The sequence below is a fragment of the Sphingobacterium paludis genome, assembly GCF_004364125.1.
GTDB classification, from domain to species: Bacteria; Bacteroidota; Bacteroidia; order Sphingobacteriales; family Sphingobacteriaceae; genus Sphingobacterium; species Sphingobacterium paludis.
This window is the reverse complement of the sequence record NZ_SNZV01000002.1, coordinates 461,373-519,043: the sequence shown is the minus strand read 5'-3', so window position 1 is coordinate 519,043 and position 57,671 is coordinate 461,373. Positions and strand designations below refer to the sequence as shown.

The window sequence follows — 57,671 nt, the reverse complement described above, 5'->3', positions numbered from 1 at the left end:
CTGCTCTTTGCGACCCTCTTCCGTAATATTTACGACTTGGATATTTGGTAATTGCGATTCCCCAAACCGTTGGTTAAGGAGAACCAAACCATATTTGCCCGCCTTGGCATTGTAATAACTTTCGATAGACGGCGTCGCTGAGCCTAGCAATACTTTGGCGCCATGCAGATGCCCCAAGTAGATAGCGGTATCGCGCGCATGGTAACGTGGTGCTGGCTCATATTGTTTATAGGAACTTTCGTGTTCTTCATCAACTACGATCAAGCCCAGATTTTGAAAAGGTAAAAACACTGCGGATCGTGCACCGACGACTACTTTATATTCGCCTTTCAATACCTTGTGCCATACTTCTGCGCGTTCGTTGTCGTTAAACTTGGAATGATACACCCCGAGTTTATCGCCGAAATGCAGCTTCAAGCGTTCCGTGATCTGCGCGGTCAACGCAATTTCAGGAAGCAAATAGAGGGCATTTTTACCCGCTTCGATGGCGGCTTCTATCAACCGGATATAGAGTTGCGTTTTACCAGATGCTGTGATACCGTGCAGCAGCACCACATCTTTTTCCTCGAAAAAAACATTGATTTGACGCAGCGCTTCTTGCTGCTGTAGGTTGAGTTCAAAATTTTTGGTTATCTCGACGTCTTCCCCGCCCAAGCGAGAAACAACTTTCTGTTTTAGTTCAAAAACGCCTTTGTCGATCAGCGAGGTGACGATACCGGCACTTACCCCCGTTGCTTCCATGATATCCTTTCGGGTAACTTCTGGGTTACTTTTTCGAAGTTGCATAAAAGCAAGTACAGCATCTTGCTGTTTTGGTGCTTTGTTTAACGAATCCAATAGAGCATGCCATGCTTCACCATCGGAAAACGTTGGTCCCCATTGCAGAAAAGACTTAAGTTTTGGCTTAAACCGGTCTTTTATTTCTTCTGAAATCAGGATAAATCCTTGGTCAAACAACGTCTTCAGTAATGGAAATACCGTTTTCTGCCCCAACAGCTTCACAATATCATTGACTGCGAGTTCGCCTGCAATATCCAACGCTTCCATCACCATAAACCCTTTATCGGATAGCAACGAGCGGTCAAGTCCATCACGGTCCGCGGCGACAATTTTAGTCTCACTAGCCATTTTTAATGCCGCTGGGAGAGCGGCTTGCAACACCTCGCCAAGAAAGCACATATAGTAGCTGGATATCCAGTCCCATAGCGCCAGCTGTTTATTATCCACTACAGCTTGCTCATCGATAACGTTGAGAATATACTTGGCTTCGTAGTTTAACGGGGCTTCATTCGTTATGCGGTAGACTACAGCTGCGTAGATCTTATTTCGGCCGAACTGAACGATCACTCGCTTTCCGATCGCGATATGCTCGTTCCACTCTGCAGGAACGCGATAGGTATACGTTTTTGCGATATACAACGGTAAAATAACTTCTACAAATAGTGTTTCCCGTTCGCGATGAAATAACGATGCATCAGACATAAAGACAAATGTAAAAAAAGAAGCCCTCACTTTTTAATAGATGAAGGCTTACTCTATACGGTTACCGTAAAATTAATGTCTATTTCGTAAGGCGGCAACGAAAAGGCCAATCCAGCCTACGATAAAACAGAGCCCGCCCAATGGGGTGATTGGCCCTAACATAGACAGGCCTTCCATACCGATCAACGATCGAATGCTCATCAAATACAATGAACCGGAAAACAGGAAAATCCCTAGCACGAATGCGAAAAATGACACGCGGATTGATGCATTTTTTGCTCTGGAAAACGTCGATAAAAAAAGGAGCGCCAAGGTATGGTAAAAGTGATATTGATTCGCCGTTTTCCAGGTACCCAAATGATAATCACTTATTTTTCCATCTAAACCATGTGCTCCAAAAGCTCCTAATATAACAGCGGTAAGCCCCAAAAACGAGGCTACTAATATAATTTGTTTATTCATAAAGGAGATAAAGTTCTGTTATGTATGTTTTTTTTGCGCGTATAAATGTATAAAATTAAAAGCACATTGCATTTCAATTTTTAGATTTCTTGTGCGCTGGGCTTTTCCAACACGGAGGTATTCGGCTATTTTATATCTGCATTATTTTTTATTTTTTTATTTTTGAGCCTGTTATAGATTTTGTGCGCAATGAGAAATACCATTATCCTTACTATTGTTTTATTCATCGCCGTTATCGGCGCTTCTATATACTATTTTTCAGATTTACACGGAGAAAAGAAAGAAGTGCTTAGGCCGCTCACCTTTTTGCCCAGAGAAACATTTCTCATCAGCACGTTTCACAACGATGCGACGACGGACAATATCTTCAAAGATTTTGAAATCTTTGAAGCGTTGGTGGGAAAAGCTGAAATGAGTCAATGGAAAGTGTGGAAAGACAAGCTCTTGCGAAATACCATCTTGCAGCCCTATGTGAATGACGCGGACATGTACGTTTCTTTTCATCCGGAAAAAGAAAAAATCGTGTCGCTAATAACCGTCCCTACCGCAGAAACCATCGCGCCAGAGACCCTAGCCGCCCTTATGGAGGAAACTGCAAAAACATTTAAAATCTCAGAAAAGGACAGTCTAGGAGCACGCATTTACCAGTTCGACAAGGGGGTAAAGGATAGCATCTTCCATGTGGTGTATCATAAAAATATATTTTTCGCCAGCTATTCGGATAGCCTTATCTATAAAGTCATTGATAATAAGCAGCCTAAGCTGGGCAAAAAAGCGATCGATTATTTTGTAGAAAACAACAGTCGAAACTCGCCCCTAAGCGTATACTTTGTCCACGAGCAGATCAACGCCATTTCGACCCAGCTTTTACGCAAGAAACCAGGGAGCTTTCTACAGCTATTTGATAGTTTGGGTGGTCAATCGGCCTGGAATCTTAACTTCAAAAACGATGCGTTAATTTTGAGTGGTGAAAGCGAGACGGATAAAGACCTTACGCATTATCTAGAGACATTTAGCCATCAAGCAAAGACTACCCAGCGGCTTTTCAACTATTTTCCGGAGAATACCGCATCTTACCTTTCTTTTGCGGTGAGTAATAGCGGCCGGTTCGAAGCGGATTTGAAAACCATGTTTGAGAGACGAGGTGAGTGGGAGAAATTGTCGGCATCCTTCCAAGACTTGGAGCGTCGCAGCGGTATGTCCATGGAAAACGATATACGTGGCATTTTCGGAAACGAATTTGCGGTGCTCGAGCAGAGCAATCAAACCTCGATCGGATTTATTACGTTGAACGACTCGAGCGCATTAAGCAAAAACATCGACAAAATCGCTTCAGAGGTCGGTGATTCCATCTTTCGGTTTGACTATGCTAACATCCCCTATGCTTTATTCGGCGATCCGCTAAAGTCTTTCTCGCGCCCCTACTTCGTACGTCTAGGAAACACAATTGCCCTTGCAAACAGCATGAGTTTACTGCAAAACCTACGTCAAGACTGGCGACGTGAAAACCTACTGATTAATACCCTAGGGTTTAAGAATTTTGAGAAAATACAGGGAAACGAAGCAAATATCACATACTTTCAACGCACGCGAACATCGGCGACGTTGCTTAATAATTTATTAAAACCCGCCTTTAGTCGTAATTTCCAGAACGAAGATGATTTTGGTTATCAGGATTTCTACTCGTGGTCTGCGCAGATATCCGGCAATAATGGCGACTTTCTATCGAGCATTTACGCCATTTATAAGAGTAAAAACGCGCTTGGAGCGACGCCTGATTGGACCTACGAATTTGACAATAGGCCGATAACGGCACCTTGGGTGTTCGAACATTCGGACACCAGTCAGTTTATCCTTATCCAGGAGCAAGATCACCGGGTACACGGCATACATCCCAGCGGTAAAAAGCTTTGGTCTGCCGTGTTTCATGGTAGAGTTGTTGGCGATGCGCAACAGCTGGCGGATCGCTCGATCGTCTTAGTGACCGACAGAAACCAACTTTACCGATTCGATACCCATGGCAATGGTTTCCCAGGGTTTTCACTACACTTATCCGACGAGCCCACCTACACCCCTACCATAGCGGAATTGGATGGGCAACAGCTTATTCTTATCCCTGCCGGAAAGAAACTGCTGGTCCATGCAGTGGACGGAAAAAAGGTAGGAGACTGGGAGGCGCTAACGCTAGCCGGTAAAATTTTATTTGATGTAAAAGTCCGCGACAACTTCGTCTATCTTGGCACGGACAACGGGCACTTCTACAAGCTCGATGCAAAAGGAAATGTGATTAGCGAAGAAACGCTGGATGGCAGCTTCTTCCGAAGCCCGATTGCTGTCGTTGACGGGGAAAATAAATCAAGCGCTATTGTGGCACTTGATACGACATCGACACTCGTTACCATTCGCTTCGACCAGAATCCCACCAAACGAAAGATCGGTGCTTGGGGAAATCGGGCGCTGATCAGCCTAGATGGTGAACGCACGCAAACCGCGAAGCGACTAATTGCTATTGCCGAAAAGAAACTATTCGTCACAGGACTGCCAGATGGTAATCCCATTTTCGAATATACATTCACCCAATCGGTAACCGATCGTCCACAAATTTTTAAAAACACCACTTTTGGTGATCTGATCGGAATCTCCTCGCGAGAGAACACACTTCTTTATTTATTCGACGAGAAAGGCAATGTGATCGATGGATTTCCAATAGAGGCTTTGCCGCAATTCTACTTTGGGAAAATTGATTACAATAGTGCAACCTATCTTTTGTGTGTGCGACGCGATAAAAAACTATATGCTTTTAAAAACTAAATAGCGCTACGTGAAGACGTATTCCCTTCTCTGCGCGTCTTTATCAGACGAGCAGGCTTGTTTTTAAAAAATTTCCTGAACCAACAAAATTATAGTAGGTTTGCAATCTTAGAATATTTATGCTGAAAGGACAAAGACATTTACAATTACTTGCCGAACCTAAGAAAATCGTTATCACAACGCATCATAAACCAGATGGTGACGCTTTAGGCTCATCCTTAGGTTTGTATCATTGGTTAAAATCAAAGGGGCATAGCGTGGAAGTCGTTTTATCTTCTGATTTTCCCACATTTTTAGATTGGATGCCTGGCCGCGAGGATGTCATCATTTATCCTCATGCGGCAGAGGAGGCAGCACGGCTGTTAGCGGAAGCTGCTATCATCTTCTGTTTAGACTATAGCGCCTTGAGCCGCACGAACATTCTGGAACCGCTAATCGTGAATGCACCGGGGGATAAGTGGATGATTGATCACCATTTAGATCCAGAGGACTTTGCTTCGCTGCGTTATTGGGATTCAAATGCGGCGGCAACGGCACAACTTATTTATACATTTATTAGTGAGGTTTACGAAGACAAAGACGCGATTACGGCAGAAATTGCGACTTGCCTGTACGCCGGCATTATGACCGATACAGGGTCATTTCGATTTCGTTCAACCACGTCAGCCGTACACCATATCATCGCTTCGCTTATTGAAGCAGGTGCAAGAAACTGGGAGATACATGAACAGATATACAACAGTTCGACCGAAAACCGTCTCAAGTTTTTAGGATATTGTCTGTTGAATTGCCTCGAAGTCATTCCAGCCTATAATACAGCGATCTTTTCGGTAAGCAAGGAAGATCTTCAAAAATTCGAAGTGACAACAGGTGATACGGAAGGGCTCGTAAATTACGCACTCTCTGTCAAGGGAATTCGATTAGCTGCGTTATTTATTGACAGAACTGAATTAATTAAATTATCTTTGCGTTCAATTGGAGACATTCCATGCAATGAAATTTGTAAAAAGTATTTTAATGGTGGCGGACACTTAAATGCATCCGGAGGGAGTTCCAGTGAGGAATTAAGTCAGGTTGTAAACAAGTTCAAATCCATTTTACCGGAATATAAAGAAATATTAACAAAATAAATTTAGTGATTAGATCAGAAAAATGAAGAAATCAATTTTATTCCTTTCGGCAGCTGTCACCCTGTTGGCGACCGCAGCATGCCAAAACTTCAAAAAAGGTGATGGTGGTCTTGAATATAACATCGCGAAGGATGCAGGAGCAGAAAAAGCAAAAGCTGGCGATTTGTTGTCTGTAGATATGATTGTAAAATCCGACCGTAATGACTCTTTATTACAAAGTACATACGACATCGGTTTGCCTCAAATAGTCAATATTGCACCAGACTCAATTCCAGGTTTATATGCGGGTGACTACAACTCCATGTTTAAACTTTTAGGTGAAGGCGATAGCGCTATTTTTCGTTTAAACTTAGACACGATGGCTGCAAAAACAGGCCAGCCTAAACCCGAATTTGCTGATAAATTTGTAACCTTCACGGTTAAAGTTAGAAAGCATTTCAAAAAAGGAAATCTTACCGATTCCGCTCTTTATTCCCAAATTGACAGCTACTTTAAAGGTGAAATCGAAGGGTTGAAAAAATCTGAAGAAAGCAAATTATCTAAATATATTGCTGACAAAAAGCTAGAGCCTAAGAAAACAGCTACGGGCTTGCAATATGTTATATCGGAAGAGGGAAAAGGAAACAAAGTTATGGTTGGCGATACCGCTGTTGTGAAATACACAGGTAGGTTGGTAAACGGCAACATCTTTGACACCAATAATGCTGAACTTGCGAAAAAAGAGAATAAATTCAACCCAATGAGCCCGTATGAGCCTCTTCGTTTCCGTGTAGGTCACGATCCAGTCATTCAGGGATGGACAGAAGGTTTCCAATTGTTGAATAAAGGAAGTAAAGCAACACTACTTGTACCTTCAAGCTTAGGATACGGTGAGCGTGGTGGTGGCACCATTCCTCCATACGCACCATTGGTATTTGAGATAGAATTGGTAGATGTTATTCCTGGACCGAAAACAGACGCTCCTACTGCAGATTCTATCGCAACAAAGAAATAAGAATCTTATTAAATCCATAACGAAAACGCCAGATCATTAAAAGTCTGGCGTTTTTTTATGTTCCGTTAGGTCTTATACTATGAAAAGCCTAAATTTAGCGCGTTATCCTTTAGAATATGTCTACGGAATCCTATATACTTACCGACACACACACCCATATATACTATCAAGCGGCTGCCTTCAAACTTGACGAGCACATGTCGCGCTGCTTGGAGAAAGGTATAGACCGCTTGTTCCTACCGAACGTGGACAGTGCCTCCATTCCCGCCGTTCTTGATACGGTAAAAGCTTACCCAAATAATTGCTTTCCGATGCTTGGGCTGCACCCCTGTTCAGTAAAAGAAAATTTTAAGGAAGAGTTAGCCACTATCGAGCGCGCCCTCTCGGAGACCAAGGTGTATGCAATAGGCGAGATCGGGCTGGATCTATACTGGGACAAAAGCACGCTGCAATGGCAACGAGAAGCTTTTCGCATCCAGGTAGGCTGGGCGAAAGCCTTGGGGCTTCCTATCGACATCCATTGCCGGGAAGCCTTTGACGAGCTTTTCTTGCTCTTGGAAGAACTGAAGGACGACAAGCTTTTCGGCGTGCTCCACTGCTTTACCGGAAACACCGAGCAAGCTAAAAAAGCCGTAGGCCTGGGTTTCCTTCTGGGGATCGGCGGTGTAGTTACCTTTAAAAATTCAGGTTTAGATGCTGTCGTAAAAGATATAGACCTTGAGCATATTGTGCTGGAGACCGATGCCCCCTATCTTGCGCCCGTCCCGTATCGTGGTAAGGAAAACGAAAGTAGCTATTTACATTACATTGCAGAAAAGCTGGCGGATATCAAAGAAACAGACGTTGCGCATATCGCTCAGGTCACCACAGCCAATTCAAAGAGAGTTTTTGGAATTTAAGTGTTAACGATGCAAAACATATTTATTATTTACACAGGTGGAACCATCGGCATGGTTAAAGATCCGGAGACGGGTACATTTGTTCCATTTGATTTTGAGTTGATCGCCCGCAATTTACCTGATTTGGCCCGTCTGAATTATAAGTTGACGATTCATTCATTTAGTCCGATCATCGATTCATCCAACATGAATCCCGCTATTTGGGTGCAGATGGCCCAGATCATTAGCGATAATTACGAACATTACGATGGTTTCGTTATCCTGCACGGATCGGACACGATGTCGTTCTCTGCTTCCATACTAAGCTTTATGTTGGAAGGCCTTCAAAAGCCCGTTATCCTTTCGGGTTCACAGCTCCCCATTGGCGAAATACGCACAGATGCGCGCGAAAATATGATGACGGCTTTGGAAATTGCCTCGGCAAAGGAAAATGGTAAATCCATTATACAAGAGGTATGTATACTTTTTGATAATAAGCTTTTCCGCGGTAATCGCTCCTTTAAATACAACTCGGCGAAATTTGAAGCGTTTCGTTCGCCCAATTATCCGGTGCTCGCAGAGGCCGGCATTCATATCAATTACAATCGCGAAGCACTATTGGACAATACCGATAAGGAGTTCATTATGCACAGCACGCTTGATAATCATGTCGGTGTTTTAAAATTATTTCCCGGTATAAGCCCCACATTTATTCAATCCATCTTAGATGCGGATGTACGAAGTATTGTGATGGAGACCTTTGGCTCGGGAAATACCATGACCGATGAATGGTTTTTAGATATGCTTTCAGCGGCTGTAAAAAGTGGTAAAAATATTCTTGATATTTCGCAGTGTAAGGTTGGCTCGGTTGAACTAGGACGCTATGAAACTTCGCAGGGACTCAAGGCGATCGGTGTTTTAAACGGCTATGACATGACTTTTGAAGCTGCCGTGACGAAATTTATGTATTTGCAGGGACAGCTGCCGGATCAAGAATCCGTGGCCTATTGGATTGAAAAGGACATTAGAGGAGAGCTAACGGTAAACGACTAGGTCTACCGCTAGCTTTTAGAAAATTTCAAATTCCCGACTGCCCGATCGTCGGGAATTTTATGCGGGACAAGCCTCTTTGTGGCGTCTATCAAATAGATGCTTCACGCGCTTTAATTTATAGAAATCGTAGAGCGCGATGACCAATAAGATACCACAGGTGAGGTAAAATGTTCCGTTTGCCAAATATAAGTATCCAATTCCTCCGAAAACACCACCAATCACGTAGGAGATCATGATGGTTAGCAGTAAATGGAACTTATCTACTAATGCTTTGTTCTGCCTGTTCTGGCGTTTGCTAAACATGGAAACCAACAGGGCAAGATCTGTTGTCAAGCCGGTGAGATGCGTTGTCTTCACAACTGAATTTGAGATGCTGGCTGTTAATCCATTCTGCAAGCCCATGGCAAACAACAAAGCTGCCACCAAAAATTCAGTTTCCTGCAAGGAGTTGCTGTAAAAAAAGTCGAGGTAAAGCCCTACGAATAGGATACTCAAAAATTCGAGCATGACAGGTATAGCATGCGAAATATACTGGCTCCAGCGGCCCCGTCCCTGCACGATAACAAAGTTGGACAGGAAACTTCCCAAAAAGAATAATAAAATCCACAACAATACAACGGCGCCTTGGTACCAGTTTCCTTTGCTGAGTTCCTGCGCAAAGACGGCATAATAACCAGTTATATTCGAGGTAAATGCAAAAAAAACAGTCACCGACGCAACGTTGACCATACCGGCAGAAAACGCGGTTAGCGCACCGAGTTTAACGTTATCACTTAATGTTCTATGATTACTATATTTTCTTAGCATATTGATCTGATGGATCTTTCCTTTCTAATACTATTTCTATGATACCCTTTACTTGCAAGTCGAAGTTGAGGTGCAACACGAGCTTATCATTGCTTATCTGCTGGATTTGGAAGCTTTCAATTTGTTTTCCATCTTTTCGAAGTTCCAATACATGCCCCCTCCCTTTGATCAACCACTCAATCTTGCTGTTTTGATTGGTGTCTGCTGATTGAAGCTGTCTGTTTTCCTCGAACTTCCATACGCCCAAATGGAGCTCTTCAAAATCCCGTAAGATCTCGCGCCGGAGGCCTTCTTGCAATTGCGAATTTGATGCCAGTTCTTCAGAACCATTATCTTTTTCCAAGCGCCATTCTTTTTCGACCCATTCACCTTGGATAAGGCGTTCTGGATTTTCATGATACATGACGACTAAACTGCTCCCAATCAACAGTAGTGCAATAAAAATATAGTTAATCTTTACCAATACATCCCTACTCATAGCTTACACCCCACTCCTTTCTAAAGAATATACTGTCCATGCTGTCTATTCCCTCTGAAATTTGCTCGCGCAATACAACTGGAATAATAATAGGCCCAACATCAGCAGCATTCTTTTTTAAAATTTCTGTAATATCAAACACACCTCGATCTTTCGGCGCGAACGTATAGCCTTCCGGCACGACGATGTGTGTCACTCGGCTACCTTTGAAATAGTTACGCAAATAACGTCCGTTTCTTGAGATCAAGAGATCGGAATACATCTCTGTAATACGACTCTTAAACCGAGATTTTATCATTTCACAACCTTTGATAAAATCCTCGTTCTCCAGCTTCATCAGATGATCTTCTTTCGTGATCCCCAATAAACTGGTAATCGAGTCGCCAATATCGTATCCACAAGCGAGTACAAGCTCTACCTTTTGATCTGGAGTTGTCTCCATATAGTCCAAAACGATTCGCAAAGAATCTACACTAAAATCTGTTGGTACAAGAACGCGTGCTATATTTGCCATACTGTAACTTTTTTTCAAAGTTACGGTAGCGACATAGCAATGAAATGAAACCTAGATTAGTTTTCCATTAGACTTTGCGGCGAGTTATTAGAATAGGATTAGAAAACTTCGCTGTATTAAAATGGGATTAAAAGTGCGATCGAAATGCATCTTTCCCGCCGGAATGAATTGGAAACAATGGATTGCATGCTTAACTAGCACGACGCTATGCTAGCCTCATGTTTCGAAGCAATCGAGGATCTATCGTGGGAATCTCTATCCTGACCGTGGTTCCCTTACCGAGCGATGAAGAGACAGAAAGTTGGCCATTATGCATTTTAATGATATTTCGCGCCAGAGGCAGCCCAATACCATAGCCCGAAAAATTTGTGGTATTGGATGCTCGGAAATAAGGGTCATAAATATAGGTTAATTCCTCTTCGGGAATTCCGATTCCTTCGTCCTTAATTAATATTAATACCCCATTATCGAATGCCCCCAAGGCAACGTAGGCCGTATTGTTAGCGGAATACTTGCAGGCATTAGATACGATATTGGAAATAGCTAATTGCAATAGCGGCGCCGAGCCATTGACCTTTAATTTCATGCTATCATCCGGCAGCATGCTGAAATCTGTTTTTATCCGGAAGTGTTCATTAATAGCCTTCACGGTCATTTCGGCATCCATCACAATTTGGTCGATACGGACGGGTTTGAATGTCTGGTTGTTATTTTCAAAGCCTGTACGGGCCAACAGCAACAGTGCGCTTGTTTTCTTTTCCAGATTTTCAGCGGCATCAGCTATTTTTTGTATCGAGTGCTTATACTCGTCCACACTGCGTTCCTTGGATAATGCCAAATCCGCGATACCGATAATCGAGGTTAGCGGTGTATTTAACTCATGGGAAGCATTACTCACAAAATTTTTCTGGGTTTCGAATGATGTCTCGATGCGCGTTAACATCTTATTGAATGTATCGGCTAACTTACCCAACACGCCTTTCTCGCTCCCCACGGTCAAACGTAGGTATAGATTTTCGGAACCTATTTTTTCGACCTCCCCTATGAGTTCACTGATCGGCTTGATGAATGAGCGCTTTACAAACAAGGAGATCACAATGACGAACAACACCCCAAGGAGTACAGCAATGATCAACAGGTTGCGTAGGTAATTTAAGTGATGGGTGTAAAAATAGTTCTCGGCGGAGACGCCTAAAATAAAGTGTTTGTCTTTTTGGAGGTAGTATTTTGTGGCGTAAAAGGTATTGCCTATTTTGAAATTGCTTGTTGCATGTTTATCAATCCGGCCCCAGAGATCTTTATCGAAGCCGCTACTGTGGACAATCCGGTTATCCTTGTCAAACTCAACGATGAATTCTTTCTGTTTGTCCAGTTCTTCTACATAGGTCAACGACCATTGTATGCCGCTACTTTTGCCATTAAAAATCCTTTCTGCAGCTAAATTACGGCGCAGCTCTAAGCGCTTGTAAAAATCTGTAAAGGCAAAATTGGTTATGGAATAAAAGATAAAAACTACGAAAGATACCGTGTAAATCACTAATATCGCGATAAGCCCATATAGAATCTTGTTGTAGTTACGCATCTAATTCTCGATTTTTAGTACATAACCCATACCGATAACAGTATGTATGATCTTTATTGGTGTTACTTTCTCAATTTTTTTTCGAAGATAGTTCACGTACACATCAACCACATTCGAGCCTATATCGAAATTTATTCCCCACACCTTGTCTAGCAGCTCACTCCGTTCAAAGACTTTCTGCGGAGCCTGAATGAACAAAAGTAAGAGGCGATATTCCGTCGATGTTAAATTTAAGTCCTGTCCCTCCGCATAGGCAATTTTCTTGTAATCATCGATTTCCAGAAATTTGTACGTAAAAAGACGCTTTTCTGCTGCCTGAACCTGTTTCGTGATTTCTTGCTTCCTTCTTATCAGTGTGCGCACGCGTGCTTTCAGCTCGATCAGTTTAAAGGGCTTCGATAAATAATCATCGGCACCGCTGTCTAAACCTAACACGACATTTTCCGGGCTTCCCAATGCCGTGACCATCAGAATGGGCAAATCGGTATAGCCCAACAATCTAAAATTCCGACAGATTTCCAAGCCATTCATTTCGGGAAGCAAAACGTCTAAAATCACCAGACTTACCTTGTTGTTTTGCAATTTGTACAATGCATCTTCATACTTACTGGCATGCAACACCTGATAGCCGTCTTCCTCTAGTCCCTGGATGATAACCTCGGCAACATTTTTCTCATCTTCTACCAATAATATGCGTTGTACATCCATAAGCTATTCTTCACCATAATAGGTTTATAAGAGCTAAATTATGATATTTTAACGATAATCCCTCATAAGACGGGAGGCTTTCCTTACCGCCTTTCCTTACGTGTGATGCAAATCTTGCCCTATGCCAAGCGAGTTCGCCTAAAATATCCGTACATTGTGTGTATCAACGCAGGTATTTACTGAGGTAAGTCTTGCGTTGTAAGATAGTACGATTTCACCATAAACTTATAAACATGAAAACTTGGAGTAACATGTATCTGGCCATTTGCTTATCGCTTGCCTTGGCCATCAGCAGCAACTGTACGCTAGCTGGAACGATCAGGAAAAACACCACGGAGCCCGCACAAAATGCAGCGAGGAAATCGGGGAGTATCGATTCGCTGATCCAGTATTTTGAAGAAACGACTAAAAATTTGAAAGCACAGGTGGAGGGGCTTAGTGCTGCGCAGCTTGCCTTTAAACCTTCCCCAGAGCAATGGTCTATTGGGGAGTGTTTGGAACACATCATTTTATCGGAAACGATGCTTTTCGAAATGGCAAAAAAGGAGCTTGCCAAGGCGCCACAACCTGAACGTAAGGCGGAAGTGAAAGTGAACGATGAAAACTTAAAACACATGATGGGCGACCGCAGCCAAAAGTTTAAAGCCCCAGCTGAGCTACAGCCCACGGGAAAATATACCGCTGTGAAAGTAGCACTACAGGATTTCACAGCTGCGCGAAAACCCGTATTAGCTTTCATCAAACAAGCGAACGAAGAGGATCTAAAAAACCATATTAGTGAGTACCCCACGGGCACCGTGAATGGTCATCAAAACTTACTCTTCATCGCTGCCCACTGCGCCCGGCACACCAAACAAATCGAAGAAATAAAGGCAAATCCTAAATTTCCTAAAAAGTAACGCATGAAAAAGTCAACCTATCGCATCGATATTCATGCGGCAGCAAATAACGTCTTTAGGATTATGCTCGAGCGGGATACCTACAGACAGTGGACCGAAGCATTTGATCCTGCTTCTGACTACAGTGGTGGTTGGAATAAAGGCGATAAAATATACTTCCTTGGACCATCGGAAAATGGCAAACGCCAAGGCATGATCGCTGAAATTGCTGAGCATATCCCTGACCAATTTATTTCAATACGGCATTACGGTATGTTGGACGGAGATGAAGAAATCACAAGCGGACCGAAAGTAGAAGCTTGGGCCGGAATCTTTGAAAACTATACCTTCGAAGAACAGGCCGGGGTAACCACCGTTACCGTAGATGTCGACAGCCCCGAGCAGGATGCAAGCTTTTTTGATGAGGCTTGGCCACGAGCTCTTCACAAGCTCAAGCATATCTGCGAAAAAAGTTAAAAACACGCGGGGATTTCCGAACAAAAAAATCCCCGCGTATGGGTAATAAAACAAGATCAATAAACTACTCCCTGTTCCACCAAAGCTTTGTACTGGTTACATCGTCTCCTTGATTGGCCAATGCCTTTTGGTAGTTTGCGCGGTTTGTGCTTTGCTCTTTCAAGGGATACACGAACCGGGTTGGGGCGGCACTGCCCACCTCTGGTGTAAATCGAAAGGTGACTGTGCTTCCTGAGCGAATGCCCGACCAAATGATATCGTCCTTCTTAACTAAAAATAAGGGATAGCCCGTTCTACGTATTTCTGTCCAGGCTTCTACGCCTTGATTAAATAGGGCTAAATACTTCTGGCTAAGCACGCGCTCCTGGTTCGCTGCGGGCAAGGCGGCTACGTATGCGGCAGCTTCACCACTTGTTACGCCCCACTTCTCCAGCGAGGCGCGCACGCCTTGTTCATAGGCCGCCTGATCCCAGCCTCTGTATTCGGCGATGAGAAAAGCGACTTCAGCATATTCCTGCAGCACCTCCGCGTAATCTGCAGCATTAATCAGGTCGCCGGGCAGGGAGATCGAATCTGTAGGAAACATGTTGCCCGCAGCAAGCGTTAAGCCATAAGGCTGTCCCACGTATTGCCCTTTGACGTTCGGTTTGGCAAATTTCGGCAGTCGGGGGTCGCTCGCGGTGAAAGGCCCTCGCCTTCCTTGCAATGCTTCGATCAACACGTGCGATACGGCGAAGTCTTTACGGTTAGCAATAACCGTTGCGCGGTAAAGTGGAGCTTCATTGGGCGAAGTCGCCGTATATTTAAACGTCGCATTGTCGGCATTGGAAGTAAAGACACCCTTGCTCAACGCATCTTCGATATGTGTACGCGCTCTTGCCGGATCTTTTTTCGCTATCCGCGTGGCCAGTCTTAGGCGCAGCGAGTTTGCAAATTTTGCCCATTTTGCATTTTGTCCTTTGTAAATAATGTCCGCGTTGCCAAAAGTAGTCGCGGCAGCATATTTCTGGAGCGTGTCGGCAGACTGCCTCAGCTCCTCGAGCAGATCAGTGTATATCTTTTCTTGACTGGCATAAGCCGGGGTTAAATTATCCGGGTTTTGCTGCAGCGCTTGGAAATCTGGATCGGCATTGCCATACGACTGATAAGGAACATCACCGAAAACATCCGTTAGCGAATGAAATGCAAATGCTTTTAACACGCGTGCAATGGCAATCTGGTTGGCATTTGTTCCCGCATTTCCCGCAGTCGCTGTAGCCCGCGTTGCCTCATCCGTATTCAAAAGGATAATCTCATTAAGATTATTGAGGGCCTTATAAAGCCCCGTCCAGTAGTTGTCTGCGTAGCTATTTGTTACCACGTATCGTGACTGATCCGTGTAGATATTCTGACTAAAATACTGGGCATAAAGTTGCGCACCTCGTAAGTTCATTTCTTCGTTGCGCAACGTATTCATCAATTGCTTTTCTGCACTGACCAAAATAGATGGGGTGGAAACCGCTACAGGTCTATTCGGATCGGTATTGATCTCGGTAAAGGTTTCCTTGGAGCAGCTTGCAAAAACTAAGATCAATAGCCCTGTGATACCCGACGAATATATATGTTTAATTACTTTCATAATGGCTTAGAATTTAACGTTTACATTGAAACCATAGGTTACTGGCGTAGGAATATTTCCTCCTTCTATGCCCTGTACGTTACCGCCACTGGAGGTAAACTCCGGGTCGATGTATTTACTCTTGGTATAGATATTCCAAAGGTTCCGTCCATATACTGATACGCCCAGATTTTTGATAACTTTTGCATGGGGTAGTGGAAAGGTGTAGCCAAATGTCACTTCTCTAAGTTTCGCGAACGTGGCATCAAAGATAGAAAACGTTGTTGGTCCATTGTATTCATTCCGCGCCCATTGTTGCGCGGTTATACGCGTATCATTGGTTACTGGATTGCTTACCGCGTAGGTACCATCCGGATTGAATGTTACATCGGCCTTAACACCATCCAGCACCACGCCGGTTTCCCGCACATTATTCGCTGCAGTTCTATCCAACACCCCAGCGTACATACCCACTTTATACGTTTGCGAGAAGAACTTGCCCCCTACACGCCCGTCAATCAGAAACCCGAGGTTAAAGTTCTTGTACGTGAAATTGTTTTGGAAACCGAACAAAAACTTGGGCAATACGGAGCCCAAAGGAACAAGTTGCGACGTACGCATATATGTACCATCAGCCTGCACCACGCGCTGCCCGTCATTGGCATACACAAAATCGTAGCCCAGCAACTGTCCGTAGGATTCCCCTTCGCGCGCCACGAGGTTTACCAACGTATTGCTAAGGGTTAAGGTGTTCACAAGATCATCGAGCCTAACCACCTTGTTGACGTTTCGTGCCCAGTTGACGTTGGCATTCCACTGAAAGTTATCATTCCGAACCGGCGTAGCATTTAATACAATCTCTATCCCACTGTTATCCACCTGGCCGGCGTTAAGGACCTTGTATTCGTAGCCAAACGCCGATGATACCGGTACTGGCAAAATCTGATCGCGTGTAGAATTATTGTAATAGGTAAAGTCAAAACCTAAACGGTTTCTGAAAAATTGCATATTTAAACCCGCTTCCCAAGACTTTGTTATTTCCGGCTTCAGCTCGCGATTGTTTAATACAGATGGTAAGCTATACGACGGTAATCCGGCAAAAGACTGATCGGCCATATACACTTTATACAGGCTGTACGGCTCGGTATCATTACCCACCCAAGACAACCCTACTCTGGCTTTACCAAATGACAGCCAGGAGAGATCGCGAAATGGCTCTAGCTGACTAAACACAAAACTACCCGAGACAGAAGGGTACAGATAGGAATAGCTATCGATCGGCAGTGTAGAAGACCAGTCGTTACGGATGGTTCCATCTAGAAAGAGGATATCGCGGTAACTGAGTGAAGCACTGGCGAAAGCCGATGAAATTCTTCTGTGGTATTTGTTGTTGTCAATCAATACGGAAGAAGCATTTTTCAAATTATAGTAATTGGGTATAATCAGCCCACCTTGCGTGATGCCGTAGTCTACCTTACGCTGCATATCGCGGATGTTGGCTCCGATAAGCCCTTGCAAAGAAAAATCATTCCATTGCTTTTTCGCCGAGGCTATAAACTCGTAGTTATACTCGTTTAATTTATTAGCGGATTCTTCATACTGGGAAGTACTACGGGAATAAGCCGCTATCCGGTCTTGCGAATCAAAACTATAGATGTCACCATGCACCTTTGCTTGTAAAGTCAGCCAGTCGGTTGCCTGGTATTCTAGTCCAATATTTCCATACACGCGGTCACGTTTTTCTTCCAGATAGCTTTCATATGCAGACCAATATGGGTTGTCGATAAAACGAGTAGCTTCAGCCGCTGGCGTGTTCTGCCATCCGGTACGGTTCCACGCTAAAGGCGTCCCATCCGCTCTTTTGTAGTTTTCCAGTATTTTGTAATCAACCTGCACCGCCCCCCATTGGAAAGCTTCTAGCATGATGTTTCGGTTTGACGCACCGGCCCAAGGCTTGCCTAGCGATTTGTTCTGTACGTAATTTAATACGGAACTTACTTTCAACTTGCCCAACTGTGTGCTTCCGGAAAAGTTCAGGCTATTTCTGTCCAATCTGGAATTGGGCGTCGTGCCGCGTACGTTCTTGTTCGTATACGATAACCTATAGGTCGTATTATCCCCACTGCCGGCAATGGCAATATTGTTGGTATTGGCAACTCCTGTACGGAAGAAATACTTGACATCATTTTTTGGGTAGACCCAAGGCGTAGGCTGTAAATAGCTGGAAGCATCTTCCGGGTTTAAGCTATACCATTGTAAGACATTAGTTCCGTCGAGCAACGGCCCCCAGCTTTCATCGGAAGCATAGTCTACGATCTTGTAATCAGCGCCATTAATATTGACCGTTTGAAACTCCGGTGAATACCCTTGGCCATACAGCTTTTGGCGCTTTGGAAGACGTACGATGTTTTCGAAATCCAACCCTGTGTTTACCGAAATGGAGGTGCGATCACCTACATTCGCTTTTTTTGTGGTGATCATGATAACACCATTTGCCGCGCGCGAACCGTATAATGCTGCCGACACAGGACCCTTCAACACCGAGATATTAGCAATATCATCCGGATTGATATCCTGAATAAGATTTCCTACATCTTTGCCGGCACTGCCATTTATGGTCGCTATGGAATTAAGATCCTGATTATCTATCGGTGTACCATCGACAATGTATAAGGGTTGGTTATTTCCGGAAATGGAATTTACGCCACGTAATGTTACGCGGGACGAGCCGCCCATATTTCCTCCTGAACTAACCACCTGCAATCCGGCAACTTTACCGGATAGGGCGCTGAGCGCATTTGTCGGGCGTGTTTGTAGTTCTACGCCCTTAACTTCCTGTACGGCGTATCCTAAGGCTTTCTTCTCGCGCGAGATGCCTAATGCCGTAACCACCACCTCTGACAATTCGCCAGCGGATGGTAATAACTGAATCACAAGTGTTCCTTCTTTGATATCCGTTATTGTCGTGTCGCGAAACCCAATATAACTGATCGTTATGGACGGTTGTGTTGCGTTGACGCCCAGCGAAAAACCGCCGTTGCCATCCGTATACGCTTGTGCTTTTGTTTGGTTATCCGTAACCGTTGCGCCAGCTATAGGCTGGCTATTTTGGTCGATTACACGACCTTTAAGTGTGGTTTGCGCATAGAGCTGCCCAATCGAACAGGCAACAGCGATCCCCACTACACTTAGGTAGTTTTTTGTATTCATTACAAAGACTTTGGTTTGAAAAAATTCTTGTACGAGCTAAAAAGCAATTATCGGAGACAATTTTTGGCTCAATTATCTCCTAAAGACATTCGGCAACAGATAGTATGATACATAGTTTCACAATGGATGTAAATTTCTCAGGGGCAAATGTACATTTATTCCATTAATTTAGTAGACTATCATAATCAAAAAAATGTCATTTGTATTAAATAAAAGCGTAAACAACTGAACAATAGATCAATATAAAATTAAATGAACTATTAACTTTTTTCAAGGTTATAATTTCATATGAAGACTTTATATCTAACCTTTCTGTTGGGGATTGCTATTACGCTGGGGGCTTGTAACAATGAGCAGCAGACAAATAAACAAGAAGCGGCATCGGAACGCGAAGATGACAGTACACATGACGCGAAGATACAGGATTCGGTAAGCTATGATCTGATTCACGACACGGACTCCATCCCTGGCAACATCCATGATGGTGTAGCTTCGCAACTGAAAGAACCAATAAAAGCGTTAGCTGCTTTCTATGCGGCAATGGGCGGCAGTGGCTGTGATGGCGAGCGTTGCAAGCTTACCACTGCGCTCGGACTTGGGAAGCAGGGCTCCGACGAACATAAAAAACTTATTGCGCGCTATTTCCCTAACGATAAGGTTGCGGAAACCGTGGTTGCACAAGATTGCTACCTTCGCCCCAGCGGAGCATCAACCTTTTCCGACTATGACTACCTCCGTATCCAAGAATATGGCGATACTCTCCGGGTCGATTATCGTTTGCTACAATATACTAGAGGCGAAGAAAAGTGGACGGAAGGACCAGATCTATACCTATTAAAAGACAATACATTCCACAAAATAAAGCGTAACCTTTGGACATTTGTAGAGGAGAAATAATACGATCTTCTGTATCTGTACATGATGTCGTTCCTTTTACTTAGCCGCTAACACAACAAAAACAATGAACAACGCATCGGGTATGCATACCTCGACGAAGGTATTTCAACTACTTGCCATCACGGTACTTGTAGGTGTCATTTTATTTTTTGCTAAAAGCATTCTTGCTCCGCTGGCAATTGCCGGTATCTTAGCTATGCTGTTTGTTGCGCCAAGCAACGCCTTGGAGCGGAAGCGCTTTCCGCGGTGGCTCACAGCCTTGCTTTGTGTACTCGTTTTTTTACTGGTCGCTGCTGGTCTATTTTTTCTTCTGAATTGGCAACTACAAAGCTTTTCCGACAATGTGGATGCCATGAAACAAAATTTATCGTCTCTCCTATCTCGAATTCAGGAATGGGTAGATGATAGATTTGGTATTGATAAAGAGCAGCAGAAAGCGATCGCACAGGAAGAAATGAAAGCCAGCCAACAAACTAGCGGTTTGACAACAAGCTTTGCTTCTGGGTTTATGAGTATGGCCGTCGATACCATTTTAGTTATTGTATACAGCTACCTGCTTTTACTTTACCGGGGACGCATAAAAGAATTCATTCTTAAAGTTGCCAAAGATAGCCCAACCAATAAGACAGTAGATATTATCGATTCTTCAACGAAGGTAGCAGCACATTATGTAAGCGGCTTGGCTAAAATGATCTTGGTACTGTGGGTACTCTATGGTCTAGGCTTTTCCCTCATCGGGGTAGAAAATGCCATATTTTTTGCCATTTTATGTGGTTTGTTAGAACTCATCCCCTTCGTAGGCAACTTAACCGGGACGGGCATTACTGTACTAGGGGTCGTTGCTCAGGGCGGAAAAGGCGATATGATTTTATTGGTTATTGCAATTTATGCGGCGGTACAATTTGTGCAAACCTATCTTTTAGAACCACTTATAGTGGGAAACGAAGTTAATATTAACCCACTCTTTACAATCATCAGTTTAGTCGTTGCAGAAGCGATTTGGGGCATACCAGGCATGGTTCTAGCCATTCCCGTTATCGGCGTTTGCAAAATAATATGCGATCGGGTTGACGCTTTAAAACCCTACGGCTTTTTGATTGGGACGGAACAGAAAAGAAAGCGAACAATTCCGTTCCGAAAGAAGCGTCAATAGTGGTCGGGCACCTATCTCCGGCTAAGAAAGCCAAATCTGGTAATAACGAATAAACCGCTATCTTTGCAGACATATACTGTTGAGCTATGGGTTTTCTCCAAAATAAGAATCGTTATCCGTTAAAGTATTGGATAAAACGCAGCGCTGTGTTTTCCATATGCATCGTATCCATACTGATTGTTGATTCACTCTATAAAGATCAAGGGCGCTTTTGGCTAAGTACTGCTGTGGCTTTCATCGTCTTTTTTGGGGTAATTCTGTGTAATCTTTTTGCCCACATCCACTTTGATGTTAAAGACCCTATAAAATCGCCTTTTAAAGTTAAGCTCCTCGGATATATCATGACCTTTGGTATCTGCCTTTTCTCGATCATCTTATCCAAAGAAATTGGCACGATCTCGCCTGAAGAGAATAAGATTATTCAGTCTTCACCTATAAATTTCTTTTTGTTGACAGCTTTTCACGCCGCTGTCCTAGACTTCATCGTTCTCCTCTGGCTCTATTTCTTGATGACCGATTACTTTAAAAATCAGCTAGAGCTCGAGCGTTCGAAACTGGATAAACTAAAGGAACGCGCCATCAACCAAATGCTGCGCCAGCAAGTACAGCCGCATTTCTTATTTAATGCTCTTTCCAGTCTAAAATCACTGATCAAGAAAGACACGAACATGGCTGAATCCTATTTGCTGCAACTATCGGATTATCTACGCGGCAGTTTTTTGACGTCTGACGATGGTTTGGCCACCGTTAAGCAAGAGCTCAAGCTATGTGAAGACTACCTATCTATGCAGAAAATACGATTTCGGGAGGCTATACAGTATACGATTACAGTCTCTGACGATGTATTTAAGGCGCATTTACCCATTTTTTCGTTACAACCGCTGGTGGACAATGCACTCAAACATAACCATTACACGATCGAGAATCCCTTGCATATTGATATTATACAGGACGATGGATGGATCATCGTCAGAAACAATGTCTGCCTACGCAAAAGCGCCACGGAGGACACCAATAACTATGGCTTGAACAACCTGAAGGAGCGATTCAGCTATTACTTGAAGGATAGCGTCATTATACGTGAAAAACCATCCTGCTTTGAGGTTTATGTTAAAATCATTCACGAATGAAAATAATTATCATTGAAGATGAAGATCTGACCGCTGAAGATCTGGCGCTTACGCTAAAGCGGATTGAACCGTCCTCTCAACTATGCGCGCGGCTTTCCAGCGTAAAAGAAGCTATTGCGTTTTTAAGACACGAACCAGATGTTGATTTGATTTTTAGCGACATACAACTGGGTGATGGAGAGTCCTTTGACATCTTTAGACAGATTTCGCCAAAGGCGCCTATTGTTTTCTGTACGGCTTATGACCAATATATGCTTGAAGCCTTTAAAACATTTGGTTTGGACTATATCTTAAAACCTTTTTCGGACGAAAGTATCTTCAATACAATAGCGAAGTATAAGCTGCTGCGACAAACATTCAATAAAGGCACCACAGATCTGGTCGAGGCTGTGACACAGGCTACTCAAGCTGCAGAATCCAATAAAAAGTCGCTCATCGTCATCAACGGTGACAAAATCACACCGATCCAGCTTCAAGACATCGCCCTATGTTATATCGAATACGAGAATGTATTTGTAAAAACCGCAACCGGGAAAGAATATTTAGTCAACAAGACACTGGAAGAAATGGAACAGGTGCTCGGCGCCGATTTTTTCCGCGTAAACCGACAACATATTGTTAAGCGAGCGACTGTAGCCTACGCGAATACCAGCTTATCGCGGAAATTGATACTTTCGCTACGGGTAGAACACCCGATAAAAATATCGGTTAGTAAGGAAAAATACCAGAGTTTCATACAGTGGCTAGAAGGCTGACCTCGCTTTGGTGAGATCCTTTGCCGGTCAGTAGGGCGGTTCGGCCGAAAAAATGTCCGGTTCGGCCTATTTTTACATACGATTGTGTAGGATTGCGCCCATATTTGCACAAGCATGGATGGTGGGCTTGCAACGAACAACTTACGCAATAAACAGTACGCACATGAAAAAGTATGTATTAATTTTCAAAACTTCTATCCGAACGATTTTAGATCGTTCACATCTGATCGGAAAGCTTTATCAAGTATCGAAAGAAGTGAAATTCGCTACCATTGACCTCGATGATGAGGATTTCATTTTACGCGTAGAATCGACGAAACGTAATGAGGATTTTATCTCGCGTTTCCTTCTTTTGGAAGGACACAGCGTTATATTTCTGGCTGCTTTTGAAAAAGATGAACTTGGCCGACCGCTCCTGCAGCCGGCCTATTACTAAGCATCTTCCTGTATTGGAATCGGTAAACGGTATTACTGCACTAAAACACAGCCCTAGTTACCGCGTACGGATTACTTCTTACTAACGTTCTCTGGCATAACGGTCCAGATAATATTAGCCGCATCATCCGTCACTAGCATATACTTTGGGGTGAAGGCAATTGCTACGGGCCGTCCGTAAACTTCGTCATTATCCGCATTACTAATAAATCCTGTTAAGAAATCCTGTGCTTCGCCTGCGGGTCTGCCTTTCGAAAACGGCACAAAAATTACTTTGTACCCGGAAAAGGTTGAGCGGTTCCACGATCCATGTTGCCCAATATATGCGCCCTCTGGGAAACCTTCTGCCTTATTGAAGGACAGCCCTAAAGAGGCGGTATGCGCGCCGACAGCGAAGTCTGGCGTGATCGATTTTTGCGCCATATCTTTAGGCAGCTTATTCTTCCAACGTGGATCTTCGTGCTTTCCCCAATAGGTATACGGCCAACCGTAAAAGCCGTTATTTTTAACGCTTGTCAAATAATCGGGAACCAATTCGTCGCCCAACTCATCGCGCTCGTTAACAGCAGTCCATAAAGTAGAGGTATGCGGTTCAATATCCATGCCGACCGGATTACGAATCCCGGATGCAAAGATGCGTTCACCAGATCCGTCAAGGTTTACCTCTAGAATGGCAGCCCGCCTGACCTCATGCTCCATCCCATTCTCTCCCACATTACTTCCAGATCCAACGGAAATATACATTTTCGTACTATCCGCGTTCAAGATGATGTTGCGTGTCCAGTGGTTGTTATAGCCGCCTGCGGGTAAGCTAACGATTTTTTTGCCATTGGTATCGATCTTGCCATTACGATAGGGATACCGCATTAAACCATCTGTATTGGCGACATAAAACCAATTGCCTGCGATCAACATGCCGAAAGGTTGAGCGAGCCCGCTTAAAACCGTCTCTCGCTCATCGGCGACACCATCACCATCTGTGTCGCGCAAACGGATGATGTTATTTGGACTTTTGCTGCGAAACTCGTTGTGCGAATCAGCCTTCTTATCATCGCCTTTGGTTTCCGTACGTGCTTGCGCTACATAGACATCACCGTTTGCTGCAACATATACATTCCGGGGGCTATTCAAACTATCTGCAAATCGGACTACCTGAAATCCTGCATTTGCCGTAGGCGTCTCTCCATCTTCCCAGCCTTTCACTTTGGAAAACTTATTCTTCGCCGGGGTGGCTAAAGGTTCCTGCGGGACGATCTGCATACCAAACTCTCTTTCCTGCGCCGACGAATCTGGATTGTCTGCCTTCCTTTTCTCGGTAGAGCCACCACAGGCCCACATCAAACTACATACAGCTAGCATCGACAGCCATATTGGGGTACTACCCGACGAATGTTGTGTTATCATATTAATTTTTGTTTTGTTCATAACTCCGAAAGCGTGAACACCGCTCCCCTTTACGAACCAACAGAAGCGCGAAAAGTTCTTCCATTCGGCTTAGTAGGATGACCAGCAGATGAATTGCTTTAAAATAGTTTAGTTGTCGAATCATGTATATAGTGGAATATAACTAACTTTACAACATTATTAACCCCTTCATCTTACTCTTTTTTTGCAACGGCATGGAAACTGTTTTGTCACTTTACAAAAGGCTCACGCACATTGGTGTCCATGGCGAATTATCCTATCTCGAGAGCAGAAGGGTGCAGATGCTGAATCTTATTGCGTTAAGCTGTATCCCGTTGACCTTCTTTTTTGCAATCTGCAATATGCTGCATGGCCGATACCTTTTATCGACTATTAACTTGGCTACTAGCGGGGCCTCTGCGCTAGTACTTATGTTACACGTAAGGCGTCATTACGATGCTGGTCGTTTTGTTCTTCTTACGTTTAACTTCCTGTTATTTGCTACAGGTTGTTTTCTATACCAAAATGGAGCTGTCTATTACCTACTCTGTGTGCTCATCGTCGCGTTATTGGTATACGATAAAAAATGGATACAAGTGATGGCGGGTTTAGCTGTTACCACCGTTATATTGCTAGCCACTTTTCTACCAGAGCATCTTACCGCACGTGAGGCCTTACCTGTAGGTCGGCAGCTAGTGAATACGATTGGCGCTTTGGTGTTTCTAACTTTTATTGTAGTTTTTTTTAAGCGGATACAATATGGCTACCAGAAAAAAATCGAAGAGCAACGTGACGAGCTCAAGAAGATGAATGCGGATATGCAGAAGATATTTTCTATTATCGCGCACGACATTAAAAGCCCCCTGGCTTCCTTACAGGGTGTTATCGCGCTATTTCAGGAGGGGTTTATATCGCCTCAGATTACGGAAGAATCGATAAAATTGGTCGACCGGCGCGTAAAGCAGTTAGACAGCACATTGGAAAACCTCTTACGCTGGAGCAGTAATAACCTCGGAGGCCTGCAAACGACCAAATCCCATGTATATCTCGCGGGCGCAGTGCAAGAAACTTGTTACTTTTTGGAGGGGCTAGCCAGCGGAAAAGCGATCGACTTTGCTATTGACATTGATCGCGATACATTTGTATTTGCAGACCGTGATCAGCTGAGCATGATCTTGCGAAATTTAATTAGCAATGCTATAAAATTCAGCTACGCGGGCGGCACGGTAACTCTTCAGGGCAGGCGCTCCGTGGACAAAGTGACGCTGCAGGTCATTGATAATGGCATGGGCATGAACACGGAAAATGAAAAAGCGCTATTCCGATCGCTTCAAAGACCATCGTTCGGCACGGAGGGCGAGCGAGGTTCAGGTGTCGGCCTTATGCTAAGTTACGAATTGATAAAACAAAACGCTGGAACAATAGCTGTGAAAAGTATAGAGGGCAAAGGCACCATATTTTCTATCGTTCTCCCCGTAGGAATACCGGAAAAAAAGGCGATATTGACACCTTTATAGCAACAACTGAGGCTAAGTAATATCAGCTGTTACACGGCATTCTTGGCTTTTTTTTCTTATTTTTGAATCTGTTTAATAGTGAATATATTCAAGTGCCAACGCCAATTGCATACTTGTTTCATTATGAACAGTGCGAGGACGTTTCCGCGTTCTCGCATTCTATTTAATGCTTAGGCAAGCTCATATCATGACTATGGAAAATCTTTTTGGAATAGACCAGCATATTGCCTGGTTCGATTTGGGGAATGGTGTACAACGGAAGGTGATGTCGCACAATGATCAACTTATGGTCGTAAAAGTAAGGTTCGCGAAAGGTGCGATTGGCGAGTTGCACACCCACCCGCATATTCAAATTTCGTATGTTAGCTCGGGAAAATTCAAATTCAGTATAGCCGGTGATGAGCATATTTTACGAGAAGGAGACACCTGTATTGTGCCGGCGAATGCCGTTCACGGCTGTAGTTGTCTAGAAGCTGGCGAACTTATAGACTCCTTTACGCCTTCGCGAACAGACTTTCTCGATCCGCGATAAGCACGAATCACCCAGATTAATCTTCGGCAACAAACCGGATTTCTTGCATCGAGTGTATATCCCTAAAACTGATCGACAGTCGCTCACGCGCACCATGCAGCAACTCGTAATTAGGATTCGCCTTAAAGGCACGTTCTATCTCGTAAAATGATTCAATCACGTCTTTGTTATCATCACATTCCTTAAAAACCTCTTCGTAAAACGTACCGAGGTGTTTATCTTCCGTGCTTTTGATAATGCGTATTCTCCGTTCTGGCAATGTCAGTTCCATAATGAATAGTGTTAAATGGTATTTTAGATCTATTGTGTAGAAACGGCTGAAACACTTGTTTAAAAGTTCCTCATCCGCTATAGACTTGTCGAGTCTTGAACTACTTCTGTACTATCCGTTAATTGACTTCCCGAGGCCTTATCCTCGTCCACAGTCGGCGTTGTCGTTTCTGGGCGCGCCTGATTCTTAACGGGTTGTTGGCATGCTTGTATTGCAAAAAAGCTAATCGCTAACGCCATTCCAAGTAATGTTTTCTTATGCATCTTTTTCATGTTTTGGTAGTGAGATAACCTATTTGACTGCGCAATGGTTGTGAAAAAAACATTTATCCGTATATCTACGTTTCAGCAACAGGTAGAATGTATTTTATCGCGTAATAAGCACGCCGACTGAGCATAGCATTAGCAGATAGGCTGATCGGTCACGGCTAGAGGAACACGCTATCTTGAAGGCGTGGAGAAAATTCGCTCTTCCAGTAATTTTGCATATTGCTGTGTTCCGAAGATAGAAAGGTGGTCTGCATCGTAAAAGTAGGTAGCACGCTTATCAGCGCGAGCGATATCCGGATGGTTGTACACATCAATATACTGCGAGGCGATAGGCGAGCCTTTTAGAAACGCATTGGCGTTATATCGCTCTGCCCGTAGATATTTTTCTGGACGCACTCCGAAACGTTTTCGCAGAACTTCAACTACAGGATACTCTATCCGATAGTTTTCCGTTTGGCCAATGTAGATAATAGGAACATTGTATTGCCCAAAGAATGCATCGATCTGGCTCAAGTAGGCGCTTAGTTGCTTTTTCGAATATCCCGCATAGTTTGCTGATAAAATAACCTTATCTATCTTGCTGATATGCCTAGGCAGATACGTGTCATACATATAATGCATTAAATCGGTCGGTCCCTGATATGCGGATCGAACATGTGGAGCGGGAAAAGTCTCGTCGCCGGTGGCTTGCAGAAGATGTACATGATGTTTCTGCGACAGATCGCGGAGAGTCGCTGAAAACATACCGGCATGGCAATCGCCAAGAAGAAGATAATTTGGCAAGGAATCTGAAAAGTTATGCAGTTCATTCTTGTCAAATTCTTGGAGAGGTGAATTTGCTAAAAGATGGCCCTTCCCAACATTGTATTGTGCATCTGCAAAAGAAGCTGTGTAATGCCGTTGAAAGTTCGCGATCTCCGGCAGGTTAGCCGCGGTAAGATACTTCGGCCAAGATATCTGGGTGATGGAAAAGGTAAGGGTAAGCGTAACAAAGAGTCCCGCTATCAGGGCTGCGGGTTTACGAAAAATCCCCCGTCGTTCCACTAAGAAATACGCTATGCTGCCTAAAATAAGGGAGATCAAGAAAAATAGCATGCGCTGCTCGAGCTTCTGGTTCCAAACAAAGTAGGTACATAGCACAACGATAGGCCAATGCCATAAATACCAACTATAGGAAATACGAGCGAGATAGACGATGGCGGGAAATTTGAAGAATCGAAGCTCCGGTGCCAATAGCAGGATACCTGCTGTACACCCCACGGGCAACCATGTGCTAACTGATGGCCAACCGAAGCCACCGAGCCTGATCAATCCCAGCATAGACACCACGAGTAGAACGATAAAAAACGAAGTGAGGAGATGACGAACCCGTAAGGAAAAGTAATCCTGTACCCTACGCCCATGGAAATAAGCCAGCCCACCAACGAGGAATTCCCATGCCCTGGTAGGAAACATAAAGAATGCAAATTTCGGATTGAAACGCATGTAATACAGCATCGAGGCAAAGGATAGACACAGCAGCACATAAACGAGCATTATAAAGAGATGGCTATACCGCCTTCGTAGCGTCGCTGCACCGAGCAAAAACAAAGGATACAGCATGTAAAATTGCCATTCTACGGATAAAGACCAAGTATGGAGCAGGAAATTTAATTGTGATGATGGTGAGAAGTATCCTGCAGCGCGATAGTAATGGATATTGGAAATAAAGAGCGAACTCGAAAAGGCAAATCGACTAAAATCATACAATTTTATGCCTAACACAAAATAAATGAGGACAAAAAAGAATAGCAACACCGTTAACAGTGCGGGCACCACTCTTGCCAGTCTCCGATAATAAAAATCAACTAATGAAAAATGGCCGTTGCTGATCTTTCTGCCGATAATTTGCGTCATCAGAAAGCCTGACAATACAAAGAACACGTCGACGCCGGCATAGCCATCTCGAAAGATATGAAAATCGAAGTGATAGCATACTACAGCAACCACGGCGACACAACGTAGAAAAATAATATCGTAGCGTATGTTGTTTTGGTCAGCTTGCAGCATAAAAGCGATTTTCCAGCACTAAATATATGGAATTATCTTTTCTAAAAAAGCAGTTACAAGAAATCAGCTCTTCACGAAGCTAAAATCCGCCAAGCAGCGACCGTAAAATACTGCAGGAATGATTACCTTGCGGCTGGTTTTTTAACAAGATAGCTAGGCCCTATATACTCATGCGACAAGAATACTATCAGGAGCATACGTTTACGAAGAGTTCCTTTCCGCAATCCAATATTCGAGGGATTGAATTTGACAGCTGTGTCTTTGATTCGTGCCTATTAAACCAACTAGACCTTAGCGACTGCCGATTTTTGGATTGCACCTTCAGAAACTGCGATCTGAGTTTGGTTAATGTAACGCGAAGCAGCTTCCAGGATGTCCTATTTAGTCATTGCAAGATTATGGGAGTTACATTTTCAGCGTGCAGCACTTTTGGCTTGGCATTCCGCTTTGAGCATTGTCAGCTGCAGCACAGCTCATTCACGAAATTAAAACTCAAAGGACAATCGTTCAAAGCTTGTATGCTTAACGAGGTTGATTTTTCGGAGGCTGACCTCAGTGCGTCCATTTTTGACGAATGCAACATGGAACGTGCGCTATTTCATCAAACGAACCTGGAGAAAGCAGATTTTCGAACCTCGTATAGCTATATGATAGATCCGGAACAAAACCGCCTAAAGCGCGCAAAGTTTTCCATCTTGGGTGTCGAGGGTTTGTTAGCAAAGCATGATATCCTGATTTCGAAGTAAATTGCGTAACGACCCCATACTAGAAAGCTACGATAAAATCTGGCAAAGGATCATCAAATATGCGCCTCGAGAAAATAGCTATCAGGATGGCGTTACACGTACAACTTTCATAAACCGTTTTTTGTAACTTCCTTCAAGCGTGGTTTCTGTAACCGCTTGTGCCTTCCCCGAACTTGCGTGTATAAATCGTAGACCACCCTCCATAGAGTTCGATAACACTATACCGACGTGGCCGATGCTTCGTCGAGCTGGATTGGTACCTGTAAATAGGATGATGTCGCCGGCTTTGGCCTGCGTGAGTGATACGTCTTCCCCAGCCTGCCCCATAGCGGAAGAGCTTCGCGGTAGCGCCACACCAAACCGCTTAAAAACGTAGTGTACAAAACCAGAGCAGTCGAAGCCATTGCTAGGACTTGATGCACCATATCTGTATTTCACCCCCAGCAATTTCTTAGCAAAAGCAATAAGTTCTTGCTCGGGACTGCTGTCGAACATAGGAGTAGGTCGACTAACACATCGGGGGGCTGTTGCCATCGGCTCCAAAGCGCTCGCCTTCTGCATGATCGGAAATACGAATAATATAGCGACTAGTATATAGTGTTTTACGGTCGGATAAGATACTCTCATTCAAGCAAAATTAAGAAATAAAAACTTAAAAAGCTGTCAGAATGCATTTTACGTGATTAATACGGTTGTTAGTTCACTCCGGTCCGTTGCCCATCCAAGCTTGACTGGGCAATCTAACTGCGCACAGGTATCTATATCACCACTTGCGCAAAGGCGTATTGCATGGACAGCAATCGAACTACCTATGAAGGTCGAGCGGTTTCCAAATAGCATATGCTAAACAAACTTTAACTTGCTTAAGATAGCTTCTTTTTAGATGACTATCTTTGGAAGCGAAAGCAGCCCCAATCAAAACATTGTAGCATGGAACAGGTGTTTAGTGTACTATTTGCGCATATAGCGGATAAAGTGCATATTACGGAAGAAGATAAAGAACGTGTAATGAGCTTCTTTACGCGTAAAAGACTGAGGAGAAGGCAATATTTGCTTCAAGAGGGCGATGTGTGCAAATACATATCGTTTGTGACAGAGGGACTGTTAAAATCGTATACCGTCGACGAAAAGGGTAACGAACATATCAATCTGTTTGCTTGGGAGGGTTGGTGGATTTCTGATTTTGCAGGCTTCATATTTGGCAATGAAGCCAAATTAAATATAGATGCCATTGAAGACAGCACCGTGCTCCTGCTCTCGATCGAAAATTATGAAAAGATGTTGACTGAGGTACCCGTTATGGAACGTTACTTTCGCGTCCTTTATCAAAATAGCCTTGCTACCAAAGACAGTAGGCTTATTAGCGCTATCACACACACGGCAGAAGAAAAGTATACCATGTTTCTTGATACGTATCCATCTATTAGCCAGCGACTACCCCAGCATTTAATAGCCTCTTATCTAGGGCTATCTCCCGAAACAATAAGCAGGATAAAAAGGAAGATAACCGCAACGAACACTTGATTCAGGTCAAGCGTATTTTCTGATTCAGGTCAAGTCTGTTTACGTGTCCATACGCTAATTTTGTAATAAAATAATTTTAGATATGGAAAAAACAGCATTGGTTGTCGGTTCAACGGGAATCTCTGGCAATAATTTGGCAAAAGAATTATTAAATCAAGGGTGGGAAACATATGGCCTATCCAGAGGAACGGGTAAAGACGTCGACGGCGTTTTCTCTTTACACGCAGATTTGTTGGACAGCAATAGTTTGAAACGAGCATTAGCGGATGTGCGTCCGACACATGTATTTTTTACAACTTGGATGCGCAGAGATTCTGAAAAAGAGAATATCGAGGTTAATGGAGCTATGGTTCGGAATTTACTGAATGTCATCTCCGAAAAAAAGACGGTGAAACATGTTGGCTTGGTAACAGGATTAAAACATTACTTAGGCCCCTTTGATGCCTATGTTACAAGTGGGGTACTTCCTGAAACGCCACTTCGAGAAGATCAGCCACGGTTGAGTGCTCCTAATTTTTATTACGCACAAGAAGATGAACTATACACTGCAGCGAAACGAGACGGTTTTACTTGGAGTGTGCACCGCCCTCATACATTGATTGGGAATGCAGTTGGTAACCTCATGAACATGGGAACAACGTTAGCTGTATACGCTTCTATTTGTAAAGAGGAGAATGTACCATTTATATTTCCTGGTTCTGAAGCACAATGGAACGGACTGTCGGATGTTACCGATGCAGGCATGTTAGCAAAGCAGATTGTGTGGGCAGCGGTAACTCCCTCTGCGTTTAATACAGCATTCAATGTGGCAAATGGCGATGTATTCAGGTGGCGTTGGTTGTGGAAAAAGATTGCTGAATGGTTTTCCATTGAATGTGTAGGATTTGAAGATGAAGTAAGACCATTAGTCAAAACATTGGAAGGAAAGGAAGAAAGTTGGAAACGTATCGCAAGAAGACACGGATTGGCAGAGGAAGATTTGCATAAAGTTAGTTCAGCTTGGCACACAGACCTCGATTTAAGTCGCCCGATTGAGGTGATGACAGACATGACGAACAGTCGTATGCTCGGCTTTAACGAGTACTGCAGTACAACAGCTTCTTTTTTTAGTCTTTTTGAACAATTGAAATCAGATCAGATTATACCTTAGAAGCATTGCTTAAAAGCAGGATATCCTGTTGCAAAAAAAATCAACAAAAAAGCCAACACTTGCGTGCTAGCTTTATCAGTAGCGGGGAGCAGGATCGAACTGCCGTCCGCCGGCTGGCGGATAGGAATCCTGCTGTAAAAAAATCAACAAAAAAGCCAACACTTGCGTGCTGGCTTTATCAGTAGCGGGGAGCAGGATCGAACTGCCGTCCGCCGGCTGGCGGATAGGAATCCTGCTGTAAAAAAATCAACAAAAAAAGCCAACACTTGCGTGCTGGCTTTATCAGTAGCGGGGAGCAGGATCGAACTGCCGTCCGCCGGCTGGCGGATAGGAATCCTGCTGTAAAAAAATAAAAAAAAGCCAACACTTGCGTGCTGGCTTTATCAGTAGCGGGGAGCAGGATCGAACTGCCATCCGCCGGCTGGAGGATAGGAATCCTGCTGTAAAAAAAATCAACAAAAAAGCCAACACTTGCGTGCTGGCTTTATCAGTAGCGGGGAGCAGGATCGAACTGCCATCCGCCGGCTGGAGGATAGGAATCCTGCTGTAAAAAAAAATCAACAAAAAAGCCAACACTTGCGTGCTGGCTTTATCAGTAGCGGGGAGCAGGATCGAACTGCCGACCTCAGGGTTATGAATCCTGCGCTCTAACCATCTGAGCTACCCCGCCGTTTTCGTGATGCAAATATAGTAAATCCCGATGATTTGCAAAGGAAAAAATTGTATTCAACTCACTTTTGAGCCAATAAAGCCACAAATCGCTCATTTTTAAATATATAATTTCACCTTTCGTGAAACAATAAAATTAATTATGCATTCTATTTTGATTTCCGAAATAAAACTGTATACTTACAAAATCATCAAAAAAAGTGGTTTTAATTGTTAACCAACACAAACTGTATGGAGCAAAAAGTTGAGATACGTTTAGAGTATATAATAAATTCATCGCCTCGGATTTTATTCCCTTATATTCAAGAGCCCAATGCGTTATCCCAATGGTTTGCCGATGACGTCAATTATAAAGATGGCGTCTATGAGTTTATCTGGGATGATGAAGTAAATCGTGCCCGGCTTGTTGCAAGCAAGGAAAACAAATCGGTACGATTCAAGTGGTTAGACGATGAACCTTACTACTTCGAAATCGAAATCATCCAGGATGAACTAACAAATGATGTGGCTTTGTCCATCACAGACTACGTAAAACAAGACAACCTAGACGACAGAAAAAAAATATGGGCCAATTCTATTGGCTATTTGCAAAGTGTTATCGGAGCATAAAAAATAGTATCTTTGTATCGGAATTTGTAGCAGGAAACCCGGTGTCGATATGAAGAAGATACATTTACTTATTTTACAAGCATTTATCAGACCCTTCATGGTATGTTTTTGTATCGTGATGTTCGTCCTGTTGATGCTTTTTCTATTTAAATATATCGATGATTTAATAGGTAAAGGCTTTGAGTGGTATGTATTGATGGAGTTGATAGGCTACCAATGTGCCGTGCAGCTATCGATGGCCCTGCCTTTATCCATGCTACTATCTTCGATCATGACATTCGGCAACCTCGGCGAAAGCTACGAGCTAGTCGCTATCAAAGCAGCGGGCTACTCCTTGCGTAAGGCCATGACGCCCTTAATTTTCCTTGTCACGCTATTTGCCGCCGGTTCGTTTTTGTTTTCTGATTATATCTTGCCTGTAGTCAACCTGAAGATGGGTTCGCTATTGTGGGATGTGCGCAATAAAAAAGCTGACTTTCTCATTAAGCCCGGTATCTTCAACAGTTCCATTCCGGGGTATTCTATCCGCGCAAAAAGCAAAAGCGAAAATGGAACTGTGCTTTACAATTTGATGATCTACGATCATCGGTCTGGCAATGCAACAAACAACGTGTTGCTCGCCAAAGAAGGATTCATGCAAAATTCAGCCGATAACAATTATATGATCTTGCGGCTCAAAGATGGCGTTCGGTATGAAGAATCGAGAGCAAAAAATGCGAAGCGCTATGACCCACGGCAGCAGTTTACGCGGTTTCGTTTTAAAGAGACGGAGCAGAAGTTTGACATGGAGGCATTTCAAATGAAACGTACAGATGAAAGTCTTTTTAAGACCCACCATTCCATGTTAAACCTGAAGCAGCTAAAATTATATACAGACTCCAATCGCCTGCAGCTGGATAGTGTATCCAATAATATATTTTTAGAGGGCAAGAACTATGTAACCTATCTTTCGCCATACTACCACGAAAATGGGGTGAAGCAAGTTCCGGTTAAGAAGTTTACTAACTTTTTGACCGACTACGTTCCCAAAGACCAACAACGTACACTCTTGAGCAACGCTCTTGGGCAGGTGCAACAAATGAATAACGTCTTTGAAATGAAAGAGCCCGATTTCAAAAATTATGCAGAGAAAGACATACGCTATAAGATAGAATTCCACCGTAAATTTACGCTGGCTGTATCTTGTCTATTGCTTTTTGCAATTGGGGCACCACTGGGGGCGATCATCCGTAAAGGCGGATTAGGGCTACCTGTCGTTGTCGCTATCATCTTCTTTTTAATATACCACATCATATCTACGATGTCGGAGAAGGCATCAAAAGACGGTAGTTTAGACCCTATTTTAGGAATGTGGATGGCGATCATTGTCTTAAGCCCGCTCGCGATGTTCTTGACGTATAAATCGACAACAGACTCTTCTCTTTTCGATATCGAGCAATACAAACTAAAAGTAGAAGGCGCCTGGAAATGGGTCACGATGAAATTCAAACGAAAGGCTACACCCAAGCATTCGTAGATTTTGACAAGGGTATTATACAAAAACGCGCAAAGAACTCTACCTTTGTAAACGATAGACTAACACAACATGGATATAAGATTAAATACGATCGAAGAGGCTATTGAAGATCTCAAAGCCGGCAAGGTCATCATCGTTGTTGATGACGAAGATCGTGAAAATGAGGGCGATTTCGTTACTGCTGCCCGCAATGCCACACCTGAAGTGATCAACTTCATGGCGACGCATGGACGTGGCCTCGTATGCGCCCCGCTTACGCAGGAACGCTGCGCGGAGCTGAATTTAGGCCTGATGGTCGGTCAAAATACTGCGGTATACGAAACAAATTTCACCGTATCTGTAGATCTTCAAGGCTACGGTTGTACGACCGGCATATCGGCTTCGGACCGTTCCAAAACAATCAAAGCATTAATAGACCCCAATATTCGCCCGGAAGAGTTAGGAAGACCAGGCCATATTTTCCCATTGATAGCGAAAGACGGCGGAGTGTTGCGCCGCACGGGGCATACCGAGGCCAGCGTCGACTTGGCGCGTTTGGCAGGTTTTGAACCCGCCGGTGTATTGGTCGAGATACTAAAAGATGATGGCGAAATGGCTCGACTGCCAGACTTGATGGAGGTCGCGAAGCGCTTCGATCTAAAAATTATCAGCATCGAAGACCTTATTGAATACAGGTTGAAACACGACTCGATGATCGATGAGGAAGAGACCGTTAACATGCCAACACAATGGGGTGATTTCAAACTTAAGGCGTTTACGCAAAAGAATACGGGCGAACAGCATTTAGCACTTTACAAAGGCGAATGGGATGAAAACGAGCCTATCCTTGTTCGTGTACATAGCTCTTGCATCACGGGGGATATCTTCGGTTCCTGCCGTTGTGATTGTGGACCGCAGCTTCATAAAGCCATGCAGATGATCCAGGAAGAAGGAAAAGGCATTGTTGTCTACATGAATCAGGAAGGCCGTGGAATTGGCCTGATTAACAAATTGCATGCTTACAAATTGCAGGAACAGGGTATTGACACGGTCGATGCAAACCTACAACTTGGTTTCAAGGCCGATCTACGCGATTACGGTGTTGGTGCGCAAATATTAAGGCAGATGGGTGTTACGAAAATGCGCCTCATGTCTAACAATCCAACAAAACGTGCCGGCTTGGTAGGCTACGGACTAGAAGTGGTCGAAAATGTAGAGATCGAGATCGAATCAAATCCTTTCAATGAGGATTACTTGCGAACCAAACGAGATCGCATGGGTCACTCCATTATGAAAGGTCATTAACAAGACGCCATCCTGATAACGGATGGCGTTTTTTGTTACAACATTTTAATAACTTGACTGTTTTCATGACAACGCTTACTATTTGGTCGGAAAATAGTAAAAAAACAAGAAACTTTATGAGCACAACGCTTTTCACAGAGAAAGCCTACATAGGAGGTAAATTTATAACAGGAAAAAAGACTTTTCCCGTTATCAATCCCGCAACGGGTAGATCAATAGGTACAGTTCCCGATCTGACTATCGAGGACACGAAGAAAGCTATTAAAGCAGCAGAAAAAGCTTGGCTTGACTGGAAAAATGTTTCCGTTGGCGATCGCTGTCGGCTGGTCCGCAAAATCTTTGAACTGATTGACGAGCATAAAGAGGAGATTGCAGAGATCATGACCAAGGAAAGTGGAAAACCGCTTACGGAATCGCTGGTTGAGGTGGATTACGCAAATTCATTTATGGAATGGTTTTCGGAGGAGGGCAAGCGTGCCTATGGCGAAACCATACCGTCGACCAAGCCCGGTACTCGCCTCGCAACCATTAAACAAGGGGTGGGCGTTGTCGCAGCAATCACGCCGTGGAATTTTCCCTTGGCAATGATCACGCGGAAAGTTGCGCCGGCTTTGGTTGCCGGGTGCACCGTTGTTCTAAAACCTGCGTCGCAAACCCCGTTTTCTGCGCTCGCGTTAGCAAAAATAGCGGAACTTGCAGGGATTCCTAAAGGTGTACTCCACATTATCACCTCGAAAGATAGCAAAGGTGTAGGAAAAGAATTAGCCACAAATACCTTGGTGCGCAAGATCTCCTTCACGGGCTCTACGTCGGTAGGCATTACCCTCATGCAGCAGGCGGCAACAACGGTGAAACGCGTATCAATGGAACTCGGAGGCAATGCACCCTTTATCGTGTTCGACGATGCCGATATCGACAAGGCAGTTGAAGGTGCGCTAGCCGGTAAATTTAGAAATGCGGGGCAAACCTGTGTTGCTGTCAACCGGTTTTATGTACAAGAAGGTATCTATCAAGAGTTTTCGGAACGGCTCATTACCGCTGTCAAAAAACTGAAGGTCGGAGACGGTCTAAAGAAAGGCATCCAAGTCGGTCCCTTGATCAACAAAGACGGTTTAGAAAAAGTAAAAAATCACGTGGAAGACGCGCTTGCGAAAGGCGCTACGATAGGTACCGGTGGCAAGGTTATAAAAGACCTCTTCTTCGAGCCTACCGTATTGCTGCATGTTCCGCACCAGGCGGCTATTGCGCAAGAGGAGACATTCGGCCCGATTTGTTCCTTGTTTTCATTTAAAACAGAAGAAGAAGCTATTACATTGGCAAACGACACGCCATTTGGTCTAGCAGCGTATTTTTATTCTTCCAATATCTTCAGATGTCAACGGGTAGCGGAGGGTATTGAATCAGGCATGGTTGGAATAAATACTGGAATGGTTTCCAACGCCTCAGCGCCTTTCGGGGGGATTAAGCAATCTGGTTTAGGCCGCGAGGGGGCCAAATATGGTCTTGATGAATATGTAGAAGTGAAATATCTGTGTTATGGAGCGTAATGCCCCATAACACAGGCTTACTACTACCAAAGGTGATAGCGTAAACCAAACATAATGAAATTGGGATCAAACTGTTCCCAATCGAAATGATATTTTACTTTGTAGCCCCCATACACCGATACATTTGCTTCAGGGAAATAATAACTTACGCCTAATTGGCTATTTGCCACGGTAAAACTCCTGCGCGCTTCCGGTGTAACCACCTCCACATCGTCCTCGTTAAAGCGGTAAAAATCCTGACTGAGGCCGGCGCCAACAAAAACATTGAAGTTACTTTGTTCCCGATCCAAAAAGGAGAAAAGATAGTCTGCACCTGCGGCAACGTAACCATTTCGTCCGTAGACCTGAGCTTGCACGGAGGAGAAGGTACCAAAGTCGTATTTTCCTTGAATACCGAACGCCCCATTATACGTCGGTGCTTTCAATTGCACATCGCCGTAAAAACCAAAGGCCCATTCGTGGTCTTCCTGCGCGCTCGCCGTCATAGCAAGCAAGATCAGGGTAAAAAGTAAGCTGATATTTTTCATAATTCAATCGTTTAATCTATATGCTCTCCTTGCGATTTTCTGTACTTTTTATACAGCTTAATCAATATCATGAGTAAAACGGCTAGCCCGATTAAGCCCAATACCCCAAAAATCCAATCAACTGCAGTCCGTAGCACCACCAAAAAGACGATAGCGAACAGGACAATGGTTGACAGCTCATTCCACAGGCGAAGCTGTGATGATGTCCATTTACAACGTTCGAGAGACAACATTGTTTTTATATGCTGACATTTAAAATGGTAAAAAACCAATACGCCGACGAAAGCAAGCTTCATCTGCATCCAACCCTGGCTTAGAAAAGCAGGATTTAAATAAAGCATAGTGCAAGCAGAAGCGATGGTGATGTACATCGCTGGCGTCGTAATCACCCACCAAAGCCTACTTTCCATCAGTATGAACTGCGCATGCAAAACGGTATACTCCTGCAAAGTCTTTTGTTTGGCCTCCGTATGATATACGAACAAGCGAGGCATGTAAAACAGGCCAGCCATCCAGCATACCATAAATATGATATGCACTGATTTTGCGTACAGATATAACATGTTTACAACTATAAAAGGTTCGTCTAAAATAAAGACTTAAAACGTCTTGGCAAGAAAACCAATCTTATCATTCAAGCATGCACATTACTTGGTCATACGGCCTCGCCCTGATGCATCTTTTTATCCATGGTCCTTCTCGGAGGGCACTCTTCCCTAATATCTAAATTCCTTGACAACCTCAATCGCATGTTTCACGTTATCAAAAGGGATATCTGGCATAATACCATGGCCCAAATTGAAGATAAAACCATGTTGATCACGCATTCTTTCAAATAATTGATGTATTTTTTCGGTGATCACGTTCTTATCCGCGTAAAGCACAAAAGGATCTAAGTTGCCCTGCACCGCTATACCTTCAGGAAGCGCTTGCTTGATATTTTTCAGGTCGGCATTCCAATCGACTGAAATGACATCCGGATTAGCTTCTGCCATCATTGGCGCAAATACCGAAGATCCTTTGCAGAATGATATGACAGGCACAGAGCGCTTGATATTAGCCAAGATATACGTATTGTAATAATGCGAAAAATCCCGATAATCATTCCACGACAAGGCAAGTGCCCAACTATCAAAAAGCTGAACGGCATTCACACCCGCATCAATCTGCATATTCAGGTATTGGATGGTGACGTCCGCAATCTTTTGCAAAATATAGTGCGCTAATGCTGGTTCGTTATTCAATAGCAATTTGGTGCGTTTAAAATCCTTTGAAGATCCACCTTCAACCAAATAACTTAATATAGTAAACGGAGCACCGGCAAAACCAATCAGCGGGATGCTTCCGGCTAAGCGCTGCTGTATAACGCGAATAGCGTCCGCGACGTACTGCAGTTTGTCCAAACAATCTACCGCTAAGTTTTCCGCATCGGCCTTGCTTCTAACGGGATTGCTGAAGCGGGGTCCTACGCCTTGCTCGAATGAAAGATCACCACCCATTGCCTCTGCGGTGACGAGGATATCCGAAAACAGGATGGCCGCATCAATTCCCAATAGATCGACAGGAAGCATAGTCACGTCAGCCGCTATTTCGGGCGTCTTGCACATCTCCAAAAAGCTGTATTTGTTTTTTATCTCCCAATATTCTGGCATAAAGCGCCCTGCTTGACGCATCATCCATACGGGAGGTCGCTCTGTTTTCTGTGACAGCGCCGCTCTGATTAAAAGGTCGTTCTGTAAAGTTTGATTCACTTAGCTGTATTTATTTAGTTCTAATTCTATTTTTTGAATAATGCCGAGCTGCCTTTCGGTAAGCCTCAATTTCTTCGCTAGTTCAATGTAAGCAGGAACACGCTCATAATTTTTTTTGCGCAGATTGATATTGGCGAGATTAATAAGGACAAAGCCTTTCTCCGTATCGCGTTTCCAAGGTAGGCGTGATGCGAGCTGAAAATGGTATTCTGCTTCATCTACACTATCCTGCTTCAGCCGAATGTTTCCCATCATAAACTCATAATAATTACGACGCCCTTTACGCAAGTTGTTCGGGTTCTTGATCTCCGCGAGTAAGCGCTCCGTCTTTTCGTAATCTTGTTTATGAAAGGCTTGCGTGGCCAGAAAAACCGTCCCTTCACGAAAGTGACTCCAAATGACATAGCCTATGCCTCCAAGGATGTAGACGGTAACGCTGTAATGCTGCGCATAGAGCGCATAAAGAAGGAAGGCCACCGCGATGGCGATGACAATCATCCTGGATCGAGTATTCATGTGCCTTAGACTGTTGGCGTATCGGTAAACTTATACCCTACCCCACGTATGGAATGAAAAAATACCGGATGCTTTTGATCGGGTTCAAAATATTTACGAAAGGTGAGGATAAAATTATCGATCGTTCTGGTGGATGGATAAACATCATAATTCCAAACTGTTTCGAGAATTTGCTCACGAGAAACAGCTTCGTTTTTACGCTCGATGAGTAATTTCAACAACATCGTTTCTTTTTTCGTCAACGAGGTTATCGTCCCATCGGCATGATGCAATTCGTAAGAATTGAAGTATATGGTTTTGTCGCCAATGCTGTACGAATTAAATTCCTTCAGATCGTCGGCTTTTAACCCTCGGCGAATGAGATTACCGACGCGTAAGATAAGCTCCTCCAGATTGAAGGGCTTCACTAAATAATCATCGGCACCCTTTTTCAATCCGGTGATACGGTCTTCACTGCTATTTTTAGCTGTTAGGAACATAATGGGCACTTCCGTGTTTTGAAGACGAATGGTTTCTGCAACTTGGAACCCGTCGATTTCCGGAATCATGACATCAAGCACCACAAGGTTGAATCGCTCTTCCTTAAAGATGCGAAGTGCTTTTTTGCCGTCGGTAGCCGTTGTTACACGGTAACCTTCCAATTCTAGATTTAATTTGATGGCTTCCAACAAATGTTCTTCGTCTTCCACCAAAAGTATACGCTGTTTAGCTTGCATAGTTTTCAAATGTTACTTCAAAAATACTCCCAGATGGAGTGTTATCTTTTACCTTTATCGAGGCATTATGTTTCTGCAATACGGTCTTCACTATATACAACCCTAAACCTGTGCCTTTAGTTTTCCGTGTAGATTCATTTCCAACGCGATAAAACTTATTGAATACGTTTTTTTTCTCTTCTTCCGGAATACCCTGGCCATGATCTGCAACAGAAAACGTAAGCTTCCCCAGTTCACTTTTCTTTAATTGCACAATGACATTGGCGCATGGCGGGGAATATTTAATGGCATTTTCGACAAGGTTGTTCACCACATTGGTAATCGCGAACTTGTCGGCGTGAATGACCACATGCTGATCAAGCTCTGGCTTGATGACCTGCGAGCTGCACGCATTTTTCTGCAATCTGTCAACCACAGAATTAATCACCTCGGTAAAGTCGAAATCTTCCTTCGGAAGATTAAAGCTGCGGCTCTCCAGCTTCGTAGTCAACAACACATTTTCTACCAAGTCATCCAAACGTTCGATATCTTTCAGCGAATTCGTCAAAAACATTTTTTGCTGCTCACGATCCAAATCGCGCTTTAAGATCGTCTGTATATACAACTTTACGGAAGCCAACGGCGATTTCAATTCATGCGTTACCGAAAGCAAAAAATTTTGTTGTTGTTGCTGCTGCTTATGCTCCCGGCTAAAGAGTTTTTTGAGACGCATGGCGCCCCAGATAAAGATAAGCAAAAAGAAAATCCCTTCCCCGATAATCATCCCCTTGCGTTCGGGTTCATAGCTCACCAGCAAATATCCCCACCAACCCAATTGCATGACCGCGTAAAACACCAGGAAATAAAATAAAACAAGCGCTCTTTTCATATACCAATTATCAAACAGCACAAAAGTACATATTTGAAGTAGTCATTGGAAATACTATACTTTTTTTGACACTAATACGAAATACGCCTACCTGCCAACTAATGGATGATGAACAATTCACCCGCTCGTAGATCGCTATTGGCAGTATGATGGTAGACATTTTATAAATCCTTTCCTATATTTGCACATGTTTTTTGATAAAAAAGATATTTTTTTCGATCTCGACCACACCATCTGGGATTTTGATCGGAATGCGCGAGAGACCTTGCACGATCTTTACCATAAGTACAGGTTTGACCAGCTGACCGGAACAAGCACGTCCGATACCTTTATTGAAACCTATACAGTAAATAACCATCGGCTTTGGGATTTGTATCATCATGGCAAAATTGATAAACAAACATTGCGAAAATCAAGGTTTGCCGATACCTTCACCCAGCTTGGGCTTTCGCCGTCGCTTTTCCCGCTGATGTTTGAAGAGGAATATTTAGCGATTTGCCCCACGAAAACTAACCTATTTTCCCATGCGCATGAGACATTGGCCTATTTGCAATCTAAGTACCGCTTACACCTGATCTCTAATGGCTTTAAGGAAGCGTGTGAAATGAAATTAGCCAACAGCAAGCTCTCGGATTACTTCCAAACCATTGTCATTTCGGAAAATGTGGGCGTTAATAAACCCGACCCTGCCATATTCCATTACGCCATTAACAACGGTGCCGCAGCTATAGATACGTCCGTCATGATCGGCGATAATATTGACGCGGATATCCGAGGGGCTCAAAATGTAGGCATCGATGCCATATTTTTTAATGTCATAGGCGTCGAGAAGCCCACTGATATTAAACATATGGTCACCGATCTGAAGGAGTTGCAAAGTTATTTTTAGCGATAAAGCTAACGCTTGATAATTAAAAATTAACACACTGGTATCCGAATTTTAGGGCAGCCGGAATTCCAGCAGATTAGGGGTTGCTTGTTGGTCCAGAAAACGCTTTCGTTCTATCAGATAACACGTATAACACCCCGTTGATAACAATGGATAATCCGATATTCGTTAAAAGAGGTAAGACAAGTAACACCTTTGGCCCTAACCACATCAGCAACCAAAAGAGTATAATCAGAAAGAGGCTGCATGTTGATTTTAGAAAGAAGTAGTTTTTTTTCTTACTCAACAAAAATCTCTTTACAATTTCCAGCGGGAACAAAATCCCAATGAGAATGAACAATGATGGCAATGGATAGCCCGTTTCGTGCAGCAATTTTGATAAATAAATTTCAACATTGTTGTACCGAGCATCATAAAGAATGTATTGACCCCTCATGATATATCCAAAATCCGGGAAGATAAACGTGATTGGTAGCACGACAAAAGCAAGAACCGTATTGATGGTTATTTTTCTCATTAAGACACTCATTTCCGAAGCATTAATTAATACCGCTGTAGCTCAATTACTATAAAGATAAAAATAATAACAAAATTAATTTAAAATTTTCCTTAGATTTACTAATACAATCATGTAGCGACAAGAAGCAGATTTTCGAACAAGAATGGGTTGACCTCAGCTAACTGAAGGATATGCCAAGTTTCGACTGGAATTTGCAAGGGTTTTATTAAAAGCAGTGCTCGCTGACAATCAGAAAAAGAGAAAATGATTATCAAGCGAGATGATCACGATATCATTTGTAGCTGTTGCAAAACTTCTCCCCTATCGATACATCGATAATAATACGTACAATTTAATCATGTTATCTGCATATAAATTTTGATGAATATAAGTATTGCTATACCGTCACTTCTTCTATCTGTAATCGCCTTCGTTTCTTGCAAAAAAGCCGAAAGTGTTAGGGATGAGCTTGTCGGAAAAGTAGAATACAGATTATCATCGCTGCATTCGCATGAACCTATGGATTTAAATTTTGACGGCGTAAAGAGTTCGGACTTGTTACGCGAGATACCATCTTTTTACAATAAACCGCTCTACATAAATTTTGATATACGGTTAGTAAACGTTCTATGGATGGAACCCTCGTATACAAATAAGCATATTGGCTTTCTACACGCATGGCACCTCCGATCATTATGTTCCGGTACAAAACCCCTATCATTTTAAGATCGTTAGCGATGAGCTGCTTAGGACAACACACAATCTTGAGAACAACAATTACACCTTTACAATGCCAAAAGAAATAAAAATTGAAAGGGGAGGAAGACTAACCTTTACCGCAAGACAGCGATTTATGACACCCGACGGCATTATGGAAGTGAACATTTTTGCTGTTTACAAAAAGCAATAGTTTCATATTAGTAACCTTACCGAGGTTTCAATTGATATTCAACCTATCTACCCCTCACAAAATAAGGCGCCTATATTTTGATTTCGCACATTAATACCCACTCCATTTAAGATCCTGTAAATCAATTATAAAAGATAATAAATTATACAATTGTTTAAAAAAAACACATAAACAACAAAAATAAGGTTAAATTTTTAAAAAGTGTTTTTAGATTAAATATTTTGATCAAAGATGTATTTTTATTATATTAGAATCAGGAGACCAATATTTACAAACTAAATAAGCTAACGGAGTTACGTGTAGAGAGAAAAAAAATCAAACAATTAGATACACCGATAAAAAATAATGAAATATGATAAAAACAACGATCATTTATAACTGTATTGCTGTTTCCCTCGTAGGAATCATACTCGCATTGCCCTTCATCAGCGTACCGATTTCTGTATCGGCGCCAGGAAAGGTAAGGCCTGTGCATGAAAACAGCAGGATTATATCTCTTGTAGGCGGTCGCATTGTTAAATCATATATACATATTAACAACCAAGTTGTACAAGAAGGAGATACCCTACTTGTCCTTACTTCGGAATCGCTACGCAGTAAGAGAATACACCAAGAAAACATGCGGAAGGATTATTCCGCACAACTGGAAGACTTAGAGAATCTTACCTCTAAAAAGCCGAACTATGTTATGCGGACGGGTCTATATCGAACAGAGCGCAGCTCTTTGGAGATGAAACTGGCTGAAATACAGACACAGCTCAACTTAGCTGAAAAAGAGCTGCAACGTAACGAAACATTACTCAACGCGGGGGTCATACCGCTATCTGAATACGAGAAAAGCCTATACAACCATCAGAAGTTGGTTAAGCATAAGAAAAGCACTTATGATCAACAAATAGCAGTTTGGCATGGAAAAAAAAGAGAAATAGAACAACAGATTCGATCATCAGCAACTGATATGCTGAATATAGGGCTTGAAGAAGAAAACTACGTTATTAAAGCTTCAATAACCGGAACTATAACTAACCTGCAGGGATTTACTACCGGTAGTTATATCACGCAGGGCCAACATGTCGCTGATATTTCGCAAGAAGAATCATTAATTGCAGAATGCTATGTCCCCCCTTCATCGATTGGTTTTACAACCATAGGACAATTAGTTCGGCTTCAAATCGACGCCTATAATTACAATCAGTGGGGTATGCTCGATGGGGTTGTCACAGACATAGATAATAATGTGGTGATCAATGAACGTACCGGCGAATCCTATTTCGTCGTTCGTTGCAAATTGCAAAAAGATCATCTATCGCTAAAGAATGGATATCAAGCGCGGATAGGTAAAGGCAACTCATTCACGGCGAGGTTCTATTTAACAGATCGAACTTTATGGCAATTATTACTCGACCGAGTCGATGATTGGTTTAATCCGCATCATTTGAGCAACTGATAAAGTAAGCGAGCATATGAAAGTAAATACAAAGATCAAGCAACACGATTTACGCGATTGCGGAGCCGCCTGCCTAGCATCTGTAGCCGCTCACTACGGCCTGGGGTTACCAATAGCTAAAATTCGTCAGATCTGCCATACCGACAACAGAGGCACGAACGTAATGGGGCTGATTCAAGGGTTAGCCACCATGGGTTTCCACGCCAAAGGCGTCAAAGGTGGTTTAGATGCGCTATTGCAAATTCCTACGCCTACTATAGCTCACGTTGTACTGAAACAGCAACTGCAGCACTACGTCGTCATTTACAAAGTTAACAAGCAACACGTCACCGTGATGGATCCTGGCGTAGGAAAATTTGAGAAATATACCCACAAGGAGTTTCAAGAGGTTTGGAGCGGTGTATTAGTCCTATTAGAACCGAATGAGTATTTTCAACAACGAAATGAAAAAACCTCGATGTATAGCCGGTTTTGGAATCTCATCAAACCCCATAAATCTATAGTCTTCCAAGCACTTATTGGCGCTATCCTTTACACCATACTTGGACTATCCACTTCTATTTACATCGAGAAAATCACAGACTATGTATTGATAGATGGCAATCTCCGATTACTAAACCTACTTTCAATCGGCATGGTAATCATACTGCTATTCCAATTGTTTATCGGAGCGGTGAAAAGCGTCCTGATCCTACAGACGGGACAACGCATTGACAGGTACCTTATACTCGGTTACTATAAACATTTGCTATCCTTACCGCAACGATTCTTCGACACAATGAAAGTGGGCGAAATAATCTCTCGTGTAAATGATGCTGTTAAAATAAGAACGTTTATCAATGACGCGTCTATCCAGATTGTGGTTAACATCTTCATCGTGATTTTTTCCTTTGCGCTCATGTTCACGTACTACTGGAAGTTAGCGCTCATCGTTGCTACCGTAATACCACTCTACATTTTCGTGTATTGGCTTACCAATAAACTGAACAAGCGTGTCGAAAGACGTTTGATGGAAGAGTCGGCAGAGCTTGAATCACATCTTGTTGAATCCCTAAACGCTGTTCGAACAATCAAACAATTCGGTACAGAAGCTTTTTCAAACAATAAAACCGACACTACGTTTTCCTCACTACTCAAAACCATCTATAAATCGGTATTAAACAGTCTTTTCTCAAGCACCTCGACGGAATTCTTATCACGCATTTTTACCATTGTTCTCTTGTGGGTGGGCGCCGGCTATGTCATCGACAGAACAATCACGCCGGGTGAACTTCTGTCTTTTTATGCGTTGATCGGATACTTCACTTCGCCGGTAGGTGATCTGATTAATATGAACAAGACCATACAAAACGCATTAATAGCATCAGACCGCCTTTTCGAAATTATGGATCTGGAGAGGGAAGAATCAACCGAAAAAATTGATCTGGAACCTGCGCATGTTGGACACATCGTTTTCGACAATGTATCGTTCCGTTATGGCTCAAGAGCTACCGTTCTCAGCAACGTCAGCTGCCAATTCGAAATGGGAAAAACCACCGCAATTGTCGGCGAAAGTGGTTCGGGAAAAAGCACGATTGCTTCCCTTATACAGAATTTGTATCCTTTAAAGGAAGGCAAGATATCGTTGGGCGACTATGACATCAAGTATATATCACATTATTCACTGCGATCGCTTGTTTCCTCGGTTCCACAAGACATACATCTCTTTTCTGGAAACGTAATTGAGAATATTGCTCTCGGGGAGGAAATCCCAAATATGCAACGGGTTATCCAGATAACGAAGGATCTCGGTATCCTCGAGTTTGTTGAAAAGCTTCCACAAGGCTTATTGACACACTTGGGCGAAAATGGGGCACTGCTGTCCGGAGGACAGAAACAGCGGATCGCAATCGCAAGGGCTCTGTACAAGCAGCCGGAAATATTGATTCTCGACGAAGCGACATCAGCACTTGATTCGGCATCGGAACAAACCATTCAAAATGCGCTTGAAGTGCTAAAAAAACAACAAAAAACGATGATCATCATCGCACATAGATTAAGCACCATCGCAAACGCAGATAAAATTATGGTTCTAAATAGCGGACAGTTAATGGAAGAAGGAACACATAAAGAACTCCTGATGCGCGAAAACTCTATATACAAGCGCATGTGGGACAAACAAACTACGACGCTGTAAAACCTAAATGAGGCATGACATGACAAAATTTTTAATAGTTACTTTTCTGAACTTTACACAGTCATTACTATTCGCACAAGAAACGAAATACTGGACGTTAAAAAATTGTGTTGACTACGCTTTAGAAACAAACACGGAAATTCAACGCCAGCAAGTTGACGTTGCGATGAAAACCACAGGAGTTCGCATCGCCAAGAAAGAGCGGCTTCCTTCCATAACGGGGTACTCAAACGTACATTCCATCTTCGGGCGTTCTCAAGACATATTTGGAAACATCCAGCGGAACGATAACCTAAACAGTAACATGGGCCTCACATCAGAGATTATGCTTTACAACTTTGGGGCACTAAAAAGCCAAGCTAGAAAAAGCAAATTAGAAACGGAAATAGCGGAATTGGAAATGGATATTATTAAGCGTACAGTGACTATACAGATTGTTCAGGCCTACCTGGAACTACTACTGAAACAGTCGATTCTTCAAACGCACGATTCTGCCGTAACCAATGCACATTCTTTACATATGCGAGCGAAGCTAACTTATGAGGCGGGAAGCACCTCACAAAGTGAATTGTATGAGGCTAAAGCAACATTAGTGAGAGCGCAGCAGGAACAGGCGGTCGCCAAGTTAGCAATGGATCGTGCAAAATTAAACTTAGCGCAATTGATGCTTTTGGATGATCACAGCCAACTGCTTATTAAATTTGATGCTGGAACTAACACGTTTAGATTGCCCAATAGCCTTTCGGAAAGCGATGCATACTCAGCTTCATACATAATTGACCCAAAAGTGAAGCAGATCGGCAAGCGACTTCTTGAAAACGAAATGGAAAGAAAGATTATCAGAGGAGATCGCCATCCGCGGGTTACCGGCTCCGCTACCTTTGGAAGTACCTATTTCAACCCATTTGCCTTCCAGCAGCGCCTGGGCAACTTCTTCACACAAACAGGTAACAATTTTGCGCAGCAAGTCGCTATTACGGCCAATATTCCAATTTTCAATAAGGGACAAACGCGATTAAAATTAAAGCAGATAGATTTATCAAGAGTGGGAATCGAACTGGATGAGCAGTTACAAAAACAAGAAATTCGCAAAGAAATACAGCAAATACTATTTGATTTTCGAAGTAATCAAGAACAATATATACACGCTAAGGAAGTGCTGACTTACACGGAGAAGGCCATGGAGTTTGCAAAAAAGAGTTACGAGGCAGGCCGCAGCAGCATCTACGACTACAATAACAGTCGGAATAATTTTATCCAAGCGCAGAATGCAGTATTGGAAGCACGCTATAGTACCATCTTCAGCTATAAGATGCTCCTGTACCAAACCACCGGAAGCTACGATGACGAATAAAAGAAGAGTCGTGATATACGCAGCTTCGAATAATTATATGAACCAATAAAGCAATTTGATATGCAGCTATTTAAACACATCGATCGAATTAATTTATTAGATAAGCTAATTCGGCAAAAACGGACAGGAACTCCCAACGAGTTAGCTAAACGACTAGGACTGTCAGTCTCTAGACTGTACAACGTCATCGACGAACTTAAAGGCCGCGGTGCTCCGATTTACTATTCCCGGCAGTTAGGAACATATCTTTATGAAAGCGAATATTCCATCAAGATTACCGTCGATATTACATTATTGGATGAGGACAAGATGTACAATATCTCTGGCGGGCAAAAAATATTTTCGAGCTTTTTGTTCACTACTGTTTTTGTAGAGTGAGCGAAAGTAATTTAGTAGTGTTGATCAACAAGAGCGGAATCCGAAAAGCTTTAAGAGAGTAGGATGCTATTAATTAAATTGTAAAAAATGAAAAATTTAAATTTGGAAAAACTTAGTCTTAAGGAATTGCAAAAAGATGAGCTATTAGAAATACAAGGTGGCGCCAATGCGCTTGTTACGGTTTACGGAGCTGTTGAAGCCGCCTATGAAGGGGTAAAGCGCGGCATTAGATGGATAAAAAACCGATTCTAATAATTATGCTAGGTAGAGTCTTTTGCACTCTACCTACCATATTTAATAACATCTTTATATCTACCACACATCTGTCAAAATGAAGAACTTTCTTATATCTATATCCTCTCTAATCATATATGCAATACCAGCTTATGCGCAGGTTTTGTTCGTTGATCAAAACACAAAAACTCCAATTGCGGCGCTCAATCTTTATACCCAGGAAGGCGAGCTTATTGGCTTTACGGACAACCAGGGAAAATATACAAGCACCCTAGAAAGACAAAGCACACCGGCATTCCCGCTTACAATCAACACACAACATCTATCCTACCAAAGTAAGTCAATCGTATTACAGAACTTATCCGAGCATCAAATAATAGAGGTAGTTCCTAGATCCGTCGAAATAGACGCTATAGAATTAGATTCGAAGCCAGCAGATGTCATCGTATTGACTGGATATTATCGGTCTTTAGAAACTTTTGATTCTAATACCAAATATTTTTCGGACGGAATCGTTCAATTTTACCTACCCCGTAATGGCGGAAAGGTGAGGTATAAACTGTTAGACTATCGGATATTTCGAGATTCTATTGTGCAAAAAGACTTCGATACAAAGATGGGCAGTTATTTTAAAGTAGCAAGGCTACCTAATCTAAGTGGCCACAAATTAATAGACCGACTAAAGCGATACGACATAAATAAGTCGAACCCCAATAAGCTGATTATAGAAAAAAGCAATAAAGAGACAGGACAAATCCATATCTCAGAAAAGGATCAAACGTCGAGATTTCACGTTGACTTAGTTCTGCCCGATACCGTAAAATCACAGAAAATTTTCAGCTTAGAGGCAAAAACGAAAAGCGAAGTTTACCTAGAAAACTATGCATCAAGCAATTTTAATGAGTTAAGTCCATACTATCTGACGAGCCTTTATGAGCATGCCATCGGCAGCATTAAGCGAAAAACAGAATTCGGTCATATACCCTACGAAGATGTTATTCAATTTTATGCAATGGAGCGATCAGGAATAAGTGCCAAAGAGTATAAATTACTCTCGTCAAAACTGGAAAGTAATTTATACAAGACCGAAAAGAAGAGCCAATATTCTTATAAATTTTGGGAAGATCTTGAGCGCTATGCAATCCCAGAAATCAATGATGGCCTAAAATCCAAATTAGGTACTACCATGCTATTGATAGAATGAGCGTAAAACGAAAACCGCCACTGATCATATAAAATCATTTTTACACCCGCTTAACTATTTCGAGATGAATCTCAACAAAACGAATAACAGGTTAAAGAAAACATCCACTTTAGTCCTTATCACATTAGTTGTAGGAGGATTTTTAATTGCCTTGATTAACAATTTTGACGCGTTCTTCGCGGGCTTTAGAAGTATGTTTTAAAGCCTAAACACATATGCAAGAACTAGAAAAAAAAATCAGATCCGACATAGAATTAATTAACGTTTTGCTTGCGGAACTCCGGAAATAGAAACGCGATTACCCTGCTTTTAGTCAAGCTTACCTAAATGCATATGCTGAAAAATAAACTATCGACACTATATGACGAAAAAACTTAATAACATTTATACCTGAAAGGGAACGCCTCCAGGAATTTGCCAAAGGCATATTTACTGTATCGTTCACTATAATGGTTTTAGGAGAGCTGGCAGAATGTTGCGGTCGACTAGTGGGATACATACTGAAGTAAAATCAAGCATGAAAAGACCAATTGCTACGCTGATTTTTATAGCGCTCGTATCTGCACTTCACGGGCAAACTAGGCTACATGATAGCCTAACCAATGAAAATATCGTTGGCGCAAATATCTATAGCGGCGACGGCAATTTGTTAGGTGCTTCAGATGAAGATGGAGTAATTCATTTGGATGCATTAAACAATAGCAAAATTGACTCGATATCGATTCAGCATATTGGGTATGAAAGTAGGATATTGCATTTCTCTACTTTCAAAACATCATCGGTAATCAAACTGCATCCTCGAGAAATAAAAATCGCTGATGTCGAGATAAATAATAAAAGTAAATCTGATTATGTGTGCTTAAGAACGTACTTTCGGAGTTACGAAACCTTTAATGGTAGCAGTAAGTATTTTGTCGATGGAATAGTCGAACATTACCTTCCATTAACAGAGAAGGAAGAGAAAATCTATCGTCGAATTATCGGTTACCGCGTATATACTAACAAGAAGGCTGTTCAAGCTCTTATGGAAACTTTCGGGAAATTATTTACTGATCCACCCAGTCTAGTTGCATTGTACAAGTACGCCAGTTCGAAAGATTTACCCAAAGGGTTTAAGATCATAGAACGTGATAACATCCAACTCATCGAACGCGACGGAATTAATATGGGTTCGGTCCGAAAGACTAATGCGGGCACCATCTATTCCCATTTGGAAAAGGTTGCGAGAGGGACCAAAGTTTCCAGGAGGTTCTTGAGTCTACGAGGGGAACAATATCGAACATCCATTATTGAGCAATTTAAACCAACCCATAGCTTGCACATTTCGATGGACAAACTCATTAGCAAGACTGAGGTTACTGTAGGAGCAGTAAAAAGAAATGCAAAATTCATACCTGCTGAAGCCCTTTCAGAACTGTTCGTTCTGGAAAGAAGCTATCTAAGTAAAGGGGAGGTAGTTTCAATGAAAAATTTATTTACCAAAAGCGTATTTCTAGAAGAAAAAAGCAATTACAAAGACAAATATTGGTTAGACCTAGATCGCTACAATATTCCTGCACTAGCGCCCGGCATAGCCAAACAACTTAGTGAAAATTTAATCTTGATGCAGTAGGTCAAAAAATATTCTTAAGGTTTTTGTTCACTACTGTTTTTGTAGAGTGAGCGAAAGTAATTTAGTAGTGTTGATCAACAAAAGCGGAATCCGAAAAGCTTTAAGAGAGTAGGAGCTAAAATTAAAAACACTGAAAGATGAACAGGGTAGATTTGGAAAAATTTGGGGTTCAGGAATTGAAAACTGATGAAATGGTTGAAATCGATGGTGGATGGAATCAAAATAGCGGGAGAGTTTCAGTTGAAACGATCCGCGTTTGGCAAGATATATGGAAGGGTTTTTTTGATGGTCTTTTAGCTTAATTATTATTGATATGAAAAATACAGAAAGTTTGAACTTTGAAGAATTAACGCAGGCGGAGTTATTGAATTTCGACGGTGGAGTGAGATACCCTGAAGCTTACGAACTAGGAAATAGTATCGGGAACGGAATCAGAAAAGGAATCGCCATAATAGGTATGGCTCTTCTGTTCATGTCTTAATTCGTCTATAGTGGGCATTATTAAGTAATTGCCCACTTTTTTAAGAAAAAGGAACTTTGTGAAAGAAAAATTAAAAGCGGTAGGATATTGTTATTTACTTTTCCTTTCTATTGGCTTTATCCTTATGGCGTTGATAAAATCAATAGATAATTTTTATGTAGTTAGTAATTTGGGTTTACCTAGCATACTCGAACGGGACGCCCTAGTAAGATTAAAGGAATACGTAAATGGGAATAAGACTTATGCCATATTTTTGTCGGCACTCTTTGTGCCGCTGATTGAAGAAGTCATTTTCAGACTTTGGCTTTCATTAAAGCCAAATCATATAGCAATCTCTATCTCCGTTATTGTAGTCAGCCTTGTCTTTCGACTCCGCGATCTGTTCAGCTTTAACTGGCAATCCGTTTTTATAGTCATAACTGCGGCAAGCATCTACAGCATGGTATTTATGTTCTTAAGAAGCAAAGACACCTCTAGCTATATCCGTAAGAATATCCCTACAGTTCTTTTAGGCTCTATTAGTGCTATCTTTTTTGGACTAATTCATATTGGCAACTTTGCGCCATTAAACGGAGATATTTGGTTTCTCTATCCGATTTACATAGTTCCACAGATTATTTTGGGATATTTTGCCGTTTACCTGCGCATAAAACATGGCTTTTTCTACGCACTCCTATTCCATGCATTAATAAATTTTATCGCCATTTACCCGAAACTATAACATCTGTTTGCAGTATGGTAGCGCTTATAATGAGAGGAAGCATGAAGGATCTGTTCGTTTCAATTAAACCAAACACGAATTGACCAAGGGCCAGCTCATAATATTGCAGAACAAAGCTTGACATTTTCAGATAAATTGTTTAATTTAATAAACTTATAAACACTAATAAAAAACCACACATATGAAAAAATCGATAAAATATTTCGAGAATGATTTAGATCGTTTCTGCCTTTGGGCTTTAGTTGGAATCTACCTGATAGATAATTTTGACAGCTTTATTTCTGGCTTGCGTGATGGCTTTCAAAGCATCCTATTTTGAGACTCGCGAAACAAAAATCGCGAGTGTTCATGTAAAAATTACTTGTATGTACGCTTAACTATTTCGTCATGAAATTCAATGAAACGAATAACAGGTTAAAGAAAACATCCACTTTAATCCTTCTCACATTAGTTGTAGGAGGCTTTTTAATTGCCTTTATTAACAATTTTGATGCTTTCCTAGCCGGCTTTAAAAGTATGTTTTAAAGCCTACAGGCATATGCATGAACTAGAGAATAGCTTGTAGACGTTGAGCTGGGATCGGCTCCCGTTTTTCAATCTATTAGAAGAACTAGACATGCACAAACAATATGACGGAAAAGCTTAACCACAAATTATCAGCAAACGTATGCCTCCAACAATTTACCATTGGCATGGTTGCTATATCGTCTACGAGGGGAATAATATCGAACATCCATTATCGAGCAATTTAAACCGACGCACAGCCTGCACGTCTCGACGGACAAACTCATTAGTAAGACGGAGTATTGGTTGGATCTCGATCGCTACAACATTCCTGCACTTGTGCTTGGCGTAGCTAAACAATTGGGTGGAAACCTACTTTTAGGGCAGTAGGTCGGAAATGAGCGCATTAACATACGAAATGGGCTTCCCCTTCTACAAACATCTACAGCTTATAGATACACGCTTAGGTTTAATATTTTTCAACAACACGATTAAAATCATTTATCATAGCGTGAAAAATGTATTGAAATTTGTAATTTCACTTAAAATTAATCGCGCCAACTATGAACACTATTAAATCAAGTAAACTTTTTACTGCTAGCTGTTTGGCTTTGCTGGTCACTTCGCTTTCCTTTGGAATACGCGCAGGAATGATGAATCAACTCGGTATCGATTTCCAATTAAACGCCACACAGCTCGGAACGATTACCGCAACTGCATTTTGGGGGTTCCCGCTCGCTATAGTTGTAGGCGGCTTTGTTGTTGACATGATCGGCATGAAACGTTTACTGATCATGGCTTTTCTATTTCATTTAACGGGAATTGTGTTAACAGTATTTGCACAGGGATATTGGAGCTTGTTTTTCTCGACACTGTTGATTGGTATTGCTAACGGAACAGTGGAAGCCGCATGTAACCCTTTGGTTGCAGCATTGTATCCGGAAGAAAAAACAACACGTCTTAATTATTTTCATTTGTGGTTTCCCGGCGGGATTGTCATAGGGACGCTTTTGGTTACCTTATTTGTAAATTTGGGTATAGGATGGCAATCTCAGGTAGCCGTTATGTTGATTCCAACGTTGATGTATGGCTACCTCTTTTTAAAGCTCGAATTTCCAGTAACAGAACGCGTATCTTCTGGCTATTCTCGTGCAGATATGTACAAAGCCGTTTTCAGTCCTTTATTTCTGTTCATGTTCATCTGTATGTTTATGACAGCGATAACAGAGCTATTTACTGGTCAATGGATCAGCCTTTTGCTAAAAAATGTGACAGACAACGCTATTTTACTATTAACAATAACGACAGGGATAATGGTGGTGGGACGCGCTTTTGCAAAACCCATCGTGAGAAAACTGGCCCCGCAGGGGGTTTTACTTTTTTCGGCTGTGTTTGCAGCCCTTGGACTGTATCTTTTGAGCACACTGTCCGGAGGCTCCGTCTTTTTTGCAGCACTTATATTTGGTATTGGTGTGTGTTATTTTTGGCCTACCATGATTGGTTTTGTAGCCGAAAACATTCCTAAATCGGGAGCGCTAGGACTTAACTTGTTAGGCGGAGCAGGTATGTTTGCCGTGTCCGTTTACACAATTGTTATGGGTAATTTTTACGATGGTTTAGTCATCCGACATTTGCCCAAAGGCGCAAATCTCCAGGAATACAGTACAGCAGTCCCAGGTTCCGTAGAAGCAAGTGCGTTTGCGAAAGCCATGGATCTGGCAGGTCCAGAAGTGCTTCGGGTTACAACAGTGCTTCCCGTAATATTGATTTTCGCCTTTTCGGGATTGGTATTATATACGAAGCATTTAAAGCGCCTGCAACAACGTTCTGAAGTGTAACCCACATTCCTGTCAAGATCTTGACCGCTACAGCATCCCGGAAATCAGTGATGCCTTAAGACTTGAATTAGTTTATGCTAATGAAACGCAAAGCCTTTATCAATAGAAGTTAACGGGCGTGTTGCACTGTGTCAAAATCAAAGCTCCTGCGATGACAAAGCAGCATTCGGAAGCGGAAATTGACGTCAAGATGCTATGGTATTTAGAAACAGCTAAGCGAATTCGTATTTTCGGAAAGTGTAAAAATAACACGCAAATCTCCCGTTTTTTTGTTATTTTTATAACATTTCCAGTACTTACAATATTAAGACTACATGCTATTTACTGTTTTAACAGGATTAATAACATCGAGCCTTCTCATTCCTTTTGGCAAGCTTATTAAGACAAAATGGAGTTTTTTGCTCCCGTTGATACCTGTACTTTTATTTTTATTCTACCTCCTGCATATTCCAACCATCGCTGGTGGGACGAATCTGTTGCAAGGTGTGAATTGGGTGCCAAGTTTGGGAGTCAACCTTGACTTTCGAT

At 42.6% G+C, this 57,671-nt stretch carries 56 protein-coding genes and 1 tRNA gene (2 of these 57 cut by a window edge); 35 read left to right on the top strand and 22 right to left on the bottom strand.

What is annotated here, in order from left to right; translation table 11 throughout:
• Window positions 1–1,482: the 5' portion of a replication restart helicase PriA gene (gene priA / locus B0I21_RS05135; protein WP_133639382.1), read on the bottom strand. It extends 999 nt beyond the left edge of the window; only the first 1,482 of its 2,481 coding nucleotides appear in the window; its start codon is at window positions 1,480–1,482; its stop codon lies beyond the left edge, outside the window.
• A gap of 72 nt (window positions 1,483–1,554) precedes the next feature.
• Complete coding sequence (locus B0I21_RS05130) at window positions 1,555–1,944, bottom strand: DUF423 domain-containing protein (RefSeq protein WP_133639381.1); 390 nt, start codon at window positions 1,942–1,944, stop codon at window positions 1,555–1,557.
• A 189-nt stretch (window positions 1,945–2,133) separates the two neighbouring features.
• Between B0I21_RS05130 and B0I21_RS05125 the strand changes: the two genes are divergently transcribed.
• From B0I21_RS05125 to B0I21_RS05105, 5 genes are all read left to right on the top strand, one after another.
• A complete protein-coding gene (locus tag B0I21_RS05125) occupies window positions 2,134–4,755 on the top strand; it encodes a PQQ-binding-like beta-propeller repeat protein (RefSeq protein ID WP_133639380.1) in 2,622 nt (873 codons plus the stop codon).
• A 119-nt stretch (window positions 4,756–4,874) separates the two neighbouring features.
• Window positions 4,875–5,885, top strand: a complete 1,011-nt coding sequence (locus tag B0I21_RS05120; protein WP_133639379.1) for a DHH family phosphoesterase — start codon at window positions 4,875–4,877, stop codon at window positions 5,883–5,885.
• Window positions 5,886–5,907: 22 nt separating this feature from the next.
• Window positions 5,908–6,879, top strand: coding sequence for an FKBP-type peptidyl-prolyl cis-trans isomerase (locus B0I21_RS05115; protein WP_133639378.1), 972 nt, complete (start codon window positions 5,908–5,910; stop codon window positions 6,877–6,879).
• A 116-nt stretch (window positions 6,880–6,995) separates the two neighbouring features.
• Window positions 6,996–7,778 carry a TatD family hydrolase gene (locus B0I21_RS05110; RefSeq protein WP_133639377.1) on the top strand — a complete coding sequence of 261 codons (783 nt, stop codon included), beginning with the start codon at window positions 6,996–6,998 and terminating at the stop codon, window positions 7,776–7,778.
• Window positions 7,779–7,787: 9 nt separating this feature from the next.
• Entirely contained in the window at window positions 7,788–8,810 is a 1,023-nt protein-coding gene (locus B0I21_RS05105) for an asparaginase (protein ID WP_133639376.1), read from the top strand.
• Window positions 8,811–8,867: 57 nt separating this feature from the next.
• Here B0I21_RS05105 and B0I21_RS05100 read toward each other — a convergent pair whose 3' ends face one another.
• From B0I21_RS05100 to B0I21_RS05080, 5 genes are all read right to left on the bottom strand, one after another.
• A complete protein-coding gene (locus B0I21_RS05100; RefSeq protein WP_133639375.1) occupies window positions 8,868–9,617 on the bottom strand; it encodes a YoaK family protein in 750 nt (249 codons plus the stop codon).
• The gene (locus B0I21_RS05095) at window positions 9,601–10,095 is read right to left on the bottom strand and encodes a hypothetical protein (RefSeq protein WP_133639374.1); all 495 of its coding nucleotides are present in this window, start codon (window positions 10,093–10,095) and stop codon (window positions 9,601–9,603) included. Before B0I21_RS05095 ends, B0I21_RS05100 begins: the two co-directional genes overlap by 17 nt.
• Window positions 10,088–10,609 (bottom strand): hypothetical protein, encoded by a 522-nt coding sequence (locus tag B0I21_RS05090; RefSeq protein ID WP_133639373.1) that lies wholly within the window; start codon window positions 10,607–10,609, stop codon window positions 10,088–10,090. Before B0I21_RS05090 ends, B0I21_RS05095 begins: the two co-directional genes overlap by 8 nt.
• A gap of 205 nt (window positions 10,610–10,814) precedes the next feature.
• Window positions 10,815–12,191, bottom strand: coding sequence for a HAMP domain-containing sensor histidine kinase (locus B0I21_RS05085; protein ID WP_133639372.1), 1,377 nt, complete (start codon window positions 12,189–12,191; stop codon window positions 10,815–10,817).
• Window positions 12,192–12,899: a response regulator transcription factor gene (locus B0I21_RS05080; RefSeq protein WP_133639371.1), complete on the bottom strand. Its 708-nt coding sequence runs from the start codon at window positions 12,897–12,899 to the stop codon at window positions 12,192–12,194.
• Between the two features lie 233 nt (window positions 12,900–13,132).
• Between B0I21_RS05080 and B0I21_RS05075 the strand changes: the two genes are divergently transcribed.
• Complete coding sequence (locus tag B0I21_RS05075; RefSeq protein ID WP_133639370.1) at window positions 13,133–13,798, top strand: DinB family protein; 666 nt, start codon at window positions 13,133–13,135, stop codon at window positions 13,796–13,798.
• 3 nt (window positions 13,799–13,801) lie between these two features.
• Entirely contained in the window at window positions 13,802–14,254 is a 453-nt protein-coding gene (locus B0I21_RS05070) for an SRPBCC family protein (protein ID WP_133639369.1), read from the top strand.
• Window positions 14,255–14,318: 64 nt separating this feature from the next.
• Here the strand turns inward: B0I21_RS05070 and B0I21_RS05065 are convergent, their stop codons facing one another.
• Together B0I21_RS05065 and B0I21_RS05060 are read right to left on the bottom strand one after the other, a co-directional pair.
• Window positions 14,319–15,872, bottom strand: a complete 1,554-nt coding sequence (locus B0I21_RS05065) for a SusD/RagB family nutrient-binding outer membrane lipoprotein (protein ID WP_133639368.1) — start codon at window positions 15,870–15,872, stop codon at window positions 14,319–14,321.
• A 6-nt stretch (window positions 15,873–15,878) separates the two neighbouring features.
• Window positions 15,879–19,061, bottom strand: coding sequence for a SusC/RagA family TonB-linked outer membrane protein (locus B0I21_RS05060; RefSeq protein ID WP_133639367.1), 3,183 nt, complete (start codon window positions 19,059–19,061; stop codon window positions 15,879–15,881).
• Window positions 19,062–19,349: 288 nt separating this feature from the next.
• Between B0I21_RS05060 and B0I21_RS05055 the strand changes: the two genes are divergently transcribed.
• The 5 genes from B0I21_RS05055 to B0I21_RS05035 all read left to right on the top strand — a co-directional run bounded on the left by B0I21_RS05055 (window position 19,350) and on the right by B0I21_RS05035 (window position 23,432).
• Window positions 19,350–19,958: a hypothetical protein gene (locus B0I21_RS05055; RefSeq protein ID WP_133639366.1), complete on the top strand. Its 609-nt coding sequence runs from the start codon at window positions 19,350–19,352 to the stop codon at window positions 19,956–19,958.
• Between the two features lie 64 nt (window positions 19,959–20,022).
• Window positions 20,023–21,111, top strand: a complete 1,089-nt coding sequence (locus B0I21_RS05050) for an AI-2E family transporter (protein WP_243835953.1) — start codon at window positions 20,023–20,025, stop codon at window positions 21,109–21,111.
• Window positions 21,112–21,197: 86 nt separating this feature from the next.
• A complete protein-coding gene (locus B0I21_RS05045) occupies window positions 21,198–22,241 on the top strand; it encodes a sensor histidine kinase (RefSeq protein WP_133639365.1) in 1,044 nt (347 codons plus the stop codon).
• Window positions 22,238–22,996, top strand: a complete 759-nt coding sequence (locus tag B0I21_RS05040) for a LytR/AlgR family response regulator transcription factor (protein ID WP_133639364.1) — start codon at window positions 22,238–22,240, stop codon at window positions 22,994–22,996. Before B0I21_RS05045 ends, B0I21_RS05040 begins: the two co-directional genes overlap by 4 nt.
• A gap of 163 nt (window positions 22,997–23,159) precedes the next feature.
• On the top strand, window positions 23,160–23,432 hold the full coding sequence (locus B0I21_RS05035) for a hypothetical protein (protein WP_133639363.1): 273 nt from the start codon (window positions 23,160–23,162) through the stop codon (window positions 23,430–23,432).
• A gap of 71 nt (window positions 23,433–23,503) precedes the next feature.
• Here the strand turns inward: B0I21_RS05035 and B0I21_RS05030 are convergent, their stop codons facing one another.
• Window positions 23,504–24,835 (bottom strand): PQQ-dependent sugar dehydrogenase, encoded by a 1,332-nt coding sequence (locus B0I21_RS05030; protein ID WP_133639362.1) that lies wholly within the window; start codon window positions 24,833–24,835, stop codon window positions 23,504–23,506.
• 215 nt (window positions 24,836–25,050) lie between these two features.
• On the opposite strand from B0I21_RS05030, the gene B0I21_RS05025 reads away from it, so the two are divergent.
• Both B0I21_RS05025 and B0I21_RS05020 read left to right on the top strand, forming a co-directional pair.
• Window positions 25,051–26,352, top strand: a complete 1,302-nt coding sequence (locus B0I21_RS05025; protein ID WP_133639361.1) for a sensor histidine kinase — start codon at window positions 25,051–25,053, stop codon at window positions 26,350–26,352.
• A gap of 193 nt (window positions 26,353–26,545) precedes the next feature.
• Window positions 26,546–26,884: a cupin domain-containing protein gene (locus tag B0I21_RS05020; RefSeq protein WP_243835952.1), complete on the top strand. Its 339-nt coding sequence runs from the start codon at window positions 26,546–26,548 to the stop codon at window positions 26,882–26,884.
• 16 nt (window positions 26,885–26,900) lie between these two features.
• Here B0I21_RS05020 and B0I21_RS05015 read toward each other — a convergent pair whose 3' ends face one another.
• The 3 genes from B0I21_RS05015 to B0I21_RS05005 form a co-directional block, all read right to left on the bottom strand.
• Complete coding sequence (locus B0I21_RS05015; protein ID WP_133639359.1) at window positions 26,901–27,155, bottom strand: hypothetical protein; 255 nt, start codon at window positions 27,153–27,155, stop codon at window positions 26,901–26,903.
• 77 nt (window positions 27,156–27,232) lie between these two features.
• Window positions 27,233–27,418, bottom strand: coding sequence for a hypothetical protein (locus B0I21_RS05010; protein WP_133639358.1), 186 nt, complete (start codon window positions 27,416–27,418; stop codon window positions 27,233–27,235).
• A 177-nt stretch (window positions 27,419–27,595) separates the two neighbouring features.
• Window positions 27,596–29,473 (bottom strand): acyltransferase family protein, encoded by a 1,878-nt coding sequence (locus tag B0I21_RS05005; RefSeq protein WP_133639357.1) that lies wholly within the window; start codon window positions 29,471–29,473, stop codon window positions 27,596–27,598.
• 170 nt (window positions 29,474–29,643) lie between these two features.
• Between B0I21_RS05005 and B0I21_RS20465 the strand changes: the two genes are divergently transcribed.
• Window positions 29,644–30,219: a pentapeptide repeat-containing protein gene (locus B0I21_RS20465; RefSeq protein WP_133639356.1), complete on the top strand. Its 576-nt coding sequence runs from the start codon at window positions 29,644–29,646 to the stop codon at window positions 30,217–30,219.
• 81 nt (window positions 30,220–30,300) lie between these two features.
• Here the strand turns inward: B0I21_RS20465 and B0I21_RS04995 are convergent, their stop codons facing one another.
• Window positions 30,301–30,846, bottom strand: coding sequence for a C40 family peptidase (locus B0I21_RS04995; protein WP_133639355.1), 546 nt, complete (start codon window positions 30,844–30,846; stop codon window positions 30,301–30,303).
• A gap of 303 nt (window positions 30,847–31,149) precedes the next feature.
• Here B0I21_RS04995 and B0I21_RS04990 point away from each other — a divergent pair, with 303 nt between their 5' ends.
• Both B0I21_RS04990 and B0I21_RS04985 read left to right on the top strand, forming a co-directional pair.
• Window positions 31,150–31,743 carry a Crp/Fnr family transcriptional regulator gene (locus B0I21_RS04990; protein WP_133639354.1) on the top strand — a complete coding sequence of 198 codons (594 nt, stop codon included), beginning with the start codon at window positions 31,150–31,152 and terminating at the stop codon, window positions 31,741–31,743.
• A gap of 82 nt (window positions 31,744–31,825) precedes the next feature.
• Entirely contained in the window at window positions 31,826–32,893 is a 1,068-nt protein-coding gene (locus tag B0I21_RS04985; protein ID WP_133639353.1) for an SDR family oxidoreductase, read from the top strand.
• Window positions 32,894–33,489: 596 nt separating this feature from the next.
• On the opposite strand, the gene B0I21_RS04980 is transcribed toward B0I21_RS04985, so the two are convergent.
• Window positions 33,490–33,563 (bottom strand) — tRNA-Met (locus tag B0I21_RS04980).
• Window positions 33,564–33,793: 230 nt separating this feature from the next.
• On the opposite strand from B0I21_RS04980, the gene B0I21_RS04975 reads away from it, so the two are divergent.
• The 4 genes from B0I21_RS04975 to B0I21_RS04960 all read left to right on the top strand — a co-directional run bounded on the left by B0I21_RS04975 (window position 33,794) and on the right by B0I21_RS04960 (window position 38,518).
• Complete coding sequence (locus B0I21_RS04975) at window positions 33,794–34,171, top strand: START-like domain-containing protein (RefSeq protein ID WP_133639352.1); 378 nt, start codon at window positions 33,794–33,796, stop codon at window positions 34,169–34,171.
• 49 nt (window positions 34,172–34,220) lie between these two features.
• Complete coding sequence (locus tag B0I21_RS04970; protein ID WP_133639351.1) at window positions 34,221–35,687, top strand: LptF/LptG family permease; 1,467 nt, start codon at window positions 34,221–34,223, stop codon at window positions 35,685–35,687.
• A gap of 69 nt (window positions 35,688–35,756) precedes the next feature.
• A complete protein-coding gene (locus tag B0I21_RS04965; protein ID WP_133639350.1) occupies window positions 35,757–36,971 on the top strand; it encodes a bifunctional 3,4-dihydroxy-2-butanone-4-phosphate synthase/GTP cyclohydrolase II in 1,215 nt (404 codons plus the stop codon).
• A gap of 116 nt (window positions 36,972–37,087) precedes the next feature.
• The gene (locus B0I21_RS04960; protein ID WP_133639349.1) at window positions 37,088–38,518 is read left to right on the top strand and encodes an NAD-dependent succinate-semialdehyde dehydrogenase; all 1,431 of its coding nucleotides are present in this window, start codon (window positions 37,088–37,090) and stop codon (window positions 38,516–38,518) included.
• A 23-nt stretch (window positions 38,519–38,541) separates the two neighbouring features.
• Here B0I21_RS04960 and B0I21_RS04955 read toward each other — a convergent pair whose 3' ends face one another.
• From B0I21_RS04955 to B0I21_RS04930, 6 genes are all read right to left on the bottom strand, one after another.
• Window positions 38,542–39,045 carry a hypothetical protein gene (locus tag B0I21_RS04955; protein WP_133639348.1) on the bottom strand — a complete coding sequence of 168 codons (504 nt, stop codon included), beginning with the start codon at window positions 39,043–39,045 and terminating at the stop codon, window positions 38,542–38,544.
• Window positions 39,046–39,056: 11 nt separating this feature from the next.
• Window positions 39,057–39,608, bottom strand: coding sequence for a CopD family protein (locus tag B0I21_RS04950; protein ID WP_133639347.1), 552 nt, complete (start codon window positions 39,606–39,608; stop codon window positions 39,057–39,059).
• Window positions 39,609–39,761: 153 nt separating this feature from the next.
• The gene (gene hemE, locus B0I21_RS04945) at window positions 39,762–40,796 is read right to left on the bottom strand and encodes a uroporphyrinogen decarboxylase (RefSeq protein WP_133639346.1); all 1,035 of its coding nucleotides are present in this window, start codon (window positions 40,794–40,796) and stop codon (window positions 39,762–39,764) included.
• Complete coding sequence (locus B0I21_RS04940) at window positions 40,797–41,312, bottom strand: hypothetical protein (protein ID WP_133639345.1); 516 nt, start codon at window positions 41,310–41,312, stop codon at window positions 40,797–40,799.
• 5 nt (window positions 41,313–41,317) lie between these two features.
• The gene (locus B0I21_RS04935; protein WP_037495336.1) at window positions 41,318–42,028 is read right to left on the bottom strand and encodes a response regulator transcription factor; all 711 of its coding nucleotides are present in this window, start codon (window positions 42,026–42,028) and stop codon (window positions 41,318–41,320) included.
• A complete protein-coding gene (locus B0I21_RS04930; RefSeq protein WP_133639344.1) occupies window positions 42,018–42,896 on the bottom strand; it encodes a sensor histidine kinase in 879 nt (292 codons plus the stop codon). Before B0I21_RS04930 ends, B0I21_RS04935 begins: the two co-directional genes overlap by 11 nt.
• Before the next feature lie 187 nt (window positions 42,897–43,083).
• On the opposite strand from B0I21_RS04930, the gene B0I21_RS04925 reads away from it, so the two are divergent.
• Window positions 43,084–43,785 (top strand): YjjG family noncanonical pyrimidine nucleotidase, encoded by a 702-nt coding sequence (locus tag B0I21_RS04925; protein WP_133639343.1) that lies wholly within the window; start codon window positions 43,084–43,086, stop codon window positions 43,783–43,785.
• Window positions 43,786–43,861: 76 nt separating this feature from the next.
• On the opposite strand, the gene B0I21_RS04920 is transcribed toward B0I21_RS04925, so the two are convergent.
• Window positions 43,862–44,302, bottom strand: a complete 441-nt coding sequence (locus B0I21_RS04920; protein ID WP_133639342.1) for a hypothetical protein — start codon at window positions 44,300–44,302, stop codon at window positions 43,862–43,864.
• Between the two features lie 1,244 nt (window positions 44,303–45,546).
• On the opposite strand from B0I21_RS04920, the gene B0I21_RS04915 reads away from it, so the two are divergent.
• From B0I21_RS04915 to B0I21_RS04875, 13 genes are all read left to right on the top strand, one after another.
• Complete coding sequence (locus tag B0I21_RS04915) at window positions 45,547–46,641, top strand: HlyD family secretion protein (RefSeq protein WP_133639341.1); 1,095 nt, start codon at window positions 45,547–45,549, stop codon at window positions 46,639–46,641.
• A gap of 16 nt (window positions 46,642–46,657) precedes the next feature.
• Window positions 46,658–48,817 carry a peptidase domain-containing ABC transporter gene (locus tag B0I21_RS04910; RefSeq protein ID WP_133639340.1) on the top strand — a complete coding sequence of 720 codons (2,160 nt, stop codon included), beginning with the start codon at window positions 46,658–46,660 and terminating at the stop codon, window positions 48,815–48,817.
• A 19-nt stretch (window positions 48,818–48,836) separates the two neighbouring features.
• Entirely contained in the window at window positions 48,837–50,171 is a 1,335-nt protein-coding gene (locus B0I21_RS04905; RefSeq protein ID WP_166637776.1) for a TolC family protein, read from the top strand.
• A gap of 60 nt (window positions 50,172–50,231) precedes the next feature.
• A complete protein-coding gene (locus B0I21_RS04900) occupies window positions 50,232–50,549 on the top strand; it encodes an HTH domain-containing protein (RefSeq protein ID WP_133639338.1) in 318 nt (105 codons plus the stop codon).
• An 87-nt stretch (window positions 50,550–50,636) separates the two neighbouring features.
• Window positions 50,637–50,801, top strand: a complete 165-nt coding sequence (locus B0I21_RS20015; RefSeq protein ID WP_166637775.1) for a hypothetical protein — start codon at window positions 50,637–50,639, stop codon at window positions 50,799–50,801.
• 79 nt (window positions 50,802–50,880) lie between these two features.
• Complete coding sequence (locus B0I21_RS04895) at window positions 50,881–51,987, top strand: hypothetical protein (protein ID WP_133639337.1); 1,107 nt, start codon at window positions 50,881–50,883, stop codon at window positions 51,985–51,987.
• A 517-nt stretch (window positions 51,988–52,504) separates the two neighbouring features.
• Window positions 52,505–53,599 carry a hypothetical protein gene (locus B0I21_RS04890; RefSeq protein ID WP_133639336.1) on the top strand — a complete coding sequence of 365 codons (1,095 nt, stop codon included), beginning with the start codon at window positions 52,505–52,507 and terminating at the stop codon, window positions 53,597–53,599.
• 137 nt (window positions 53,600–53,736) lie between these two features.
• Window positions 53,737–53,901, top strand: a complete 165-nt coding sequence (locus tag B0I21_RS20010; RefSeq protein WP_166637774.1) for a hypothetical protein — start codon at window positions 53,737–53,739, stop codon at window positions 53,899–53,901.
• Between the two features lie 11 nt (window positions 53,902–53,912).
• Entirely contained in the window at window positions 53,913–54,080 is a 168-nt protein-coding gene (locus B0I21_RS20005) for a hypothetical protein (protein WP_166637773.1), read from the top strand.
• A gap of 58 nt (window positions 54,081–54,138) precedes the next feature.
• Window positions 54,139–54,801 carry a type II CAAX prenyl endopeptidase Rce1 family protein gene (locus B0I21_RS04885; protein WP_133639335.1) on the top strand — a complete coding sequence of 221 codons (663 nt, stop codon included), beginning with the start codon at window positions 54,139–54,141 and terminating at the stop codon, window positions 54,799–54,801.
• Between the two features lie 181 nt (window positions 54,802–54,982).
• Entirely contained in the window at window positions 54,983–55,120 is a 138-nt protein-coding gene (locus tag B0I21_RS20000) for a hypothetical protein (protein ID WP_166637772.1), read from the top strand.
• Window positions 55,121–55,868: 748 nt separating this feature from the next.
• Window positions 55,869–57,143 (top strand): MFS transporter, encoded by a 1,275-nt coding sequence (locus tag B0I21_RS04880; RefSeq protein WP_133639334.1) that lies wholly within the window; start codon window positions 55,869–55,871, stop codon window positions 57,141–57,143.
• A 314-nt stretch (window positions 57,144–57,457) separates the two neighbouring features.
• Window positions 57,458–57,671, top strand: partial view of a putative monovalent cation/H+ antiporter subunit A gene (locus B0I21_RS04875; RefSeq protein ID WP_133639333.1) — the 5' end (the start) only. It continues 2,096 nt past the right edge of the window; only the first 214 of its 2,310 coding nucleotides appear in the window; its start codon is at window positions 57,458–57,460; its stop codon lies off the right edge, out of view.

Bases quoted from the DNA above. Each gene is read 5' to 3' on its own strand.
- B0I21_RS05130 (WP_133639381.1), bottom strand. From the start codon at position 1,944: ATGAATAAACAAATTATATTAGTAGCCTCGTTTTTGGGGCTTACCGCT.
- B0I21_RS05125 (WP_133639380.1), top strand. From the start codon at position 2,134: ATGAGAAATACCATTATCCTTACTATTGTTTTATTCATCGCCGTTATC.
- B0I21_RS05120 (WP_133639379.1), top strand. From the start codon at position 4,875: ATGCTGAAAGGACAAAGACATTTACAATTACTTGCCGAACCTAAGAAA.
- B0I21_RS05115 (WP_133639378.1), top strand. From the start codon at position 5,908: ATGAAGAAATCAATTTTATTCCTTTCGGCAGCTGTCACCCTGTTGGCG.
- B0I21_RS05110 (WP_133639377.1), top strand. From the start codon at position 6,996: ATGTCTACGGAATCCTATATACTTACCGACACACACACCCATATATAC.
- B0I21_RS05105 (WP_133639376.1), top strand. From the start codon at position 7,788: ATGCAAAACATATTTATTATTTACACAGGTGGAACCATCGGCATGGTT.
- B0I21_RS05100 (WP_133639375.1), bottom strand. From the start codon at position 9,617: ATGCTAAGAAAATATAGTAATCATAGAACATTAAGTGATAACGTTAAA.
- B0I21_RS05095 (WP_133639374.1), bottom strand. From the start codon at position 10,095: ATGAGTAGGGATGTATTGGTAAAGATTAACTATATTTTTATTGCACTA.
- B0I21_RS05090 (WP_133639373.1), bottom strand. From the start codon at position 10,609: ATGGCAAATATAGCACGCGTTCTTGTACCAACAGATTTTAGTGTAGAT.
- B0I21_RS05085 (WP_133639372.1), bottom strand. From the start codon at position 12,191: ATGCGTAACTACAACAAGATTCTATATGGGCTTATCGCGATATTAGTG.
- B0I21_RS05080 (WP_133639371.1), bottom strand. From the start codon at position 12,899: ATGGATGTACAACGCATATTATTGGTAGAAGATGAGAAAAATGTTGCC.
- B0I21_RS05075 (WP_133639370.1), top strand. From the start codon at position 13,133: ATGAAAACTTGGAGTAACATGTATCTGGCCATTTGCTTATCGCTTGCC.
- B0I21_RS05070 (WP_133639369.1), top strand. From the start codon at position 13,802: ATGAAAAAGTCAACCTATCGCATCGATATTCATGCGGCAGCAAATAAC.
- B0I21_RS05065 (WP_133639368.1), bottom strand. From the start codon at position 15,872: ATGAAAGTAATTAAACATATATATTCGTCGGGTATCACAGGGCTATTG.
- B0I21_RS05060 (WP_133639367.1), bottom strand. From the start codon at position 19,061: ATGAATACAAAAAACTACCTAAGTGTAGTGGGGATCGCTGTTGCCTGT.
- B0I21_RS05055 (WP_133639366.1), top strand. From the start codon at position 19,350: ATGAAGACTTTATATCTAACCTTTCTGTTGGGGATTGCTATTACGCTG.
- B0I21_RS05050 (WP_243835953.1), top strand. From the start codon at position 20,023: ATGAACAACGCATCGGGTATGCATACCTCGACGAAGGTATTTCAACTA.
- B0I21_RS05045 (WP_133639365.1), top strand. From the start codon at position 21,198: ATGGGTTTTCTCCAAAATAAGAATCGTTATCCGTTAAAGTATTGGATA.
- B0I21_RS05040 (WP_133639364.1), top strand. From the start codon at position 22,238: ATGAAAATAATTATCATTGAAGATGAAGATCTGACCGCTGAAGATCTG.
- B0I21_RS05035 (WP_133639363.1), top strand. From the start codon at position 23,160: ATGAAAAAGTATGTATTAATTTTCAAAACTTCTATCCGAACGATTTTA.
- B0I21_RS05030 (WP_133639362.1), bottom strand. From the start codon at position 24,835: ATGATAACACAACATTCGTCGGGTAGTACCCCAATATGGCTGTCGATG.
- B0I21_RS05025 (WP_133639361.1), top strand. From the start codon at position 25,051: ATGGAAACTGTTTTGTCACTTTACAAAAGGCTCACGCACATTGGTGTC.
- B0I21_RS05020 (WP_243835952.1), top strand. From the start codon at position 26,546: ATGGAAAATCTTTTTGGAATAGACCAGCATATTGCCTGGTTCGATTTG.
- B0I21_RS05015 (WP_133639359.1), bottom strand. From the start codon at position 27,155: ATGGAACTGACATTGCCAGAACGGAGAATACGCATTATCAAAAGCACG.
- B0I21_RS05010 (WP_133639358.1), bottom strand. From the start codon at position 27,418: ATGCATAAGAAAACATTACTTGGAATGGCGTTAGCGATTAGCTTTTTT.
- B0I21_RS05005 (WP_133639357.1), bottom strand. From the start codon at position 29,473: ATGCTGCAAGCTGACCAAAACAACATACGCTACGATATTATTTTTCTA.
- B0I21_RS20465 (WP_133639356.1), top strand. From the start codon at position 29,644: ATGCGACAAGAATACTATCAGGAGCATACGTTTACGAAGAGTTCCTTT.
- B0I21_RS04995 (WP_133639355.1), bottom strand. From the start codon at position 30,846: ATGAGAGTATCTTATCCGACCGTAAAACACTATATACTAGTCGCTATA.
- B0I21_RS04990 (WP_133639354.1), top strand. From the start codon at position 31,150: ATGGAACAGGTGTTTAGTGTACTATTTGCGCATATAGCGGATAAAGTG.
- B0I21_RS04985 (WP_133639353.1), top strand. From the start codon at position 31,826: ATGGAAAAAACAGCATTGGTTGTCGGTTCAACGGGAATCTCTGGCAAT.
- B0I21_RS04975 (WP_133639352.1), top strand. From the start codon at position 33,794: ATGGAGCAAAAAGTTGAGATACGTTTAGAGTATATAATAAATTCATCG.
- B0I21_RS04970 (WP_133639351.1), top strand. From the start codon at position 34,221: ATGAAGAAGATACATTTACTTATTTTACAAGCATTTATCAGACCCTTC.
- B0I21_RS04965 (WP_133639350.1), top strand. From the start codon at position 35,757: ATGGATATAAGATTAAATACGATCGAAGAGGCTATTGAAGATCTCAAA.
- B0I21_RS04960 (WP_133639349.1), top strand. From the start codon at position 37,088: ATGAGCACAACGCTTTTCACAGAGAAAGCCTACATAGGAGGTAAATTT.
- B0I21_RS04955 (WP_133639348.1), bottom strand. From the start codon at position 39,045: ATGAAAAATATCAGCTTACTTTTTACCCTGATCTTGCTTGCTATGACG.
- B0I21_RS04950 (WP_133639347.1), bottom strand. From the start codon at position 39,608: ATGTTATATCTGTACGCAAAATCAGTGCATATCATATTTATGGTATGC.
- B0I21_RS04940 (WP_133639345.1), bottom strand. From the start codon at position 41,312: ATGAATACTCGATCCAGGATGATTGTCATCGCCATCGCGGTGGCCTTC.
- B0I21_RS04935 (WP_037495336.1), bottom strand. From the start codon at position 42,028: ATGCAAGCTAAACAGCGTATACTTTTGGTGGAAGACGAAGAACATTTG.
- B0I21_RS04930 (WP_133639344.1), bottom strand. From the start codon at position 42,896: ATGAAAAGAGCGCTTGTTTTATTTTATTTCCTGGTGTTTTACGCGGTC.
- B0I21_RS04925 (WP_133639343.1), top strand. From the start codon at position 43,084: ATGTTTTTTGATAAAAAAGATATTTTTTTCGATCTCGACCACACCATC.
- B0I21_RS04920 (WP_133639342.1), bottom strand. From the start codon at position 44,302: ATGAGAAAAATAACCATCAATACGGTTCTTGCTTTTGTCGTGCTACCA.
- B0I21_RS04915 (WP_133639341.1), top strand. From the start codon at position 45,547: ATGATAAAAACAACGATCATTTATAACTGTATTGCTGTTTCCCTCGTA.
- B0I21_RS04910 (WP_133639340.1), top strand. From the start codon at position 46,658: ATGAAAGTAAATACAAAGATCAAGCAACACGATTTACGCGATTGCGGA.
- B0I21_RS04905 (WP_166637776.1), top strand. From the start codon at position 48,837: ATGACAAAATTTTTAATAGTTACTTTTCTGAACTTTACACAGTCATTA.
- B0I21_RS04900 (WP_133639338.1), top strand. From the start codon at position 50,232: ATGCAGCTATTTAAACACATCGATCGAATTAATTTATTAGATAAGCTA.
- B0I21_RS20015 (WP_166637775.1), top strand. From the start codon at position 50,637: ATGAAAAATTTAAATTTGGAAAAACTTAGTCTTAAGGAATTGCAAAAA.
- B0I21_RS04895 (WP_133639337.1), top strand. From the start codon at position 50,881: ATGAAGAACTTTCTTATATCTATATCCTCTCTAATCATATATGCAATA.
- B0I21_RS04890 (WP_133639336.1), top strand. From the start codon at position 52,505: ATGAAAAGACCAATTGCTACGCTGATTTTTATAGCGCTCGTATCTGCA.
- B0I21_RS20010 (WP_166637774.1), top strand. From the start codon at position 53,737: ATGAACAGGGTAGATTTGGAAAAATTTGGGGTTCAGGAATTGAAAACT.
- B0I21_RS20005 (WP_166637773.1), top strand. From the start codon at position 53,913: ATGAAAAATACAGAAAGTTTGAACTTTGAAGAATTAACGCAGGCGGAG.
- B0I21_RS20000 (WP_166637772.1), top strand. From the start codon at position 54,983: ATGAAAAAATCGATAAAATATTTCGAGAATGATTTAGATCGTTTCTGC.
- B0I21_RS04880 (WP_133639334.1), top strand. From the start codon at position 55,869: ATGAACACTATTAAATCAAGTAAACTTTTTACTGCTAGCTGTTTGGCT.